This window comes from Propionigenium maris DSM 9537 (genome assembly GCF_027925155.1).
Taxonomy (GTDB): Bacteria; Fusobacteriota; Fusobacteriia; order Fusobacteriales; family Fusobacteriaceae; genus Propionigenium; species Propionigenium maris.
Genome location: NZ_BSDY01000022.1, coordinates 1 through 46,499, shown reverse-complemented (window position 1 = coordinate 46,499; position 46,499 = coordinate 1). Strand labels below are relative to the sequence as shown.

The window sequence follows — 46,499 nt, the reverse complement described above, 5'->3', positions numbered from 1 at the left end:
TCAATAGATAGCTTGGTGAGAATAGCTACGGAGGTACACCTGGTCACATATCGAACCCAGAAGTTAAGCCCGTAAACGCTGAAAGTACTTGGGGGGCAGCCCCCTGGGAGGATAGGAACTTGCCAAGCTACTTGCGCTTCCATAGCTCAGTTGGTAGAGCGCGCGACTGTTAATCGCGTTGTCGCAGGTTCGAGCCCCGCTGGAAGCGCCATTTTTTTAAAAATAATAAATAGTTTATATAGCTTGGTAAAAATAGCTACGGAGGTACACCTGGTCACATATCGAACCCAGAAGTTAAGCCCGTAAACGCTGAAAGTACTTGGGGGGCAGCCCCCTGGGAGGATAGGAATTTGCCAAGCTTTTTTTTATTTTTTGTAAAAAAATAAAAAAAGTTATATAATTATGTGATTGGGTAAAAATTCATCACATTTTCAACAAGATTTTATGGGATAATGTGTATAATTTGATTCCCCTAAGCTTTAAAAGAAGAAGATAAGAGGAGAAATCATGAAAAAATGTATCTTTTTAGATAGAGATGGTAACATCAATGTGGAAAAGGACTATCTTCACAGGGTGGAAGATTTTGAATTTGAAGAGGGAGCCCTTGAGGCCATTAAGGTATTTTCAGAGTCGGAGTACCTCATCGTGGTGGTAACAAATCAATCGGGAATCGCCAGAGGATACTACAGCGAGGAGGATGTAAAAACCCTTCACGACTATCTGGACAGAAGGGTCAAGGAATCCGGAGGAAGGGTAGATGCTTACTACTACTGTCCACATCATCCAGAAAAGGGGATAGGAGAGTATAAGCAGGATTGTGGCTGCAGAAAACCAGAACCTGGAATGTTTTTACAGGCTAAAGAGGATCTGGATATAGATCTTGAGAACTCTATAATGGTAGGGGACAAGATGAGTGATGTAGAAGCAGGAAGAAGGCTTGGAATGAGAGGGGTCCTAGTAAGAACAGGTCATGGAAAATCTGAGGAAGTTAAGGCAGGAAGGGATGTAGAAGTATACGATTCCCTCTACCACTTTTCTAAAATTTTTAAGGAAGAAAGAGGGAGCTAAGATTGATGGAAAAGTTTAAAAATGGTATAATTAGGAGTATTTCTTATGAAAATAGAAGCAGCTTTTAGGGATGTTTTTAAGGGAAGAAACCAGGATCTTCAGTTGGAGATAAGGGACGTAAGAATGGATAGTCGTCTTGTGGAGAAGGGAGATGTCTTCTTTGCAATAGGCGGTGGAAACAAGTTTGTGGAAGCTACCCTGGAAAGGGGAGCAAGCCTTGTAATCTACGATGATCCAGAGGTAGAGATAGACAACAGCAGAGCCATCCTGGTAGAGGATACCATAGAGACGATGCAGGAGCTTGCAAGGGAGTACAGGAAGCTCTTAGATGTAAAGGTAATAGGAATAACAGGAACCAATGGAAAGACCTCAACAAAGGATATAGTTTACTCTATCCTTTCTCAGAAGTACAGAGGGATCAAGAGTCAGGGGAACTACAACAACCATATAGGTCTGCCATATACCATACTCCAGTTAAGGGAAGGGGATGAGTTTGCCGTTCTTGAGATGGGGATGAGCAGCTTTGGAGAGATAGACCTTCTCTGTGAGATCTCAGGGATAGATTACGGGATAATAACCAATATCGGTGAGTCTCACCTGGAATTTTTAAAGAGCGTAGACAATGTCTTTAAAGCCAAGGGAGAGATGCTGAAGTATCTTCCTATGGAGAGAAGGATACTCTTTGGAGATGACAGATACCTCAAGGATGTAGAGGGAATAAAAGCAGGATTTGAAGAGGAAAACAACTTCATATTGAGCAGGGTAGCTGAGGATGAGGAGGGAGTGAACTTCACTCTGTCGGGGGAGGAATACAGAATCCCTATAAACGGTTACTACAACGCTATAAATGCAGCTCTGGGCGTGGCACTGGGTAAAACCTTTGGGATGTCCTATGAGGAGATAAGAGGAGGACTGGAAGAGGCAAGCCTTTCCTCTATGAGATATGAGAAGAGAAAGATAAGTGAAAAACTTTATATAAATGATGCTTACAATGCAGATCCTCTTTCTATGAGGAGTGCTTTCAAAAGCTTTAACAGTCTCTATAACGACACCTATAAGGTGATGGTGCTAGGAGATATGCTGGAGCTTGGTGAGGGAAGCGGAGATTACCACAGGGACCTGAAGGACGATCTAGAGGGTATCAAGGTAGACCTAATCCTTCTCTATGGAGATGAGATGAGAGCATTGAAGGAAGCCTTTGGAGACACAGACAGGGTTCTCTACCTTGGAAGTAAGGAAGAGATAGTGAAAAGAATAGACAGAATCGAGGGAAGAACTACAATTCTCCTTAAGGGATCTAGAGGAATGAAACTGGAAGAAATAATAAGATAAGAGGGAGAAGAGGAAGATGCTTTATTTTTTGGGTGAAATATTTAGCTCCATGGCCTGGGCTAAATCCATATATTTAAGAGTTTTTATAGGATTCTTACTGGCCTTTATAACGGTATTATTTACAGGTAAACCCTTTATAAAATACCTCAAGGGAAAGAAGCTGGGTGAATCCATAAGGGAGGAGGGACCTGAGAGTCACTTTTCCAAGAAGGGAACTCCAACGATGGGAGGAGTACTGATTGTGCTTTCAACCCTTTTTACAATGATAGTTATAGGAGATATAAGGAATAAGTTTGTGGGAATACTCCTGCTAGCCATGCTTCTCTTTGGAGCTATCGGCTTTATAGATGACTATAAAAAGTTTACTGAAAGCAAGAAGGGGCTTTCTGGAAGAAAGAAAATCCTGGGACAGGGGCTGATAAGTCTTCTTGCCTGGAGCTTTATCTATAAGAGTGGCCTTACAGGGGACAGGGTGTTGGACCTCTCTATAATCAACCCGGTATTCTCAAACTCCAGCCTGTATATCGGCGCGGGATTAATGCTGTTATTCATTATGCTGATACTAGTTGGAACTTCCAATGCAGTAAACATAACAGATGGTCTGGATGGTCTGGTAATTATGCCGGTAATCATAGCAGCCTCCATCTTAGCAGTAATAGCTTACTTTAGCGGCCACATAGAGCTGAGTGACTACCTGAACCTTCACTATATAAGGGGTGCAGGAGAGATAGCTGTATTCCTGGGAACTCTCTGCGGAGCAGGATTAGGGTTTCTCTGGTATAACTTCTATCCGGCACAGATATTCATGGGAGACACAGGATCCCTTACTCTTGGAGGAGTACTTGGGCTAGTGGCTATCTTCCTGAAGCAGGAGTTAATCCTTCCTGTGGTAGGACTTGTTTTCGTAATAGAAGCGATGTCGGTAATACTTCAGGTTGGTTCATACAAGATGAGAAAGAAGAGAATATTTAAGATGGCACCTATCCACCACCACTTTGAGCTTCATGGTCTGCCAGAAACAAAGGTAACTATGAGATTTTGGATCGTAGCTCTAATGTGTGGAATAGCTGCTCTTGGAATGGTAAGACTAAGAGGAATACTTTAAATCATATAACCACGGTTAACTCCGTGGTTATATTTACAAATAGAAAAAATAGTCTACTCCAATGAAAGTTGGAGTAAAGTATTTTTTTTATTATTAAAGAAAGTATCGAATTTATAAAAATTAAATGAAGCAACTAGTGTCCCAATTGATTATCAGGATGCAACGTCACGTTGCTTTTTATCTAGAAAATAATATTTGGTTGGTGGTAGAAGATGAAAAGGGCTATAGTTTATGGAGCTGGTATGAGTGGAATGGGAGCTCAGAAGTTATTATTGGAAAAGGGATATGATGTACTGCTGGTAGATGACAAGAAGGCTATTTCATCTGAGGAAGCCCTAAAGCATATAGAGGGGACCTCATTATTTATAAAGAGCCCGGGGATACCCTACACAGAACTGGTTGTAAGGGCCAGGGAATCAGGGGTAGAGGTAATAGATGAGCTGGAGGTTGCCTACAGGGAACTTTCAGAGATGGGGAAGATGCCAAAGATAATAGCGGTTACAGGAACCAATGGAAAAACAACAGTTACAACAAAGATAAAGGAGATGCTGGAGTTTTGTGGTAGAAGATCAGAGTATGCGGGAAATATAGGAAGATCCTTTGCAGAGCTGGTTCTGGAAATTAAAGGAGGGAAGGAACTGGACTATGTAGTTCTTGAGATGAGCTCCTACCAGCTGGAAAACCTGGACACCTTTAAGGCGGATATAGCAATGGTAGTAAACCTTGCACCAGACCACCTAGACAGATATGAAGGTGCAGAGGAGTACTACGATACAAAGATGAATATTACCATGAATCAGAGCACTGAGGATTACTTTATACTGAATGTAGATTCTCACGAGATAGTGGAGAGAGGGAGCAGGATAGCAGCCAAGAGAATAACTGTTTCCAGGAAAGACAAGGAAGCCATGATCCACTGTGAGGGAGAAAGGATTGTTGCAGGCAGTGAGGAAGTTGCAGATTCGGGAAGCTTCTCCCTGAAGGGGAAGCACAACCTTGAAAATCAGCTCTTTATAATAGCAGTGGCCCTGATAGAGGGTCTGGATTGGGAGAGGGTAAGAGAATTTCTCTATAATACAGGCTCACTGGAACACAGGATGGAGGAGTTCTATACAAGGGGGAAGACCCTCTTTGTAAATGATTCCAAGGGAACCAACCTGGAATCAACCCTTATGGCAGTGGGAGCCTATGAAGATCCCATTGTAATACTTGGAGGAGTGGACAAGAAGCTGGACCTAACTCCCCTTGTGGTGGGAGTATCCAGTCAGGCCAAGGCTGTTTATCTCATAGGAGAGATTGGAGATGAGCTGGAGAGGCTCTTTCTTGAGACCGGATATCCAAGGGAAGCTCTATACAATGAGGGGACCCTGGACAGGGTAGTAGAAAAAATATATGAGGCAATCGATACAGAGGAGAAAAACACAGTTCTTCTCTCACCGGCAACAGCAAGCTTTGATCAGTTTAAGAGCTATATCCAGAGGGGAGACAGGTTCAAGGAACTGATAAGAAAATATTTTAGGAAGGGAGAATAAGGGTGAAGAAGGTAATATTAACAACAGGCGGAACAGGAGGACATATATACCCGGCTATAGCTGTAGCAGACTCCCTAAGAGAAAAGGGTGTAGAATGTTCCTTCGTAGGAACAAAGCACAGGATGGAAAAGGATATACTGGGAAGGTCTAAGTATAAGTTTATTGGCTTGGATGTAATCCCGTTGAGCATAAAGAAACCCCTAAGTTTTTTTAAGATGTTTAAGAGCATCATTCAGGCTATCTTTATAGTTATGAGAGAGAGGCCAGAGGCAGTAATAGGTTTTGGAAATTATATATCGGTGCCAATCCTTGTGGCAGGGCTTATTCTTGGAAAGAAGGTCTACCTTCAGGAGCAGAATGCAAATCTAGGATTTGCCAATAAGCTTCTTTACAGGTTTGCAGATAAGAGCTTTCTGGCTTTTGAAAAGACCTATGATGAACTTCCAATAAAGTATTACAGAAGGCTTGAGGTTACTGGAAACCCTCTGAGAAAAGAGGTGTATCTGGCAGACAGGCAGACTGAAAGAGAGAAGCTTAAGATAGAGGAGGATGAAAAGGTTCTTCTAATTACCGGGGGAAGCCTGGGAGCTAAAAGTATAAATGACGCACTGCTTAAAAAGTGGAATCTGGCTCTGGAGGATAAGAAGGTAAGGATATACTGGGCTACTGGAGAGGGACACTTTGAAGAAGTAAATAACAAGGTGAAGAAGTATAAGGCCAACGATGTAATTAAGCCTTACTTTGAAAATATGCCAAACATCATGGCTGCAGCAGACCTTATAGTCTGCAGGGCAGGAGCACTTACTATATCAGAGATTATTGAGCTGGCAGTACCGGCGATACTGGTACCCTATCAGTCTATCAAAGTAGGACAGTATGAGAACGCCAAGATACTGGAGGAAGCAGGGGCAGCCTTTGTCCACAGGAACTCCGAGGCGGAGATAGCAATAGACAGAGCCTTTGACCTTATAAAGGATCCTAAGGAGATGGCTAGGATGAAGGTGCAGCTGAAGATAATGCAGAAGGAAAATGCGGCTGAGAGGATCGCTAACGACATAGATATCTGGGGGAACTAATGAAAAGAATATTTTTTATAGGAATAAGCGGAATAGGTATGAGCGGACTGGCTAAGATAATGTGTGAGCAGGGATATGAGGTCCTTGGTTCAGACCTTAAGAGAAGCTATGCAACAGATGAGCTTGAAGAGATGGGAATAAAGATATTCATCGGACACGATGAAAGAAACGTAGAGGGAGCAGACCTCGTAGTGAGATCCAGTGCCATAAAGCAGGGAAATCCAGAGTATGAGAGAGCTGTAAAGGACGGAATAGAGGTAATAAAGAGAGGAGAGCTTCTGGCCCTTCTGATGAACAGGGAGGAAGGAATAGCTGTAGCAGGAACCCACGGAAAGACTACAACCAGTTCTATGCTGGGAGCAGCTATGTTAAGCGTAGACCCTACAATTGTTGTGGGAGGTATAGTGCCAGAGATTGGTTCCAATGCCCAAGGTGGAAGATCGGGGATCTTCATCGCTGAGGCCGATGAGAGCGACAACTCATTCCTATACCTAAACTCCTCGGAGGCTATTATAACCAATATTGAAGCGGATCACCTGGAAAACCACGGATCATATGAGAATATAGAGAGATCCTTTATTGAGTTTATGGAAAAAACCAAAAAAGAGATAGTGGTTAATGTAGACTGTGACAATGTAAGAAAGATCATAGGAGAAAATCCAAAGGTCACAACTTATGGAATAGACAGCAAGGAAGCTCATATAGTGGGAGGCAACCTGAGAGTAAAGGACGGTATGAGCTGCTATGATGTGCACATAGGGGGAGAGCTCATAGGAGAGTTTGTTCTGGGAGTACCGGGAGATCATAATATCTCAAACTCCCTGCCGGTAATCTACCTGGCATTGAAGCACGGAGTAGATGTAGAGAGAATCAGAGAGGCTCTAAGAAAGTTTAAGGGAGCCAAGAGAAGATATGATGTACTCTATGACGAAGGAATAAAGATCGTAGATGACTATGCCCACCACCCGACGGAGATAAAGGCTACCCTTCAGGGAGCCAAGAGTGTGGAGGAAAATAGAATTGTAGCGATCTTTCAACCACATAGATACAGCAGATTAAAGTTCTTATTGAATGAGTTTAAGGGAGTATTCAAGGGAGCAGATGAAGTGGTGATAATGCCAGTTTTTGCTGCCGGAGAAAAGGATGAATTCGGTGTTACCCTGGAAGACCTGCTAGAAGTAAGTGAGCATAAGAATATAAGAATTGAAAGAGATGAGAAGAGTATAGAGGATTATGTAGCTGGAAAAAATCAAGATATCACTTATTTATTCATGGGAGCAGGGAGTATATCAGCCCTGGCTCACAGAGTAGCAGAGAAGATGAAAGGATAGTAGCCGATGAAAATATATAAGAGTCACGAAATGAAGGAGTTCTCCAACATGAAGGTTGGAGGAAGTGCCAAGGAGTTAATAGTTATAGAGGAGAAGTCGGAGATAGTAGAGGCTTTAAAGGGGAGGGATAAGGTCTTCTTAATTGGAAACGGAACCAATACCCTTCTTTCAGATGAGTTTATGGATGTGAGCTTTATCTCCCTTAAAAACCTTAAGAAGGTAGAGGATTTAGGAGATGGCCTGGTGAGGGCAGAGGCAGGAATCGACTTTGACGATTTCATTGAGTATATGAAGGAAAATGATTACTCCGGGCTTGAGAACCTGGCTGGAATTCCAGGTAGCCTTGGAGGATTAGTATATATGAATGGTGGAGCCTACGGAACGGAGATCTTCGACTGTATAGAAGAGGTGGAGATAGTAGATGAAAACCATGAAATAAGAACCCTTAAGAGGGATGAGATCCACTTTACCTACAGAAAAACTGAGATCCAGCAGAAGAAGTGGATAGTTCTCAGCACTACCTTTAAGTTTCAGAAGGGATATGATGAAGCAAGGGTAGAGGAGCTCAAGGAAAAGAGGGGAGGGAACCACCCTCTAGACCTTCCAAACCTGGGAAGTACATTTAAAAATCCAGAGGGACACTACTCTGCAAGGCTTATTATTGAAGCAGGAATGCAGGGGAAGAGAGTTGGAGGAGCACAGATATCCATGGTTCATCCAAACTTTATTGTAAACCACGGAGATGCCAAGGCCAGCGACATCAAGGAACTGATAGCTGAGGTGAAAAAAGAGGTAAAGAAGCACAGCGGAATAGATCTAGAAGAAGAAATAATAGTAGTGGGGGAATAAAATGAAAGTTGCAGTATTTATGGGTGGAACATCAGCAGAAAGAGAGATATCCCTAAAAACAGGAGGAGCTATCCTGGAAAGCCTTATCAGGCAGGGGTACAATGCATATGGAGTGGATCTTGTAGAGAAAAACCTGGTCTCAGCCTTTGTGGAAAACGACTATGATGTAGCTTTCCTGGCTCTTCACGGTGAGTATGGTGAGGACGGAAGAATCCAGGGGCTGCTGGACATGCTGGGGAAAAAGTATACAGGATCTGGAGCAACTGCAAGTGCTGTGGCTATGGATAAACATATAACCAAGGTAGTTGCTGATAATATCGGCATAAGAATACCTAAGACATATAAGAGTATAGATGAGATAGAAAACTTCCCTGTAGTTGTAAAGCCTGTTTCGGAGGGGTCCAGCGTAGGACTCTATATCTGTCAAACAAAGGAGGAAGCAGCAACAGCCCTGAAGGAGCTAGAGGGGAAGGAACCTATAATGGAGGAGTTTGTCAAGGGAGAGGAGCTTACAGCAGGAGTGCTGTGCGGAGAAGCTCTGGGAGTACTGAAGATAAAGCCCCACGACGGAACCTATGACTATGAGTCCAAGTATACAGTAGGGAAGACGGACTATGAGTACCCTGCAAAGATCACTGAGGATGAGTATGCTACAGCTATGAAGTATGCAAAATCAATACATGAGGAGCTGGGACTTCAGGGTGGGACAAGGAGTGACTTCATACTGAGCAACGGGAAGGTTTACTTCCTAGAGGTGAACACCTGTCCCGGTATGACGGAAACAAGTTTACTGCCTAAGCTCGCAAGTCTTAAGAACTATACATTTGATGATGTGGTAAAAAAAATCCTTACATCAATTGCATAGTAAAAAAAAAAGTGATAATATTATAATTAACCTGGGAAAATAGGAGCTAAAATTTTGAAAAATATTTTTGGATTTTTCTTTATTTGTTTAATTTTCACCACCTTTACATATGTAGATAACTTTTTTTTGAAGAGCGATATCTTTTTTTTGGATGAGATCAGCCTGGAAGGGGATATAGGCATAGTGTCTAAGGAACTGGAGGGAGAGGTAGCTCTCCTCAAGGGAAGGTTAATCTGGGATGTGGATACAGATAAGCTGGAGGAGATCCTGGAAGAGGATGTAAGAGTGGAGGAAGCCACAGTCAGGAAGCAGATTCCTAACAAGGTGACGATAAGGATAAAGGGTAAAAAACCTCACTTCTATATCCTTTACAGTGGGAAGATCTATTCTTTGGATGAGGGAAAAAAGGTATTTTCCTATCTAGAGGAGTTCCCTATGAAGGACTATCCTATACTCTCGATAAAAGATATGGAAGAAATAGAGGAATTAACGGAAATCTTAGAAAGAATAAATGGAAAACAACTGGAAGGTCTAGTGTCGCAGCTATATGTGGAAGATGAAAACTGTATTAAGATGGTTCTTCTGGATGGCACGGTAATAAAGACTAAACAGGAGGTTCCAGAAGAGAAATATAGTTTGCTAGAACGGCTCTACTTGAAGTTGAAGTCGGGGGGAGATCCCCTGGAGTATATAGATATTCGTTTTAGAGATTATATAGTAAAGTAAGCGGGAGAGTGCTTTATGGGAGATGTAGTATTAAAGGCAGCCTTGGACATAGGAAGTTCCAGGGTAAAAGCGATTTTAGGAGAACTCAGCGGAGACGGTGAAAGAATAAGAGTATTAGGCTCTACAGAAGTAGTCTCAAAAGGAGTAAGAAAATCAAAGGTAGAAGATGTTGAAACCTTAAGTGAGTGCATCAGAACAGCCATAGAGAAGCTGGAAGAAAAAACAGGAAAATCTGTAAAGAAAGCCTCTATAGGTATAGGAGGGGACCACTTAAAGTCGGTAACCAGAAATATGAAGTTTAACTTTTCAGAGGATGAAGAGGTAGTGAAGGAAGATCACCTTGATAACCTCTATGAACTGGCAGAGAAGGAAACTCTCTCTGGAGAAAGTGTAATAAAGAAGGAGCTATACAATATAAGAGTGGATAACTCTGGGATCCTTAAGAATCCAGTGGGCATAATAGGAGGCAGCTTAGAGGGGGATGTCCACCTCATAACTGCAGAGAAAGCACAGCTTGAGCTACTGGTAGAAGCTGTGAACAGAGCGGGAGTTGGTGTAGAGGAGATAACTCTAAATTCCTATGCTTCAGCTCAGGCTATCCTTACACAAGATGACAAGAAGATGGGAGTGGCCCTTGCGGATATAGGAGAGGGGTCTACAGACCTTATAATCTTTAAAAACGGTAAACTCATCTATTCTAAGAGTATACCAATAGGCGGGATGCACTATGTAAATGACCTAGCCTATATGTTTAAGATGGAAAAGAGCGACGCCCTCAAGCTTAAGGAGCTCTACAATGAGAACAAGGCTGAGGAAAATATAGAGATGAAGGTGGGAGAGGAAGTAAGATCCTTCAGCATTCAATCTATAAGGGGTCTCTTTGATGCAAGAAGCGGAGATATAGTTAACTACCTGTCCAAGGCTCTAGAGGAATCAGGGTTTAAGGGATACCTAGGAAATGGTGTTATCCTTACAGGAGGAGCAGTCACTATGGCTGAGGTAGTGGAGGAGCTGGCTAAAAACCTCAACTACAAGGTAAGGGTAGGAGAACCTATCAAGATAAGGGGAATGGTGGAAGCTCTACCTTCCTACTCCACAGTACTGGGAATACTACTGGAGGTGCTGGAAAAGGAGCACTTTAAGATAAAGAATCCTGAGAAGGAAGTTATAAAGGAAGAGGTAAAAGCTGAGGAACCTCAGGAAAAACCTAAGGAAGAGGTCAAGGCTTCGGAAGGTAAGGAAAAGAAGGCGGCAAAGCCAAAGGTTGAAAAATCTGGAATTTTTGATAATATGAAGAGCTGGATAAAGGAATTTATTTAGAAGGAGCAGGAGGCAGGCGCATGATACAGACAAATGAGTCTTTAGTAAGAATAAAAGTAATTGGTGCTGGTGGCGGAGGAGGAAACGCCATCAACGATATGATATCTGAGGGAGTAGACGGAGTAGAGTATATTGCTGCAAATACCGATGCCCAGGATCTACACAACTCACTGGCTGATATAAGAATACAGCTTGGAGAGAAGCTCACAAGAGGACTGGGAGCAGGTGCAGACCCTGAGATAGGAAAGCAGGCAGCAGAGGAAGATGTGGAGAAGATAAAGGCGCTTCTAGAGGAAACAGATATGCTCTTTATAACAGCAGGAATGGGTGGAGGAACTGGTACAGGTTCAGCTCCTATAATTGCCAAGATAGCTAAGGAGCTTGGAGTGCTTACTGTGGGAGTGGTAACGAAGCCGTTCTCATTTGAAGGAAGAAAGAGAATGAGCAATGCAGACCTTGGAATTTGTGGAATGAAGGAGTTTGTAGATGCTCTTGTTGTAGTACCAAATGATAAGTTATTTGAGCTGCCAGAAAAGACAATAACTCTTCAAAATGCATTTAAGGAAGCCAACAACATCCTTAAGATAGGAATAAAGGGTGTGGCAGACCTTGTAACTCAGCAGGGACTAATCAACCTGGATTTTGCTGATATAAGAACCAGTATGGTAAACTCTGGAATTGCTATGATTGGATTTGGAGAAGCCGAGGGAGAAAACAGAGCAGCTAAGGCAACTGAAAAAGCTCTTATGTCACCTCTTCTAGAGAAGTCTATCTCTGGAGCAAGTAAGATACTTATAAACATCACTGGACCATCTACTCTTGCCCTACAGGAGGCATTTGCAGTATCTAACCTAGTAAAGGATGCAGCAGGTAAGGCAGCAGAGGATGTAATGTTTGGAACTGTAATAGATGAGGAGTATGGAGATAAGATCCAGGTAACTGTTGTTGCAACTAACTTCTTAGAGGATGATCACAAGAGTGAGCCATTCATCAATGTAGCGCCAACTGAAAAGGTGGAACAGAAGACGGAGCAGGTAACTCTGGGAACACCACAAAATGTAGAGGAAGACCTTGATCTTCCACCATGGGTTAGAAAAAACGGATAAAATCATTGAAAAAGTATGAAAAATCTGATATAATAATCCTTGCCCTGCTTAAGAACTAGATTCTTAGGCTAAAACCAGAGGGAGGAGGTAATATTAATGAGAAAGTATGAAATTATGTACATCATCAACCCAACTGTAATGGCTGACGGTAGAGATGCACTAGTAGCTAAGGTAGAGGAGACTCTTACTAAAGCTGGAGCAGCTGACCTTAAGACTGAAAAGTGGGGAGAGAGAAAACTAGCATACGCTATCGACAAGAAGACAAGCGGATTCTACGTACTTACTACTTTTGAGATCGACGGAACTCAGTTAACTGAAGTAGAGAGAAAGCTTAACATTACTGAAGGTCTTATGAGATACATCGTAGTTAAGCAGAAGTAATTTTATTTCAGGAATAGGATAGTCCTATAGACTGTAGTTTTGGGGAGAAATCCCATCTATCAATATCTCAGGAGGTGTAACTAATGGCAGATTTCAGAAAACCTAGAAGAAGAAGAAAACCTAGATTAAGAGTAAAGGAAGCTGATATCAACTACAAGAACGTAGAGGTACTAGCAAACTTCCTTAACGATAAGGGAAGAATCAAGCCTGCAAGAGCAAACGGTGCTTCTGCAAAGCTTCAGAGAAAGATTGCTACTGCAATCAAGAGAGCTAGAAACATAGCTTTACTTCCTTACACAACAACTGTATCTAAGTAATCTATGAAGACCGGGATAACCGGTCTTTTTTTGTATGAAAATTTAAGGTACACCGCTGGAAAAAGGGTGTTATAATATTAATAGGAAGGAGTTGAGGCTATGAAGATAAGATCTGTGATTTTTATGCTTGCTATGCTGATTACCTTTATGAGCGCAGAAGCCGGAGTAAAGGGAGCAGCAGTGGGAGCCGGTGTGGGAGCAGCAGTTGGGCATATAGTAGGCGGAAATGATGAAGCGTGGATAGGTGCGGCACTAGGAGCAGCGGGAGGAGCCCTCATAGAATCCAATAAGAAGTTTGAGGAGAAGATAGAGGCTGAAAATACAGCAAGACAGAACTATAGAAGTGAAAGTATAGAGCTGGCGGAACCTGAGGAAAGTGTAGTCATATCTTCAACTGAGAAAAAGGACACCTGGGGATTACGTAGCGAGGAAGAGATAAAGGAAAAGATGGCTATGGAAAGAGAGAACTACAATGCATGGAAGGACTCATTTTAAGAGGGCAGAAGTGAGTCGGTAAAATATAAATAAAAGCAATAAAAAAAGACAGTTCTTTGTGAGCACTGTCTTTTTTTATTGGAATTACTTAGCAAGAGCTTTAGCAATTCTAGGGCTAAGAGTCTTCTCGTTAGCTTTAAGAACTTTAAGAACTTCTACTTCAGTAGCTCCCTTGATAGTCTTAAGAACTTTAGAACAAACTTTAACTTTAAGTGGCTGTCCGTTGATCATGATCTTAGTTGGCTGTAGGTTTGGCTTCCAAACTCTGTTGTTAAGTCTGTGCGAGTGAGATACTGCGTGACCAAACTGCATTCCCTTACCAGAAATTTCACATCTTTTCATTATGTACACCTCCTTATAAACATTTTGCAAATTATTATATCATCATCCCCAATAAATATCAAGTCTTTTTTGAAAACCTTGGCTGGAGCTTCATAGGCAAAAGGTTTTTATTGTGTTATAATAGAGTGAAAAAATCTAGTTATAAGGTGGTTTAAGATGAACAATCATAGTTTGAGTGTTTTGGAGTTTGACAAGCTCAGAGAAGAGATTGCCGGCTACTCCAATATAGAGGATTCACAGGTAGAAATATTAGAGATGATGCCATATTCAGATCTTAACTCGGTAAAGAAGGAGTTAGACCTTGTAAGAGAGTTTATGGAATTTTTAAAGTATGACGGCGGTATGGAAGCTGCTGGAATGAAGAATATAAAGAGCATTGTAAGGAAGACAAGTCTTGTAGGAACCTATCTGGACCCAGAAGAGGTATGGCACATAAAGGAAAACCTTAAGATATTCAGACTTTTCATTGGAAAGCTGGAGGAGCTGGGTAAGTATAAGCACCTGACTCATAAGTTTAAGGGGATGCCCCTCTATAAGGGAATAGAGGAGATAATAAATAAAGCCATAGACAATGAGAAGAAGATAAAGGATGACGCTTCCCTGGACCTGAGAGATATCAGGATGCAGCAGAAGATCATAAATGCAAATATCAAGAAGAAGTTTGACGATATGTTTACCAACCCGGCCTATGTCAAAGCTATCCAGGAAAAAATAGTTACCATGAGAGAGGGGAGAAGCGTTATCCCTATAAAGGCAGACTTCAAGGGTCAGATCAAGGGAATAGAGCACGACAGATCAGCAAGTGGTCAGACGGTATTTATCGAGCCCCTGACTATTGTTTCCCTCAACAACAAGATGAGGGAGCTAGAGGTAAGGGAGAGGGAGGAGATAAGAAAGATCCTTCTAAGACTTACAGACCAGATAAGGGTGAACTCAGAGGGAATAAACCAGGTAGGAGATGCCATCCTTGATATAGACAAGCTTATGGCAAAATCTACATACTCTCTGGAAAAGAAGTGTGTAATACCAGAGCTAAATACCAGGGAAGTTATAAGCCTGGTGGAAGCAAGACATCCATTTATCCATGAGAGGGAGGTAGTACCTCTAACATTTGAGATAGGTAGGGACTACAATACCCTTCTTATTACAGGACCAAATACCGGAGGTAAGACGGTAGCTCTAAAGACAGCAGGACTACTTACTCTGATGACACTATCTGGAATACCTATTCCTGCAAGTGAGAAAACAAGCATAGGATACTTTAACGGGGTATATGCAGATATTGGAGATGAGCAGAGTATCGAGCAGTCCCTGTCATCCTTCTCGGCACACCTGAAGAATGTGCAGGAGATCCTGGAGAACGTTACTAAGTCATCCCTTGTGCTTCTAGATGAGTTGGGATCGGGAACGGATCCTATGGAGGGATCGGCCTTTGCAATGGCTGTAATCGACTACCTGACAGAGAGAAAGTGTAAGTCCCTTATCTCGACCCACTATAGTGAGGTAAAGGCTCATGGTTACAATACCGACGGAATTGAGACAGCTTCCATGGAGTTTAACCTGGAGACCCTTTCACCTACATATAAGCTACTTATGGGGATTCCCGGAGAGAGTAATGCCCTTATTATCGCAAAGAGGCTGGGTGTGCTAGGAGAGGTAATAGACAGAGCCAAATCCTATATAAGTGATGAGGATAAGAAGGTAGAGACGATGATCTCCAATATAAGGGAGCAGTCGGAGGAACTGGACGGGATGAAGGCTGAGGTTGAAAGACTGAAGGATGAAGCCCTTAAAAACAAGGAGGAGTATGAGGAGAAGCTCAGAACTCTTGAGAAGGAAAAAAATGAGATCCTGAAGGAAGCATATTCTAAGGCAGATAAGATGATGAAGGAGATGCAGTCCAAGGCCAAGGCTCTTGTGGATAAGATCCAGACTGAGGAGAGTAAGAAGGACGATGCCAAGAAACTTCAGAAGAGTCTGAATATGCTGAGATCGGCCCTGAATGAAGATAAATCTAAGAAAGTAGCTGTAAAGCCTAAGATCAAGAGAAAGATCACAGTTAAAGAGGGAGACGAGGTGTTTGTAAAGAGCCTCAACCAGAAAGCAGTAATTACAAGGGTAATAGCATCCAAGGAAGCGGTACAGATACAGGCAGGAATCCTGAAGCTGGAGGTACCACTAGATGATGTTAAACTAAGTCAGGAGCCAAAGAAGAAGACCTATACAAAGACCCACGTAAGCAGAAGAGCAGCAGCCAAGTCTCAGGTAGACCTGAGAGGAAAGATGGTGGATGAGGGAATCCATGAACTGGAAACCTATCTGGACAGTGCTCTGCTAAGTGGTTACAATGAGATCTATGTAGTTCACGGAAAGGGAACTGGAGCTCTTAGAACTGGTATCTTAGAGTACCTGAAGACATGCAGATATGTAAAGAGCTTCAGAACAGCCAACCAGAATGAGGGTGGACTGGGATGTACTGTGGTGACTCTTAAGTAGTGATGTAAAAATAATTAATCAAGAAAGGATATTGAAGTGAAAAAATATACCTTTATAGTGGCAGCAGCAGGAGTAGGGAAGAGGATGGGACTGGGATACCCCAAGCAGTTTTTAGAGTGGGAGGGAAAGCCCATATTCATCCATACCCTTGAGAAGATAAACGGTAATAAGCTGGTAACGGATATAGTGGTGGTGACCAACTCAGACTATATTGAAGAAGTAGAGAGGTACTGCAGAGAGTACTCTATCCACAAGGTTGCCAGGGTAGTTGCCGGGGGAAGAGAGAGACAGGATTCTATCTACAACGCTATTCAGGAGTGCAGAGACAGTGACCTTATAGGGGTGCAGGACGGAGTGAGACCCTTTATAGAGGATGGTTTCATAGAGAGTGCCTATGAGGAGCTCAGGAAAGATGGACTAGACGGAGTGGTAGTGGGAGTCCCTGTAAAGGACACCATAAAGGTGGTAGATGAGAATGGAATAATTCAGTCTACCCCTGTGAGGTCAACCCTTGTGGCAGCTCAGACACCTCAGGTATTTAAGGGAGAGCTCCTTGTGAAGGCCTATGAGAAAGCAGCTGAAGACAGTTGGCTGGGAACAGATGACTCATCCCTTGTGGAGTATATAGGGGGAAGGGTAAAGATAGTAGAGGGAAGCTACGGAAATATAAAGATAACAACGGTAGAAGATTTAAAACATCTGTAAAGGGGGAAGGATGAAGGCAGCAATAGCGCAGATAAAACCGACATTGGGAAATATAGAAAAAAACCTTGAGATAATGATGGGGAAGGTAGAGGAAGCCAAGGAAAAAGGTATGGATATAGTTGTATTTCCAGAGCTGGCTCTTTCGGGATACCTTCTGGAGGAGATGGTCTACGATGTATGTGTAGAGATTCCTCAGAAGCTTCTGGAGGCAAGCAGAGATATCAGTATCCTCTTTGGAGGAGTTGAAAAGGGCAAGGATAACTTTATCTACAACTCTGCATTTTATCTGGAGGACGGAAGGGTGACTCATACTCACAGAAAGGTATACCTTCCTACCTATGGAATGTTTTTTGAGGGAAGGTACTTTAAGAGTGGAGACAGATTCAGAGCTTTTGACACCAAGCACGGAAGATTTGGTGTACTAATTTGTGAGGATGCATGGCATCAGTCGGCATCGTATATCCTGGGACAGGATGGAGCGGACTATATCTTCTGTCTTGTGAGCAGCCCTGCCAGAGGATTTGAACTGGGAGTGGATTCCATGGCTAAGGACTGGGAGGGGATAGCTTATCAGACAGCTACCATGACCGGAACCTATTTTATAATGGTTAACAGAGTGGGAGTAGAGGACGGAGTGAGCTTCTGGGGAGGTTCAGAGGTTGTAGCTCCAACTGGAAAGATTATGGCTAAGGGAGAGTATCTCAAGGAGGATACCCTTTTTGTGGATATGCCTGAAAGAGAGATTAGAAGAGCCAGATTTAGTTCTCCTGTAATGAAGAGTGAGGATATCGACCTTACAATTAGGGAGCTAAAGAGGATCCAAAATAAAAGATACCAATAGGAGGCAGCCTTGAAAGTTATAAAGGGATTGATAATCTTAATTTTAGCGGTAGTTGCGGTATTTTTCTTAAGCTTTAACTTTATCTATAGGGTAGATAGCTCAACCTTCTTTAAGGAGGGGATAAAGCAGGTCTATGTTAACAGAGGGATAAACAAGCATGACTATACCTTTATAGAGAAGGGCATGGAAGAAAGCGGAAGGGAAGAACTTTGGAAGGATATCGACCTTGGAAGAAAGGCCTTGAAGGATGTATACTTATTCTCCTTTGATATGATCGACAATACCTTCAGCGAAGAGGTTATGGTAGTGGATACAGGGATTGCCTACCTGGGGATAAAACCCAAGGTGACAGATTACTTTGATAGAAGGGGTGAGTTCTATGTCCTCAAGGAGGAGAGGAAACCCAGGGAGCTAGCAGGAGCAGATGTCTACCTAAAGGCCTACAGGGGTTACTTTATAGCAGCCCTCTCTACCGATGTAATTGACAGGTTTCTGGAAGCACCTAAAGCCAAGGAAGGCAGGCTACAGGATCTAGACAAAAAATCCAAGGTGGGAAGTTTTGGTAAGGTTCTTATGGACCTCAAGGGGGACCTACTCTTTGATGCCATGGGAGTAAATGGTGGAGTTGCAGGAGTCGACCTCAAGGGGGAAAGGCTCACTGTATCCAATGAGCTCTTCGGAGGGGGAGAGTTTATGGATTCCCTCAAGGAGCAGCCTGAGGAGAGAAGGTATGAGAAGTTTGCAGGGAAAGACAGATTATATATCTCCGGAAACAATATCGGAGGAACCCTGGCTATAGCACTAAAAAATATGAACTCCAATGAACTGAATGCTTTCAATATGGTATTTGGTATGCTGGGAGTAACTTTAGAGGATATATTTAATCAGATAGACGGGGAGATCGTAGTGGATGTGAAGAGTAACTCCTGGATGATCCCGCTGAAGGATACAAAGACTATAAGAAAGATATTCGGCTTTTTCGGGCAGAAGGACAGGATGCTCTATGGCAACAGCGAGGTTGTACTGGACGGAAAGGTACTCAGAGCTGGAAGCATGGAGGAGACAGGGGACGGAGTGAAGGTAGAAAAGGGTACATTTATCTACGGAGACCTGCCTATGAACCTAGTTGACAGAGCCTTTGGAGAGGATTCCAGAGGGAAGCTTACCGGAAAAGTCAGCGCCAGAGGTATTCTCCTGGAGCTTGAGCTGAATGAGGAAGCCACAAGAGATATAGCTTATGAAGCACTGAGATAAAAGAAATTAAAATAAAATTATAATAACGAGGGGTGAAATGATGATAAGATTACACAATACTCTGACTGGAAAAATAGAAGAATTTAAACCCATGAAGGAGGGAGAGGTATCCATGTATGTATGCGGACCTACCGTATACAACTATATTCATATAGGAAACGCGAGACCTGCTATCTTCTTTGACACTGTAAGAAGATACCTGGACTACAGAGGGTACAAGGTAAAGTATGTACAGAACTTTACCGATGTAGACGACAAGATGATAATGAAGGCCAATGAGGAGGGGGTATCCCTAAAGGAGATAGGTGAAAAATATATAGCAGCCTACTTCGAGGATACAGCCAAGGTAAACCTTAAGGAAGAGGGAATGATAAGACCGAGAGCTACCCAGTATATCGGTGAGATGATCAAGATAATCAAGGACCTTGAAAATAAGGGATTTGCCTATGAATCTCAGGGAGATGTGTACTTCAATGTAGAGGCCTACAAGGAGAAGTATGGAGAGCTCTCTGGAAAGAATATAGATGATCTGAAGTCTGGAGCAAGCGGAAGAACGGGAGCAGAGGCAAGTGTAAAGAGATCTTCAGTGGACTTTGCCCTTTGGAAATCAGCTAAGGAGGGAGAACCAGCATGGGGATCGCCTTGGGGACAGGGAAGACCAGGTTGGCATATAGAGTGTTCTGCAATGTCAAATAAGCTTCTGGGACCAACATTTGATATCCATGGAGGGGGACAGGATCTTATCTTCCCGCACCACGAGAATGAGATAGCTCAGTCTAAGTGTTCTACTGGGGGAGAGTTCGCAAGATACTGGATCCACAACGGCTACATCAATGTCAAGGGAGAGAAGATGTCCAAGTCTTTAGGAAACTTCTTCCTGCTGAGAGAGGTGCTGGAAAAGTATGATGGTAGAGTTGTAAGGTTCTTTGTACTGAGCTCTCACTATAGAAAGCCTATTGACTTCTCTGAGGATGAGATGAAGCAAGCTAAGGCAGCAGTGGAAAGAATCGAAAACAGCATCATCAGGGCCAATGAGAGGCTGGAGGATGCAGCTAATACAGAGGACAATAGGATGGCAGAGGAGCTTTCAAAGGTGCTTACAGATTCCAAGGCTAAGTTTATAGCAGGAATGGATGAGGACTTCAATACAGCTCTTGGAATGGGAGCAATCTTTGAGCTGGTAAAGGAGCTAAACAGATTCCTGGATACCAATGAGGTAAGTGAAGCAGGAAAGAAGGCTATGAGCGAGTCTGTGGAGTTTATAGGTGAAGCTATGACCGAGGTATTAGGAGTGGAGCTTAAGACTGAGAAGCAGGTAGGAAATATGACAGCTGAGCTTGTGGAGTATATCCTAGAACTGAGAACCGAAGCAAAGAAGGAGAAGAACTATGCCAAGGCTGATGCAATCAGGGACAGGCTGGCAGAGATGGGAATCTCCATAAAGGACGGAAGGGACAAGACAACATGGTCGATATAAATATCAAGGAAACAAATGGTCTATCCCTGGCATATCTTGGAGATGCAGTGTGGGAGATAGTGGTAAGGGAGTACTTTATTGCCACGGGACATAAGGTAAACAAGCTGAATAAGCTGGCAGTAAACTATGTAAACGCGAAGGGTCAGAGCAGGATATACAGAAATATAATCGATGATATGGAAGATGAATACAAGGCAGTGGCCAGGAGAGCTAAGAACAGCAATATAAGAAGCTTTCCCAGAAGCTGCAGTATAGATGAGTATCGTGAGGCAACAGCATTTGAGGCACTTATTGCGGCATTGTATATAAACGGTGAAATGGAAAGAGTGAGGAAGATTTTTTTAGAGAATGTAGAGGGGTAGTAGATGAAGAAATTAAATTTCAAAGTAAAGATGCCAAGCCTTAGGGTACAAAAGAGTATAGGAATAGATCTGGGGACAGCTAATACTCTGGTATACAATAAGCAAAGAGAAGAGATAGTACTAAATGAACCATCGGTAGTAGCTGTGGATAAGGAAACAAAGAAGGTATTAGCTGTAGGTCAGGAGGCCAAGGAGATGCTTGGTAAGACTCCAGACCACATTATAGCTGTGAGACCTCTGAGTGAGGGTGTAATAGCCGACTACGACATTACAGAGGCTATGATAAAGTATTTTATCAAGAAGATCTTTGGTAAGATGAACTTTATGCTGCCAGAGGTAATGATATGTGTTCCCATCGAGGTAACAGGGGTAGAGAAGAGAGCCGTACTGGAGGCTGCTATCTCTGCAGGAGCTAAGAGAGCATACCTTATCGAGGAAGCCAGAGCAGCAGCTCTTGGATCTGGAATCGATATATCAGCTCCAGAGGGGAATATGATAGTGGATATAGGTGGGGGATCTACAGATATAGCTGTAATATCCCTTGGAGGAACTGTAGTAAGTACTTCCATAAGAACTGCAGGAAACAACTTTGATGAGGATATCATAAAGTATATAAAGAAGACCCACAACCTTCTAATCGGAGAGAAGACAGCTGAACAGATAAAGATTCAGGTGGGAACAGCTCTTCCGCTAGAGGAGGAGGAGATCATGACAATAAAGGGAAGAGACCTTATGACGGGACTTCCTAAGCCTATAACTATAACATCTTCAGAGGTACTAGAGGCCATAGAGGATTCCCTGATGCAGATAGTTATGAGCGTAAAGCATGTACTGGAGAAGACTCCGCCTGAGCTGGCTGCTGACATTGTGGACAAGGGAATCGTAATGGCAGGGGGAGGATCTCTTATCAGAAACTTCCCTGAGCTGATATCCAAGCATACCCACCTTCAGGTAAAGCTGGCTGAGGACCCGCTAGTGAGCGTGGTAATTGGTGCTGGAATAGCCCTGGATAAGATAGATGTTCTGAGAAAGATCGAGAAGGCAGAGAGATAGATGTTTAAGGACATAGTATCCAATGAGGAGGCTAAGAGATTTCTTCAGAATGAACTGAGGATGAAAAAATCCTCAGCAACCTACCTCTTTAACGGTAAGAGGGGAAGTAACCCCATGGAGTTTGCCCTGGCCTTTGCCAAGGCAATCCTCTGTGAGGAAGCTGAGAACGACTTCTGTGATGTATGCAGCAGCTGCAGAAGGGTAGAAAGCGGAAACTACCCTGATCTGCATATCTATGGCCGTGAGGGAAGCATCAAGATAGATGAGGTAAGGGAGATAATCTATAAGGCTTCCAGCACGAGCTATGAGGGAAATAAGAGGATATTTATTCTGGATAACATAGAGGACCTCAGGAAGGAAGCTGCAAATGCTCTTTTAAAGAGTATAGAGGAGCCTGAGGAGGGTACCTTCTTTATCCTTCTCTCTGAAACTCTGAATATAATACCCACCATACTTTCAAGATCCATACTGGTGAATATCGCCAAGAAGAATATGGAGGAACTGGGAGTGAGCAAGGGAGAGTATGATTTCTTCTTTGGGAACACCAGGGAGATAGAGGAGTATAGGAGAAGAGGGCTGGATATCTCCAAGGAGGAGTCCTACAGGGAGATAGGGGCCCTTCTGAAGGAGTATAAGGAGGATCAGGACCTGGAGGTTAAGATAAGGGTCTACAGGGCTCTGAGAGACTTTATGGGACGAAGGGTATCTCTAGACAACCTGGATAAGATGTACTTTGCCCAGGAGATAGCCAAGGGACTGGCCAAGAGCAAGGGATTTGACAGGACCAGGGAGGTGGCAGAGGAGATGATGTACTGTGCTACTCTTCTTGCAAGAACTCCTGAAAAGCTGGAAAAACTACTGGAGATGAAGGGGTACAATAAGTTTAATGTGAATCTTTCACTTTTATTAAAACTCTTTTTTTTAGAAATATAGACCAGGCCGGTATCAAAGTTTGATTGACTTTGATATCGGCTTTTGTTGAAATTGGTACTTTTATCTCTATGCAACAAACGGTAGTCTCTTACTTCTGTAATTATCCAAGAGTTCAAAACTGTTCGATACCTTTGTCTTGATATAAATGTATCCGAAAAATCAAGACTTCCGTCAATTGTCTTTTATAGTAATACAGAGTTTCCGACTCTTTTTAGAGATGCTAGATAGAACCTATCCTGTTTGACGAGTCGAAGCAAGGTATCTCGTGAAGTCTGACGACCGACTTCAGTCGATAAAAAGCTCTATTTAAACTTTTGTATTTCGATTGAAATCAAATAAAATTACACCAAAATATATAAAAATGAGTTGAGTATTTATTTTTATTAAAATATGAAATAACGTAATAAATCAAATTAAGCTCCTGTAAGCACTGTGTGGCTAAATTGCATAAAAATTTTATATATCGTATACTTATTGAGTCTTCAAGAGGTCGCATAGCTCAGTTGGGAGAGCACCTGCCTTACAAGCAGGGGGTCACTGGTTCAAGTCCAGTTGTGACCACCATATAATGGGGGTGTAGCTCAGTTGGTTAGAGTGCCTGCCTGTCACGCAGGATGTCGCGAGTTCGAATCTCGTCACTCCCGCCATTAAACTTACAATAAGTAAGATGGAAAACTCAGAAGACTGGTATGCCCAGATAGCTCAGTCGGTAGAGCAGGGGACTGAAAATCCCCGTGTCCGTGGTTCAAATCCGCGTCTGGGCACCATTAAATTTCATATGGCGACATGGCCAAGTGGCTAAGGCAGAGGTCTGCAACACCTTTATCGGCGGTTCGAATCCGCCTGTCGCCTCCATTTAAAATTCAAACAGCTGAAAAGCTGTTTTTTTATTTTTTGGAAAAAACTATTAAAGGATGGATACAAAATAAGAGTATTTAAAAATCAGTGAAGTATTTAGAAGGATTTAATTATTTTTGACTTTTGAAAAGTATGTTTATTAGATATTTGTTTACAACAAGAAAAGATAAAAGAAGGAAATTAAATAAATGAAAAGAATTATAGGGTAGCAGATAGCATTTAGGTACAGATAACTGATTAAAAAATATTATGATAAGAGGAGGAAAAGGTGAGAAGAAAAAAAATAATCTTAATTGGAAGTTTAATTCTATCAGCTTTAGCCTTTGCAGAAACAAGAACAGCATATATATTAGTACCTCATAATCTAAATCCTGAAGATGTAAAAGTATCAGGGATAATATCAGGAGGAGACACGTTTACACAAGATAATACTGGGGTTACAGTTACAGATACAGATCCAAGTGACTATACAGCATATGGAGATACCACCAAATATTTGAAATTAGCAGTGGGTGGCGAAGATGCCGATGATGTTAAGTTAACAAGCGGTGATGAAGTAAAGTTTATGCTGGGATATGAAAGCGGAGAAGAGGCGGGGCTTACACGTTATACAATAATTGCCAGTCCGGATATAGAGGATTACCATGATGAGATTCAGGCAGGTGTATCTGCGGAAACAGAATATATGAATGGTCTGGAAATAATGGAATTTGGAAATATAACTGGTTATGATAATTATGAAACATTTCCCGGAAGGGAGTTAACAAGTGATCCTACTATATATTCAGGATTTGTAGTGGGAGACCAAAAGATGGATGAAACTGGAGAACCAAGCAATATAGTAGATATCTATTATGCAAAGGGAGACCCAGGAGATAACCCTATAAATGTAGTAGATGGTGGAGCGTCTTTAAATCCAGGAACCGGGCAAGATAATGAATTTCAATTGTGGTCCTTAAGAGTAGAAAGTAAAGTCCTTAACGATGATGGAACTTATACTTATACATACCTAAAAACTGTTGGTGAGGAAACAATTCCTACAGAAACTAGAGAGGAAGCAGATAGAGTACTACTATACTCCAATCATACAAGCGCTACTGATGAAACTCCACTATACAGTGATTTTTCGGAATTTTCACCAAGCGAAAGCCCGATAGAAGGGGTTTTTTATAGTGAAGGAGAATCCTATGTAGCTAGTGATGGGATAAGTTATCCGTATGGATATTATGATAATTTTGTATTTGATGTATCGGTAAGGTTTCAGGGGGATAAAGTCCCAATGCTTGATGAAAATGGAGAGATTGTTTATGATAAAAATGGCAAGATGGTAATGGTTTCACCTTCGGTAATTATAAACGGGGAAGATGTACTTGATGGAGGAGGAAAGCAGTTCTATTGGAGTTTTAACAATACAAGTGATGTGACTTTAGAATATCTAGGAGGTCAGATTTTATTCAATTTTAAAGGAGATAGTATAATAGTGGTACCAGAAGATGGTCAGGATGTACCGGAACCAATAGCACAAAAGATATATGTGATGGATGACGGTGGAAAGTTTATGGAAGGGGACGCAACGATAACATCTAAATATGAAGGCACAGTAAAGTATAGAACAAGTAATATAAAGATGAAGGTAATGACTGGAAGTAGTACTACCGAGAAAAACTATGAGATAGAGAGCATAGAAGAATAACGAAAAAGATGTCTGGAGCTGTTCCAGACATCTTTTTGAATTGTATAAAAATATGAACTTGGGTAGAGAAAATCTTTTTTGTCACGGGTTAATAGAAATTATCACAGATCGACAATGTAAAAAAGTCTTTAAAAATATTAATCGAGAGCTTCGATAATAAATGAAGTTATCTGACGGTTAGAAATTGTGATATTTGTTCCGCTATCTACGTAGTCAAACTCTTCCGTGACCTCTAGTCTGAAAACTGACTGAAGATCTTCGAGAACTTCTTCGTCAGGCCTCCCTTCTCTAATTTTAACAGTAAAATTATCTAAAAAAATAAATTTTTCATAAAGAGCAGCCGCCTGAAGTCCTGGTTTAGTTGCGTCTAAATCATTTTCGAAGTCAGGCGCAGTTTTAAGAGAATACCCTCCAATGCTTGTGGATCCAGAGTCCCATAAAGGGATAAGAGTGGATCCTGTGCCGGCAGACTGCCACATTCTACTAACCACTCTTCCATCAGATATTCTTTCTCCCATTATAAGCTTTTGACTTAGAGTGCCCCCAGGATCCCAGCTTGATGAAAAATAATCTATAAAATTATTTATTTGGATCCCGGCATATCTTTTTCCTGAATTAAAGTCACCAGTGGCAGGGTCAATATAAAGGTAGCTACCAGTAGCAGGTAAAGTATAAGAGTCATTTTTATTAGGGTGACTTTCATCATAGACAATCCCTTCCCTTACTAATTTTTCTGCAAGCTGGAGTTCCTGATACCCCAAGCTAGAAGCTATATCTATATTATTAGTTGTTCTCTCTCCCTGGACTTTAACTCCGGCTCTTTCAGCCTTCTTCCTGGCCTGAAAGAAGATGTTTAAGGAGAGAGCAAGGAAAAATGAAAGCATTAGAACTGAAAAAACCAGAGCAGATCCTTTTTTCTTCATAGTAACCTCCTAATCTATATCGATACGAGTAGAAGCAGACCCCTTGAATGAACTTCGGAGTTTTCCTTCATATTCGCCAATATCTAAATCAATGTAGTAGAGGATTATTCCTTCCTGATATTTGAAGGTGGCATCAGCAACATTTTCCATAAGTGTTTCATTAGTGCTTGTATTCCCAGCATTATTAACTGTAACCCCTTCTCTATATTTAAGTTTTCCATCTTCAAAAATGAAGAAAACATCTTCTGAAGTGCCGGAGCTGTCTGGGATCTCTAAGTAAAGGACACTGCCATCTTCTGAAGTTATACTTCCTAAAAAATCAAATGTAGAACTGTCAAAGGAGGAGTAGATTCCTGCATAGCTTCCAGAGGCATTACCTACATCTTTAGCACTTTTTATTTTTTTCTGAATAAATTCGTTTATCTTAGCAAACTCCCTGTCGATCTCTTTCTGAGTTTTTACCCTTGTATCAACCCTACCGAATCCTCTGATGAGAGGGGCTACCAGTAGAAAGACTAATCCCAGGAGGGCGATGGTAACAATGGATTCGATTATAGTCATACCTTTTTTTTTCATAGCTCTAACCTCCTATTTAATAGTTTTCAAGAGGCACCACAACAAAGGTCTGTTCGTATTCTTTTTCTACAGATTCAGTATCACCTTTGTTGGGTTTGGACTTAGAAGTATAGGTAACCCTTACAAGGCCATAGATGATAGGGTTTTCTATAATTCCGCCAGAACCAATAATGACCGATGATGATGAAGTATTATAGATAGGGTTGGTATAGCTGAGGTTTACATAAGTTCCGCTTGGAGATGTTTCCTGGGCGAGATTAAGATCGGACTTTTCCATAACCACATCTATAACTGCTTCATCAAGATCGATTCCCAAGCTCTCGATGAAGAAGATTGCATCGGGAGAGGTGGAAGTGGTGTTGTAATTAACTCCATAAAAATCTGTTTCAAAGTCCTCTCCAGGGGTAGAGATGATATTTCCATTCGTATCACTCACTACATAAGCCCCTTCTGTATTGTCGTATGACAGGAAGTAGGACCCTGAAAAGTTAGAAAGCTCAGTTCCTGAAGCATCGGTAAGGGGATTTTCTAAGAGGTTATTGTATCCCCTTGATTTTATATAGTTTATAACAGAAGTTGCTATTCTAGCTCCTTCCTCTATCTCTGAAGAACGTTTGAGTACCCTAAGGGAGTTTAAAGTGAGATAGGTTATAGGAAGGATAGCAATAAGAAATATGGTAATAGCAATTACAATTTCAAGAAATGTTGTTCCCTTCTTCTTCATAAAACACCACCTAAAAATTTAGTCGTAGATAAAATTCTTAATATAATATTTGTCAGCTAATTGAAATTTACTCGAAAAATTCCCTGAATCCTCTAATTTAAAGTTCAAAGTTTGGGTGAAGAATTAAAGAGGAATAAACTGAGTTGGGGTGAATATTCCTATTGAGGGTTTCATTTTAAGGTATTGAATGGTAGAAAGGTCTCGGTTAGTAAAGGTGTATTTAAAAATATCAGGGGTGAGGATTTATGAAAAAGGGGTATAGCTTGATTGAGTTGGTAGTTGTGATGGCATTAGCAGCTATTTTGATATCAACGACTTCGCTATCTGTTTCTAAGGTAAAGGAAAGAAGAGCGCTGGAGGAGTCAAAAAATAAAGTTACAGAGATTTTAAGATTGTATTCTGATAAATCATTTAATGAGGGAGAGGTCTATGAAGTTACATTGGATTATACAAATAAAAAAATTGAAGTAAGGGACGGTGACTCTGTTTTGATTGAGAATGAAGACTTACCAAGTATATTGGAGTACTATGTTAATGTTGATAATGACGGTATAGCAGGCGAAGAAGCAATAAAAACTACAAAAAATGGTGGACTTGCAAAACTTAACAACTCTCCTATAAATTTTAGTATGTATATATTTGATTTAAATGAAGATGCCAGATACAGGATATCGGTGGATGGTATAAATTCTTCTAAATTAGCTTATGTAAATGTATATAAGAAAAAGAGTTCAAAAGAGATTAATCTTAGCAATATAACTTCATATACTCTTGTAAGTAGTGATTGGGAGAAAGATTAGAGGCGATAAAAATTAAAAAAAAGAATAGGAGGGAGATTATGTTAGATGCACTTTTGAAGTATGTAAGTGACGAGAAGGGGTCGGATCTGCACCTTAAGGTAGGAAGCAGACCGATAATGAGAAGGAATACAAAACTATTTTACATAGGGAATACAAATACAGTTACAGATGAGGAGATGAATAAGGTGCTGGATGCTCTCTTATCGGAGTATGGAAGGGAGCAGCTGGAAGAGAAGTTCAGTTTCGACCTTTCCTATGAGATAGAGGATGAATCCAGGTTCAGGGTAAACATATCCCGGGATGGTAAGAGCTACCTGCTAGTTGCCAGGGTAATTCCATGTGATATTCCTCCTATGGAGTCTCTAAGGCTCCCACACCTATTAAAGAAGATAGTAGATATGAGGGACGGGATAGTTCTTGTGACCGGGGCAACGGGAAATGGAAAATCAACAACAGTGGCTTCTATGCTTAACTACCTGAATAAGAGTCTGAATAAGAGGATCTATACCTTGGAGGATCCTATAGAGTACAGGTTCAAGGATGAAAAATCCATAGTAAGCCAGAGGGAGCTAGGGAAGGATATTGTGTCCTTCGATTCTGCTCTGAAGTATGTTCTGCGTCAGGACCCAGATATAATATTTGTAGGGGAGATGAGAGACAAGGAGACGATAAAGGCAGCTATAAGGGCAGCTGAAACTGGTCACCTTGTGATATCTACGATACATACAAGGAATACATCTCAGACGATAGACAGAATAGTGGATATGTTTCCAAAGGAGGAGCAGGGACAGGTAAGGGTTGAGCTGGCACACCTTCTGCAGATGATAATGTCACAGCAGCTGATGCCGAGTGATAAAGCTAAGGGGATGGCGCTGGCATATGAACTCCTTATTTGTACACCGGCAGTATCCAACCTCATAAGAGAGGGAAAGACCCATCAGATACAGTCTATCCTGGAAACTGGAGGGAAGTATGGAATGAAGACCTTCGAGGCCTCGCTGGATGACCTATATAAATCTGGTTATATCTCTAAGGAGGAGATGACCATGAGGATTAATGCTCAGGCTATCTATAGGGAAAATGAATAGGTGTGAGGAGTGAAGAAGCTTGTTGTTAAAAAAGGAAAATCTTCATTCTTTAGAAGCATTATAGTGGAGAGTTGTAAAGAAAGCTAAAGTTTGGAGGGGTTGCACATGGTAGTGATGCGGAGACAGGGGCTTATAGGACAAAAGCTCATAGAGAAGGGGCTTATAGATGAGGGAACCCTGGAATTAATAATAGAGAAGCAGAAGAAGAGTGGAGATAAGATAGTGGAGCTTCTGGTGAAGGAGGGGTATATAACTCCAGAGGATGGAATAAATGTTGTGGCGGAGCATATAGGGGTGAAGGGGAAGATCCTGACTCTCAAGGAGATCAAGATGGATGCCTTTGAGACCCTGCCAGAGGCCTTTATGAAGAAAAATGTGATTCTACCCTACAGTAAGTCTGGAAACAAGCTGAACGTTGTTATGGCTGAGCCTAACAGCCTCTATCTGGTGGATGAAGTTCAGATGAAGACAGGATACTCCATAAGACCCCATTTCTGTACTAAGGACATTATACTCAAGAGTATAGAGGAGATATCTGAGCTGAGGTCCAAGAACTCAACTAAACAGGTGGAGTCTATCTTAGATGAACTCAATAAGTCTGGAGAAGATGAGATAGAGTTTCAGTCTGCAGCAGCGGTAGAGGATATAGAGAGAAGTTTTGGCAGTGAGAATGCCCTAATTGTCAGGGGAGTAAATGCCATGATAGCTAAGGCCATCAAGATGAAGGCAAGTGATATTCATGTGGAGCCCTATGAGAAGGATATTAGGATAAGATACAGGGTGGACGGGATATTAATTGAAGTAAAGAAGATGCCGAAGATCCTTATAAACGGCCTTCTTTCCAGGATAAAGATAATGGCCAGCCTGGATATAGCAGAAAGAAGGCTTCCCCAGGACGGAAGGTTTAGGATAAAGCTGGCAGGAAGATATGTAGATTTCCGTGTATCCACGATGCCTACAGTATACGGGGAGAAGGCGGTACTGAGGATTCTCGACAGAAGCAGCGTAAACTTAAACCTCACCACGCTGGGATTTGATGAGGGAGCACTGGAAAAACTAAATAAATGTATAAGAAGTCCCTATGGGATAATTCTTGTAACGGGACCTACTGGAAGTGGTAAATCCACAACCCTTTACTCTGTTCTCAATGTATTGAATACACCGGAAGTTAATATATCCACAGCTGAAGATCCTGTGGAATATGAACTGGGTGGAATAAATCAGGTACATTGTAAGAGTGAGATAGGACTGACCTTTGCCTCGGCTTTAAGAAGTTTTCTGAGGCAGGATCCGGATATAATAATGGTGGGGGAGATAAGAGACGGCGAGACTTCTGAGATAGCTATAAAGGCTGCTCTGACAGGTCACTTGGTATTTTCCACACTCCACACCAACGATGCTCCAAGTTCAATTCACAGGCTTATAAATATGGGAGTAGAGCCATTTATGATCTCGGCCTCCCTTCTTATGGTACAAGCCCAGAGACTAGTAAGAAGGGTATGTCCTCATTGCAAGGGAAAGGATGAGAGGTCGGAGAAGCTCTTGAAGGCACTGGGAATAGACAGGGAGGAGCACAGAGAGACTAAGTTTTATATGGGAAGAGGCTGTGAACACTGTAATGGTACGGGGTATAAGGGAAGAGCTGCAATCTATGAGATGATGGTGATAAGCGAAGAGATAAAGGAACTGATATCCAAGAGGGCGACAACCTTGGAGATAGCCAAAAAAGCCAAGGAGCAGGGGATGAAGACCCTGAGGGAATCTGGTATGGAGAAGGCTGTCCTGGGAGAAACAAGCCTTGAAGAGGTGCTAAGAGTAACGCTGATATAGGAGGTGAGCAGGGTGGCAACCTTTAAGTATGTGGCAAAGGATATAAAAGGAAAGAGGTTAAAGGGAGTAAGGGATGCCGGAGGAGAGAATGAACTGAAGGCTATATTGAAGAGGGAAAAACTGCTACTCATAAAGTCCAAGGAGCTGGATGAGAAGAAGGGAAAAAAGGACAGGTTTAAGATAGTAAGACCAAAGGATATTGCAATCCTTACAAGGGAGCTGGCAGCTATGCTAGATGGTGGAGTTAGTTTGCTGAGGTCTGTGACTATCCTTTCAACCCAGGATAAGAAGCCGGGAGTAAAGAAAGCTTTAAGAGCTATAAAGGATGATATCACAGCGGGATACCCCTTCTCCTATGCATTGTCGAAGCACCCTAAGTACTTTGACAACCTCTATATAAGTATGGTGAAGTCGGGGGAGGAATCGGGTAACCTGGACGTGGTTATGAACAGGATAGCTAAATCTCTTGAAAAATCTGAGGAGATAAAGGGAAAGGTAAAGGGAGCTCTCATCTATCCTACAGTAGTACTTAGCCTTACCATGGGAGTAATATTTTTGCTGGTGGCTTTTGTGCTTCCTACCTTTGTATCCATATTTGAGGATACGGGAGCGGAGATCCCTCCTCTTACAGCAGCAGTAATGGCCTTTAGTTTATGGTCCAATAAAAACTGGTATTGGGTAATCGTGGGAATAGTGGTTCTTGTTTTTGCCATAAAGAAGGTTATAAAAACTGAGAAGGGGAAGAGGATATACAATAAGCTACAGATGAGGCTTCCCCTCTTTGGAAATGTAATCAAGAAGGCTATAAATGCAAGATTTACAAGGGTAATGGCTACACTTCTGGAAAGCGGTGTGCCCATACTGAAGTCCTTTGAGATTGTGGCAGATGCTGTGGGCAATGTGGTTGTGGGAGATGCCATCCTTGGAGTGAAGAGGGAGGTAGAGGCAGGAGAGACCATCTCCAAGCCTTTGGAGAAAAGTGGAGTATTCCCAGCAATGGTGGTAAATATGATAGATGTAGGAGAGGAAAGTGGAAACCTGGTGGAGATGCTGAATAAGGTGGCAGACTTCAACGAGAGAGAGCTGGAGCAGGCTATAAGGGATATGCTGGCCATGTTTGAACCTGTGGTAATCCTTATACTAGGAGTTGTAGTAGGAACGCTGGTTGTGGCGATGTATCTACCGATATTTGGTCTGGCAGATGCTATAGCATAGATATTCTGTTTTTTCTTATCAGCAAAAGAAGTGAATTAAAGAAAAGTAACCAAAAGTTCAAGAAAATTCAGATACCTTTGTCTTGTACCCCAAGGGCATTTCTTCCCTTTATTCAGGGCATACAAATGTATCTGAAAAATCAAGACTTCCGGCAATTGTCTTTTTAGGAGACAACAAAGTTTTCGTTTCTTCTTACAGGCTTCGAATGGATTCAGGTTAGCTCAACGAAACGAAGTAAATTCTCACTGTGGTGTTTGACAAACACCTACAGTCGACTTATTTCTAAGGAGTTTACGATACTGTTTACTGGAAGGGTTTATAAAATTCGCTTTAAGAGATGTAGATAAAATAAAAGGTTTTAGGGATATCTTGTAAAAGAAGGATAACTTAGAGAGGAGTGAAAAGATTTTTAGGTGGAGGATATCCATAACACAAAGAAGGTAAGCAATGTGCTTATTAATTAAGGCTGTTATATTTATATAGCAGCTTTTTGTGTTGGATAAGATAAAAGGCTTGAAAATCTCAGGAAGTCAAAATATAATCTTTAAAGACGGATAAAACTGAAGAAAGGAATGTTTGGAGATGGAGAAGGGAACAAGTGTGATAAAGGTAGATAACCTTACAGTACGATATAAAGAAAAGGATATATGGAAGGGTATAAAGGGAGGAAGGTATAAAAGGGGAATAGAGGATATCTCCTTTGAGGTGAAGAAGGGAGAGGTATTTTCAATAATAGGGCTAAATGGAGCGGGGAAGACCAGCACCATGAAGTGTATACTGGGGCTCATAGATCCTGATGAAGGTAGGGTGAGTGTTTTTGGGAAGGAAAAACTTAAGAGTACCGATTTTGAAAGGATAGGCTACCTTCCGGAGATATCTTACTACCCTAAATCCATGAGGCTGAAGGACCTTATGATGTACTACTGCGAGCTCTACAATATGCCCAAGGAGAAAGCAAAGATCAGGACCGAGGAGGTGCTCACAGAGCTGGGTATATACGGAAGGATCAATGACAGACTTGAGGGATTTTCCAAGGGAATGCTTCAGAAGGTGGGGCTTGCCCAGGCAGTGATAAATGATCCGGAAATTTTATTCCTGGATGAGCCCATGTCGGGGCTGGATCCCTTAGCAAGACAGGGAGTGGTAGATCTCATAAAGGGTATGAGGGACAGGGGGACAACGGTATTTTTCAATACCCATATCCTGGCAGATGTAGCAGATATAGGAGACAGGATAGCTATAATCCACGAGGGGAAGCTTGTGGAGGTGATATGCATGGAGGATATGAGAAGGGAACATACCTACAAGATGGATATAGAGGTGTGTGAAGGTGACGGAAGGTGTAGAACCGAGATTGTAAAGAGAGAGGGCTTGAATGATAAGTTAGAGGAGCTCATAAAGAAGGGGGACAGGATCCTTCACCTGGAAAGGGAGGAGTTTTCCCTAAAGGAATACTTTATAGGGAGCATAGGGGGTACTGAAAATGAATAAGATTCTGACAGTTGCCAAGTACACCCTCAAGGAAAATATATCCAACAAGATATTTAACGGGGTTCTCTTTTTTGGAGGTATAGTGCTTCTGGCTACCCAGCTGTTAAACGAGATAGCCCTCTACGAGGGCGAGAGGGTAATAAGGGATACGGGACTATTCCTCATAGAGATATTTGTGATGCTGGTGACTGTATATATATCGGCAACCCAGGTTCTCAAAGCCCAGAAGGAGAAGTCTATCTACCTGGTTCTTACCAAAGCTGTAAGCAAGGAGGGATACATTGCAGGAAGTGTTCTGGGGATGATCTACACGGTGGCATTTAATGTGGCAGCTATGGGTCTACTACTAATCCTGGTTATGGGAGGAGGAGACCTTGCCTACCTGGTTTCGGTGATCTATATCTTCCTCAAACTGTCTATCCTTGCAGGGGTAGGGGTTATGTTTTCGGTTGTATCTGAATCCTTTGTCACCTCTATAATATTTACAATATCCACATACTTTGCAGGTCACTCCCTCCTTGAGTTAAAGACCATAGGGGAGAAGGTGTCGGGAACGGTCTATGGATACATCATAGAAGGACTCTACACTATCCTTCCCAAGTTTCACCTGCTCAACTACAGGGATTACCTGAGGGGGGGAGAGATAGACTACCTGTCGACTACCCTCTATGTGCTTGCCTACCTGGCAGTGGTGACATCCATCTCCAGCTTCTTCTTTGCAAGAAAGAGACTGTAGGGGTGGTGCATATGAAGAGAAGTATAATCTTTTTCCTGCTGGGAATAATGATCTTGACAGGATTAAATAGCAGGCTTGCAGAGGCTGACAGGGAGCTTGCAGAGAGAGGGTATGCTGGCCGGGAGGGGCTTGTGCAGGGGACGGTGACCGCCAGGCTCATGGGGGCCAAGAGAGCCGGTGCGGGGCTGCTCTGGGTAAAGCAGGTGGTAGTGGTTGGAGAAAACCTGGGGATAGATGATGTGGATATGGCTACAAGGGCTATAGCCGAAGGTTCGGAAAAGATATCCTACCTGGATCCCTACTTTGAGGGGAACTACCAGTTCTCGGGAAGCATCCTAGCCTTTATAAGGACCTACAGGAGGTTTGACCTGGCCTTTGATATCTTCAGGAGGGGACTGGAGTATAACCCGGAGAGCGAGGTACTGAAGAAGTATATGGCGGGAGCCCTGGCTTCCTCCAGGGGCAATATACTAGAGATAATGAAAATATTCGAGGAGATAGTGGCTGAGACAAGGGATGACCTTCTTATAAACACCCTGGCCTTCACCTATGAGCAGGCTTACGAGAATACAGAAAATATGGAGTTTCTCAAGAGGTCCCTTTATTATTGGGCCATGCTTCTGGATTCTAAAGATGAGAGGTATAGAGTAAGAGCGGAGGAAAAGATAGAGAAGTATAACTACCTAATCTCAAGTTTGAAGGTTAAATAAATTTAAAGTGATACCCTGTTTATATGAAACAGGGTATTTTTATATCCTCTTAAATTAAATGGGATAAGAGGTGAAGAAGGGAAGGGGAGCTTTAAGGGGAAGTTAAGAAAAAAAAAAAAAAGAGGAGGAAAAAGTAAATATGGAGATATATGTATGTATAGACAGAGGTCGAGAGGGTTTATGAAAGAATAAAAAATTAGGAGGGCGAATTATGAAGAAAAAGAACGGATTTACGCTTATCGAACTGGTAGTTGTTATAGCGCTTATTGCAATTCTGGCAGTAACTCTGGCACCGAGACTGAGAGACCAGATAGCTAAAGGAAGAGATGCTAAGGCGATTGGGGCTCTGGGAGCATTAAGAACTTCAGCAGAAGTATATTTTGCAGACTATGGAAGAAGTTTATTTGACAATGGAACAGATACTGCCAATACACAAGCCCAAGCTTTGAGCTTAGCAATAGACGGTTTGAATGACGCATCAAAAAAGATGTTTACAGATACTAGTGGAAATTCTTTTGTAGCACCAGCTATAGATTATTCAACCAATCCTCCAACAGTAGACACAGCATCAACAACAACCGTTGTGCAAATAGGTGGTCACAGAGCAAATCCAGGAGTAGCCTCTTCAAATACACTTACTTTCGGTGGGATAGCTGAGTTTGAAGTCGTGGCTGGAGACGGAGTAGATATTGAGTTTTCAGATCCTACTTCTTATACATCGGCTCAAGGGGCTTATGATACTAAAGGTTTACCTTGGACATCTTATTAGGATAAAGTAAAAATGGCGGTTTCCCGCCATTTTTTTATGGGATGTATTTGTGGAATATAGTATAGGAGGAGGTGAATGATTTATTTAGAGTGAATCAAGGCATGCAATACTATAGGTAAGAAAATGGATAGAACACTGAACCCCTTTTGGATCCAGTTGAAAATTGACAATGTACAATTGACAGTCAAGAATAAAAAGAGTGATTGCCGTAGCTGAAAGAAAAATTAAGTTGAAATTTTCAGAGGAATGCTTAAACCTAAAAACATCTGCCACGAATTGACACAGATTATGAGGGATAGAGTCTGTGAAAGTATTTACACGGATAAAAAACCTAAAAGCCTTCTTTTGTATGATCTGACTTTAACAGAAAGAGCTAACCCAATCGTCAAACAGTATAAGTTTCTTGTAGCGTTTCACATAATTCTTCTCTAACAGAGTTACAAGGTGTAGCTTTAAAAAGATGGATTATGAATAATTGTACAAAGGAACAATTTAAAAAGAGGTATCCTTTCTTGTTTCGTTCTTTGGGCGAGCAAAGAACGAAAGGAATGTATTATGCCTCCCAATTTCCATCCTGAGGCCTTCCAGGAAGACTTCTCTTATAACTTATCCTCTATTTTCTTAGGAGGGCTCTGAGAACCTCCTTTTGTCCATTGCTATCTTGAATTTAAAAATAGAATTTTTGATCTCTTTAGTAAAAGGACTGTATAATGCTCTTAAAGGCATTATATAGTCCTTTTAAGGCTGTTTTTTGCCCTAAAAACATCGGTTATAGGGTAGTTGATTCATGTTGAGCTAGTCCATTTTTTAGGTGTTTTAGTGATTAAAATACTGTTTTTATAGATGGCAAAGAGAGAGAGACTATATCACACTAATATTCACTAACTCTGAGGAAAGGAAGCTTCACATGAAACATCTGCCACAGATTTACAAGGATTATGAAGGATGGAGTCTGTGGAAGTATTTATAAGGATAAAGAATCTAAAAGACCTTCTTTTTTATGTGGTATAATGGTAAAAGATAATTAAGAAAATAAAAACTAGGAGAATTTAAAAATGATAGAGATATTTGTATTTATATTCGGGTGCCTCATTGGGAGCTTTCTCAATGTATGCATCTACAGGATCCCAAGGAAGGAAAGCGTTGCCTTTCCCCCATCTCATTGCCCCAAGTGTAACCATAGGATAAGGTGGTATGAGAATATACCGATACTTTCCTATGTAGTGCTACTGAGGGGGAGGTGCAGTTCGTGCAGGGAGAGGATATCCCTTAGGTATCCTTTAGTAGAGGGGTTAACAGGGGTAGCGTGGATGGTGTGCTATATGAAGTTTGGGTTTAATCTCTGGACACCAGTATCCATAATTGTGGTAACTCTGCTTATCTTTGGAAGCATGGTGGATGTGGACCACTACTACATTCCCAACAGGGTAAGTCTGGGGATTATGATTATAGGGGGGATTTTTTCCTTCTTTAACGGCATAGGAATTGAGAGGTCTATAATCGGCGGAGCAGTCTATGGACTTCCCTTTCTGCTCATCTATGGTTACGGAGCGGACATATGTAAGAGGGAAGTTATGGGGTTTGGAGATGTAAAGCTGGCTGTGGCTCTGGGAACTTTGATGGGGTATATCAACCTCTTTATAGTCCACATATTTATAACGGTCTCCTTTGTGATAGGGGCTGCTATGGGGTTGCTTATGATGGCCTTAAAAAAGAAGGGAAAAGGTGATGAAATCCCCTTCGGACCTTATATAGCTCTTGGAGGTATGATTACTCTCCTTTATTTTTACTAGAATCAAGTTTAACCTGGAATCTCTTCCAGGTTTTTATTTTGCCCGTATTATTTTCAAGAAATTCTTTGAAATACTAAGAGGAATTCAATTGAGGGATAAGTAAACTATTTTAAGCTTGGATTAAGTATAGAGTGAAAATCATAAATGGATTTAGGGAGTTTTACTCGAGGAGGGCGAGAGATGTTGCGAGAACTTTTAAGTGAAAGGGTGCATGGAAGTATAGATATAGGGACCAGGAATATAAGGGGGCTCACCCTTAGCGGCGGGAAGGTAGACCGGATAGTAAAGAGAAGTATTGTGGGGAGCGAGTCCAGAGAGGAAAGGATAAACGAGGGGTTAGAGGCTGCCCTTGGAGAGGTTATAGATGAGCTGAACCTAAAAAATAAAAGGGTAAAGGTATCTATAGCTGGACAGAGGTTTTACAGTAAGTCCATAGTCATAGCGAGGGAGGAGGATGAAGATAAGAGGTTAGAGCTTATCCAGGAGGAGCTTGAGAGCATAATCCCCAACTATGATCCATTAGACTTTCTTACAGAGGAGATTCCTATAAGGAAGGACGAAGAAGAGGAGGAGGTTCTCACCATCTCCATAGAGAGGGAGAGGGTAGACGCCCTTTTGAATATTCTGACAAAGTTAAAGGTTACCGTAGTAAGGCTACTTCCAGACTATGTAGCCTGTTATCACCTCATGGAGAAGATAATTGAGACAAATGATGAGGATGAGTATAGAGGAGTTACCGGAGTTATAGATGTTGGCTTTGAAGGAACCAAGGTTTACTTTGTAGATAAAAATGGAATAAAGATGTTTATAAATACTCTCATAGGTGGAGGAGAGTTTACTGAAATAATAAGGGAGCATAAGAATACCACCTATATAGAGGCCGAAAATGTAAAGAGGAAGATGGAACTTGGAGAGAAGATTGAGGATGATAGCAGCGAAGTAGCAATGTTTACAGACCTAACCAATGCCTTTAAGGAGCTGGAAGGGAATATCTCCCTATCACTGGATTATTTTTCCAAGAAAAATATATCCTCCAATATAAGAAGGCTCCTTCTTGTGGGAGAGGGATCTTTACTTAAGGGATTTAAGGACTACCTCCATGAAAATGTAAGGATAGAAACAGATTACATAAGCTATGGAGGATTTGATTTTGGTGAGGAGCTGGAAACAAAATTTGAGGATTATCACTCTGTTGAATTAGCCAACTTGTTGGGGAACGTGGCAGGAGAGGTGAGTTAGGATGTATGATATTAACTTTCTGACACCGGAATATAGAGAAAAGTTAAAGAGGAACAACCTGATCAGAAGGTGTAGCCTTATAATGGGTGTCATATTTGCAGTACAGCTTATTGTGTTCTCAGGCCTCTTTATCTGGAACAGGGGTATAGAAAATGATATTCAGAGGGAGAAGCAGGAGATAGCACTGAAGGAGGGAAAGATAGCTCAAATCCAGAAGGAGATGTCTGAGATACCTGACCTTACAGATAAGATAACCATGATAGAGGATCTATTTAAAAATGAGAACTTTAGAATATCAGAGGTTATTCAATCTTTAGAGGACAGCGTACCGACCAATCTGTGGTTCAATAAGATGAACTATGAGAGTGGGAAGATAAGGATAAGCGGAGTTTCCTACCAAAACTGGGAGCTGGGATTGACGTCTGAGGAAAACCTCTATCAATTTGAAAAAAACCTTATAGAGAGTGACCTCTATAAAAAAATACACCATGATTTTACAAGGGCCGGGGAACAGAATACCCATAAGGTGAATAACTTCCAGTTTGAACTGGAATTAAGGGATTAGGGAGGTGAGGTAATGGAGTTATTTGGAAAGGAGATAGCAATAGATCTGGATGATAGACAGCAGGAGTTGGGATTTTATATAGTTACAGCTCTCGTGGTACTTCTTATAACTCACCTTTTTATAGTGAGGCCTATAGTGACCATAAGAAGAAATCAGAAGGTATATGAAGCGGAGGTGGCTAAACATGAAGGTGTCACCACTAAGCTTTTAGCTGCTGAAGATAAACTTCAGTTACAGGTGGCAAAGTATGAGGAACAGAAGGAGAGCTACGATGAACTTAAGGTAAAGCTGGATAATGCCAGTGTGCAAAACAATGCCATATTGAAGGAGGTAGTTCAGAAGATAGTGGATTATCTGGGAGTAAGGGTATTGTCCATTGGTGCTATGGAGACAAGCGGTAACGTGGTAGAGGGAGCCTATGAAAAGAAGTATATTCCATACAGTCTTGAGGGAACAGGAAGGAATATATCCAACCTCTTCTATTATTTGGAAAACTCAGAGTGGCTTCTTACCCTCAAGGGAAGCGTGGTAGATATCACAAGGGGAGGAAGCGGAGAGGATGAAAGGGTTAAGACAACCTTTAAATTAGGGGCATACTACCCCAGAAGCAGTGGTGAGGTGAGTAAGGATGGTGAAGAGAGTAAGTAATATAATCTTGATGCTTTTCCTTATAAGTATTTTAGCCCATGGTGAAAACCCTCTAAGGGGCTATGTGAATGAGGAGAGCTTCAGAAGCGGAGAGAAGATATTTCAGAGTGAAAAAAACGATATATTTCAGGAGGCTGCAGCTATGAACAGGGCGAATTCAGAAGCGCAGCTTAAAGGGCGTTTTCCTGAGGTTATCAGTGTTGTAAACAGAGAGGGGGTCTGGCACGGGACCTTTTACTTCAACAGCGGAGACGGAAAGAGGTTGAGGAAAACAATAAAGGGCAGCGGTGTAGTCAGGGGCGCAGAGGACACCTTTGCTGTCACTATATTTAGCGAGGGAATAAGAGTGAGGGATATCGTCAGTGGGATCACCACTGAAATAAAAACAAAAAGAAGGTGAGTTGGTGATGAAGAAGTGGGTAGTGGGAGTATTGTTGCTTGCAATATGTAATATAGCCTTAGGAGAAACATTAACTAAACTTGATAAACAAATGGTCGCAGCCAGGTTTTCCAGTGAGATAGATTTCAAGGATGTGGCTCTTTCAGATGCCCTCAGTGTACTATCTAAATCAACGGGAGTGACCATGGTGGCAGACAGTTCGGCTAAGGGAACAGCACTGGACCTCTATATAGGACGGGGTAAGAACCTTAAAGAGGTAGTGGACACCTTAAAGGTTACCAACAACCTTAAGACCAAGGTAGTGGGAGATGTGCTGGTATTTTCCAAGAGAAGCGGAGCAGCTGTAGGTGACAACACCCTTGTTGGAAAAGTAACAGCTGAAGGGTATGAAAGCGGACTAAACGGAGTAAGTATAAGTCTTTTAAACAGTGGCTTAAACCCTATTAAGACCCAGTATAAGGGTATGTTCATTATGGAGAGTGTAAATCCCGGGATATATATTCTGAAGGCTGAGATACCAGGATATGAGGTTGCTGGAGAGCTTATAGAGGTAAAGGGAGCCCAGAACAACTTTATAGAGATACAGCTTAAAAAGGAGTATCCGGAAGGGTACGCTGGAACTGGGGAACCTGTAGATGACAGAGGAGTAAGAGGAAGGCTTCTTGGCCAGGTTAGAGATGAAAGTGGAGGAGAACTCATAACAGAGAGGGTTACTCTAAAGCATGCTTTTCCAGAGGATGTAAAGAATGTACTTGAATCATCCCTAAGGGAGATAGAGGTAGCAGCTTTTGACAAACTTAATATGGTAATAATCAAGGGAACTCCATCCAACTTGGTACCAGCAAAGAAGTTAATAGAGGATCTGGATACACCACTTAAGCAGGTAAGGATAACAGCTCAGATCTTAGATGTGACAGATAACCTATTTGAGAGTTTAGGGTTTGACTGGTACTACGATTCCAATGGAACCCTTCCTAAGGATTCCAATGGAAATACTATCAATCAGGGAACAAGTGGTACAGGTTTAGAGAGTTTGGGAAGAACTATTGGAATAGGAAATGTTTTTTCAACTAACCTAAGTATGGTAAGAACCTTTAACGGTGGAGACGATGTACTGGGAGTAGCTGTAAACATGCTTCAGTCTACCCAGGATTTGGCTATAAGTGCGGTACCATCCATAGTTATAGTCAATGGTGAGGAAGCGGAGTTTAAGATTACAGATGAAGTAATTGTAGGTCAGGAAGAGGTAGAGGAAGATAACGACATTACGAGAACCACTCCACTATTTGAAGAAGCAGGGCTCATCTTCAAGGTAAAGCCTACAATCAGAGAGGGAGTAAATGAGGAGGATACCATTCTTCTCTCTGTAGATACGGAGGTAAGTAACTTTAATCTTAAGGATGATGGAACAACTTCAAATGGAGGAACCTTTAATGAAGATGGTGGATCTAAATCCATTAGAAATATAACAACCAGGGTTACTGTAAAAAGTGGAGAAAGCCTCTTTATAGGTGGCCTTAAGAGAGCTGAGGTAGCTAATACAATAAGTAAGGTGCCTCTACTTGGAGATCTACCAGGAATAGGGTTCCTATTCAGAAAAGAGGGAGTCAGCAATGAGATGAGGGATATCTTCATAAAGATAAAGGCTGAGATAGTTACAGTGGATAATGCACAAACCGATATAGATCTCAAGGGATTCAAGAGTACAGAGCTTCACAGAATGGAGAGAGATATCAAGGATCATAGAAAGATATATCCAAGGATTCCTGCAACTCCTCAGATAATAGGAACACCTAATTTATTCAGTGAGTAAGAGATTTAAAAGAAACAGGCTGGGTTTCCAGCTTGTTTTTTTTAAGTTCGTTGTGTTATAATTGAATGCAAAACATCTTTTTGGAGGAGTAGAAATTATGGTTAAGAAAAGTAGATTATTGGAAATCCTCGAATCATTTAAAAGTATAAAGATAGCAGTTATCGGTGATATGATGCTGGATGATTATATAATTGGTAGTGTAGACAGGATCTCACCAGAGGCTCCTGTTCCTGTGGTGAATGTAGTGGAGGAAAGGTTTGTTCTTGGAGGGGCAGCCAATGTGGTAAATAACCTCTCTACCCTAGGAGCTCAGACCTTTTCCTTTGGTGTAATAGGAGATGATCCCAATGGAGATAGGCTGACAAATGAGTTTGCCAAGAACAGCATTAATGTAGATGGGATTGTTAGAGCAGAGGATCGTCCTACAATAGTTAAGAGAAGGATAATAGCTCACAACCAGCAGCTTCTAAGACTGGACTGGGAGAATAAGAGGGATATAAGCCCTGAACTGGAGAGCAAGCTTTTGAGAAATCTGAGAAACTGTATAGATGATATAGATGCCATCATACTATCCGACTATGATAAGGGAGTGCTGACTCCTCTTGTGGCTAAGGAGATAATAAAGCTTGCCAATGAGCACGGGAAGATAGTAACTGTGGATCCTAAGCCTAAGAATGCGGGGAACTATGTGGGAGCAACATCTATGACTCCTAACAGGAAGGAAGCTATGGAGTGCATTGGACTAGACAGAATAGAGGATGTGGAAAAGCTAGGAAGGGAACTGAAGGAAAAACTTAACCTAACCAACCTTCTTCTGACAAGAAGTGAGGAGGGGATGAGTCTCTTTGAGGAGGAGACTGTAACTATCCCAACCTTTGCTAAGGAAGTATATGATGTGACAGGTGCTGGAGATACTGTAATCTCTGTATTTACCCTGGCAGCAGCAGCAGGGGCGACATGGCATGAAGCCGCTAAGATAGCCAATACAGCAGCTGGTGTAGTAGTGGGGAGAATAGGAACCTCTACGGTAACGAAGGAAGAGATCGTTGCATTTTACGATGAACTCTACCACGAGTGGAACTAAGATAGATTAAAAAGGGGCCTAGGGCCTCTTTTTTCATAGTAAAAAAATCAAAGATTAAGATTAAGGAGGAAGGTATGTATAGAATAGGAAATGGTTACGATGTACACAAGCTGGTAGAGGGGAGAAAACTTATATTAGGGGGAGTAGAGGTGCCCCATACGATGGGGCTTTTAGGCCACTCAGATGCAGATGTACTGGTCCATGCAATAATGGATGCCATGTTAGGAGCTCTGGCTCTGGGAGATATAGGTCAGCACTTTCCAGATACAGACCCTGAATATAGCGGAGCAGACAGCATGAAACTCCTGGCTCATGTGGTGGAACTGATAGAGAGTAAGGGGTATAGGGTGTGTAATCTAGACTCTCAGATAGTAGCTCAGAGACCTAAACTGAAACCATATATAGAGAGTATGAGGACAAATATAGCTAAAACCCTGGGAGTGGAAGTGGACAGAATAAGTGTGAAAGCAACTACAGAGGAGAAGCTTGGATTTACTGGGACCGAGGAAGGAATGAAGGCCTATGCTGTGGTGCTTTTTGAGAAGAGGTAGTTGTTAACCCTCTAAGAAGAACTATATAAAGGAAATCTCTTCAAATACTGAATATCTTTAATATATTAAAGCATAATGGAGGAAGCAGATGATTGAAGTATTACCTTTAATAGTTCTTTTTGTAATATATCCTGTTATAGTTAAGATGAACATATTTCCAACACCCAGGGGGAGTCTGGAGTATTTGGTCCATCCCCTGGGAGATGCTAACGGGGATTTTTACTTCTATGAAAAGCTGAAGTTACTAATACCTCTGGCAGCTCTCTCGTTTTTGATCTACCTCCTGAAGAGAAAGAAGGTAAGAACAAGGTATAATGTGGGGATAGCCCTTTATATTGTAGGGATAACGGTCTCCACCCTTATGTCTCCCTTCTGGAGCATAGCTTTGAAGGGGGGAGGGAACAGGTATGAGGGTTATTTTGCCCTTCTTTCCTATGGAGTACTCGCTCTGGCAGCCTTAAATATATCTGTAGAGAATGTAAAGAGGGTAAGGCTCCTGATATACTCTCTTCTTGCTGGAGGAGTATTAGTGAGTATTGCTGGAATAACGGAATTTTTAGGAAGGAGCATCTATAAGATTCCACTTCTGGCTCAGTGGATACTTCCTGGTGAGGAGTTGATGGGAAAGGTGGTATATCCCAGCGGGGGATATACCAGTATGATAGAGGTTATAAAGGGGAGCCCCCAGTTTCACAATGTTTCAGCCAGCCTGGGAAACTCAAACTACAGCGGATCCTTTGCGGCACTTATTCTGGGAATCTTAGTTGTTCTCTTTTTAGAGAATAAAAGGCTGCTTCAGAAATTTTTACTACTGATAGTCTATAGTGTAATTTTTGCCCTTCTGCTGGCTTCCAGATCCAGAGCGGGTATGGTAGCTTTCCAGGCTGGAACACTCCTTCTTCTTCTCTTGAAGATAAGGGAAGTAAGGAGACTTCTTCCTTCTTTCTTGGCTCTTTTGGCTGTGAGTATTGGAATATACTCTTCTATGGACTATCTCTCGGGAGGAGTTATAAGGGAACAACTAGCCAAGGATGAAGGGGCTGGAAGCAGTTATAAGGAACTGACCGCTGACAAAGGTGGGTTATGGTTAGAGATGTACGAAGGAGTTCTCCGCATTAAAAGAGCTGAAAAGGAGCTTGAGATCTATGATGAGGTAGGCAGAGAAGTAATCTTTGAGGAAAAGGAAGGAACCATATATCTCAAGGGAGAAAAATATGAAAAGATTTCCTTTAGAAGGGATAGTAGATATCAGAATGTAATTCACTTGAACCTTGGGGGAGAAAGCTCTTATCCTCTTGTTGTAACGAAAGGAGGCTTTAAAACCATAGGTAGAGATGGGAAAGCGGAGGAGATAGTGAGTCCCGAAAGAATAAGTTTTTTAGATAAGATACAAAAAAAGGGATCTAAACGAATATATATATGGTCAAGAAGCATACCCCTTTTGAAAAAAACAGGACTTTTTGGATATGGCCCTGACACCTATCCGATAATCTACCCCCAAAATGATTACTTTGGAAAATTTATATCCTATGGAACCCCTTATATGTTTATCTCCAAGCCCCATAACATGTACCTACAGATGGCTATAAATACAGGGCTTCTCAGTCTGTTAGGTTTTCTGCTGGTGGTTATCCCATACCTTTTTCAGAGTCTTAAGATACATAGCTCTGTGGGGGAGGCTACAGAGAGAGAAGTCATCTCCCTGGGGATATTTATAGGAATCTTTTCCTACCTCATAGCAGGTCTCTTCAATGACAGTGCTGTATCCATAGCACCAAACTTCTGGATGGTGTTGGGGCTAGGGATGGCACTGAATATATTTATAGTGAAGGAGAGAAGAGAAAGAGGGATAGAGAGGTTAAAGAGAAGAGTATAAAAGCCAGGTGTTTAACACCTGGCTTTTTTTATTGTTAAGGAAAGTATAGAATTAAAAACCTAGATTTTTTAGGCTTAGGATTGGAAAAAACTTCAGATATAGTATAAAATAGATCTGATGCATATATTTAAGCATTACAAAATACCGTATT

44 protein-coding genes, 5 tRNA genes and 2 rRNA genes are annotated in these 46,499 nt (G+C 41.8%); 47 read left to right on the top strand and 4 right to left on the bottom strand.

Annotation, left to right across the window (positions count from 1 at the left end; all coding sequences use genetic code 11):
• The first annotated feature begins 11 nt into the window (after window positions 1-11).
• From rrf (QMG11_RS16260) to QMG11_RS16180, 17 genes are all read left to right on the top strand, one after another.
• Window positions 12-128: ribosomal RNA gene (gene rrf, locus QMG11_RS16260) — 5S ribosomal RNA — on the top strand.
• Between the two features lie 7 nt (window positions 129-135).
• Window positions 136-211 (top strand) — tRNA-Asn (locus QMG11_RS16255).
• Window positions 212-242: 31 nt separating this feature from the next.
• Window positions 243-359 (top strand): 5S ribosomal RNA (gene rrf / locus QMG11_RS16250).
• 148 nt (window positions 360-507) lie between these two features.
• Window positions 508-1,068: a D-glycero-beta-D-manno-heptose 1,7-bisphosphate 7-phosphatase gene (gmhB, locus tag QMG11_RS16245; protein ID WP_281837372.1), complete on the top strand. Its 561-nt coding sequence runs from the start codon at window positions 508-510 to the stop codon at window positions 1,066-1,068.
• Between the two features lie 45 nt (window positions 1,069-1,113).
• Complete coding sequence (locus tag QMG11_RS16240; protein WP_281837371.1) at window positions 1,114-2,400, top strand: UDP-N-acetylmuramoyl-tripeptide--D-alanyl-D-alanine ligase; 1,287 nt, start codon at window positions 1,114-1,116, stop codon at window positions 2,398-2,400.
• Window positions 2,401-2,416: 16 nt separating this feature from the next.
• Entirely contained in the window at window positions 2,417-3,505 is a 1,089-nt protein-coding gene (gene mraY, locus QMG11_RS16235) for a phospho-N-acetylmuramoyl-pentapeptide-transferase (RefSeq protein WP_281837370.1), read from the top strand.
• Window positions 3,506-3,717: 212 nt separating this feature from the next.
• Window positions 3,718-5,037 (top strand): UDP-N-acetylmuramoyl-L-alanine--D-glutamate ligase, encoded by a 1,320-nt coding sequence (gene murD, locus QMG11_RS16230; protein ID WP_281837369.1) that lies wholly within the window; start codon window positions 3,718-3,720, stop codon window positions 5,035-5,037.
• 2 nt (window positions 5,038-5,039) lie between these two features.
• Window positions 5,040-6,113 (top strand): undecaprenyldiphospho-muramoylpentapeptide beta-N-acetylglucosaminyltransferase, encoded by a 1,074-nt coding sequence (murG, locus tag QMG11_RS16225; RefSeq protein WP_281837368.1) that lies wholly within the window; start codon window positions 5,040-5,042, stop codon window positions 6,111-6,113.
• A complete protein-coding gene (gene murC, locus QMG11_RS16220; protein ID WP_281837367.1) occupies window positions 6,113-7,444 on the top strand; it encodes a UDP-N-acetylmuramate--L-alanine ligase in 1,332 nt (443 codons plus the stop codon). Before murG ends, murC begins: the two co-directional genes overlap by 1 nt.
• Window positions 7,445-7,450: 6 nt before the next feature.
• Window positions 7,451-8,293: a UDP-N-acetylmuramate dehydrogenase gene (gene murB / locus QMG11_RS16215; RefSeq protein WP_281837366.1), complete on the top strand. Its 843-nt coding sequence runs from the start codon at window positions 7,451-7,453 to the stop codon at window positions 8,291-8,293.
• A 1-nt stretch (window position 8,294) separates the two neighbouring features.
• A complete protein-coding gene (locus tag QMG11_RS16210; RefSeq protein ID WP_281837365.1) occupies window positions 8,295-9,158 on the top strand; it encodes a D-alanine--D-alanine ligase in 864 nt (287 codons plus the stop codon).
• A gap of 54 nt (window positions 9,159-9,212) precedes the next feature.
• Window positions 9,213-9,884 carry a cell division protein FtsQ/DivIB gene (locus QMG11_RS16205; protein ID WP_309302097.1) on the top strand — a complete coding sequence of 224 codons (672 nt, stop codon included), beginning with the start codon at window positions 9,213-9,215 and terminating at the stop codon, window positions 9,882-9,884.
• Window positions 9,885-9,899: 15 nt separating this feature from the next.
• Window positions 9,900-11,204, top strand: coding sequence for a cell division protein FtsA (ftsA, locus tag QMG11_RS16200; protein ID WP_281837364.1), 1,305 nt, complete (start codon window positions 9,900-9,902; stop codon window positions 11,202-11,204).
• A gap of 20 nt (window positions 11,205-11,224) precedes the next feature.
• Window positions 11,225-12,310 carry a cell division protein FtsZ gene (ftsZ, locus tag QMG11_RS16195; RefSeq protein ID WP_281837363.1) on the top strand — a complete coding sequence of 362 codons (1,086 nt, stop codon included), beginning with the start codon at window positions 11,225-11,227 and terminating at the stop codon, window positions 12,308-12,310.
• 96 nt (window positions 12,311-12,406) lie between these two features.
• A complete protein-coding gene (gene rpsF, locus QMG11_RS16190; protein WP_281837362.1) occupies window positions 12,407-12,691 on the top strand; it encodes a 30S ribosomal protein S6 in 285 nt (94 codons plus the stop codon).
• Between the two features lie 83 nt (window positions 12,692-12,774).
• Window positions 12,775-13,008 carry a 30S ribosomal protein S18 gene (gene rpsR / locus QMG11_RS16185; protein ID WP_281837361.1) on the top strand — a complete coding sequence of 78 codons (234 nt, stop codon included), beginning with the start codon at window positions 12,775-12,777 and terminating at the stop codon, window positions 13,006-13,008.
• Between the two features lie 99 nt (window positions 13,009-13,107).
• The gene (locus QMG11_RS16180) at window positions 13,108-13,503 is read left to right on the top strand and encodes a YMGG-like glycine zipper-containing protein (RefSeq protein WP_281837360.1); all 396 of its coding nucleotides are present in this window, start codon (window positions 13,108-13,110) and stop codon (window positions 13,501-13,503) included.
• 84 nt (window positions 13,504-13,587) lie between these two features.
• Here QMG11_RS16180 and rpmB read toward each other — a convergent pair whose 3' ends face one another.
• Window positions 13,588-13,845, bottom strand: a complete 258-nt coding sequence (gene rpmB / locus QMG11_RS16175) for a 50S ribosomal protein L28 (protein WP_281837359.1) — start codon at window positions 13,843-13,845, stop codon at window positions 13,588-13,590.
• A 156-nt stretch (window positions 13,846-14,001) separates the two neighbouring features.
• Here rpmB and QMG11_RS16170 point away from each other — a divergent pair, with 156 nt between their 5' ends.
• The 13 genes from QMG11_RS16170 (at window position 14,002) to QMG11_RS16110 (ending at window position 25,517) form a co-directional block, all read left to right on the top strand.
• The gene (locus QMG11_RS16170) at window positions 14,002-16,341 is read left to right on the top strand and encodes an endonuclease MutS2 (RefSeq protein WP_281837358.1); all 2,340 of its coding nucleotides are present in this window, start codon (window positions 14,002-14,004) and stop codon (window positions 16,339-16,341) included.
• A 36-nt stretch (window positions 16,342-16,377) separates the two neighbouring features.
• The gene (gene ispD, locus QMG11_RS16165; protein WP_281837357.1) at window positions 16,378-17,046 is read left to right on the top strand and encodes a 2-C-methyl-D-erythritol 4-phosphate cytidylyltransferase; all 669 of its coding nucleotides are present in this window, start codon (window positions 16,378-16,380) and stop codon (window positions 17,044-17,046) included.
• A 10-nt stretch (window positions 17,047-17,056) separates the two neighbouring features.
• A complete protein-coding gene (locus tag QMG11_RS16160) occupies window positions 17,057-17,887 on the top strand; it encodes a nitrilase-related carbon-nitrogen hydrolase (RefSeq protein WP_281837356.1) in 831 nt (276 codons plus the stop codon).
• A gap of 9 nt (window positions 17,888-17,896) precedes the next feature.
• Entirely contained in the window at window positions 17,897-19,141 is a 1,245-nt protein-coding gene (locus tag QMG11_RS16155) for a hypothetical protein (RefSeq protein ID WP_281837355.1), read from the top strand.
• Between the two features lie 40 nt (window positions 19,142-19,181).
• Window positions 19,182-20,618, top strand: coding sequence for a cysteine--tRNA ligase (cysS, locus tag QMG11_RS16150; protein ID WP_281837374.1), 1,437 nt, complete (start codon window positions 19,182-19,184; stop codon window positions 20,616-20,618).
• Window positions 20,606-20,980: a Mini-ribonuclease 3 gene (locus tag QMG11_RS16145; protein WP_281837354.1), complete on the top strand. Its 375-nt coding sequence runs from the start codon at window positions 20,606-20,608 to the stop codon at window positions 20,978-20,980. The genes cysS and QMG11_RS16145 overlap by 13 nt, the downstream gene beginning before the upstream one ends.
• A gap of 30 nt (window positions 20,981-21,010) precedes the next feature.
• Window positions 21,011-22,033 (top strand): rod shape-determining protein, encoded by a 1,023-nt coding sequence (locus tag QMG11_RS16140; RefSeq protein WP_281837373.1) that lies wholly within the window; start codon window positions 21,011-21,013, stop codon window positions 22,031-22,033.
• Window positions 22,034-22,966, top strand: a complete 933-nt coding sequence (locus QMG11_RS16135; RefSeq protein WP_281837353.1) for a DNA polymerase III delta subunit-related protein — start codon at window positions 22,034-22,036, stop codon at window positions 22,964-22,966. It abuts the gene before it with no gap.
• A gap of 488 nt (window positions 22,967-23,454) precedes the next feature.
• Window positions 23,455-23,530: transfer RNA gene (locus tag QMG11_RS16130), tRNA-Val, on the top strand.
• A 6-nt stretch (window positions 23,531-23,536) separates the two neighbouring features.
• Window positions 23,537-23,613 (top strand) — tRNA-Asp (locus QMG11_RS16125).
• Between the two features lie 44 nt (window positions 23,614-23,657).
• Window positions 23,658-23,733 (top strand) — tRNA-Phe (locus QMG11_RS16120).
• Window positions 23,734-23,746: 13 nt separating this feature from the next.
• Window positions 23,747-23,821, top strand: a tRNA-Cys gene (locus QMG11_RS16115).
• Between the two features lie 271 nt (window positions 23,822-24,092).
• Complete coding sequence (locus QMG11_RS16110) at window positions 24,093-25,517, top strand: hypothetical protein (RefSeq protein ID WP_281837352.1); 1,425 nt, start codon at window positions 24,093-24,095, stop codon at window positions 25,515-25,517.
• Window positions 25,518-25,654: 137 nt separating this feature from the next.
• Here the strand turns inward: QMG11_RS16110 and QMG11_RS16105 are convergent, their stop codons facing one another.
• Genes QMG11_RS16105 through QMG11_RS16095 form a run of 3 tightly spaced genes read right to left on the bottom strand, consistent with a single transcriptional unit; the run spans window position 25,655 to window position 27,740 of the window.
• Window positions 25,655-26,440 (bottom strand): hypothetical protein, encoded by a 786-nt coding sequence (locus QMG11_RS16105; RefSeq protein WP_281837351.1) that lies wholly within the window; start codon window positions 26,438-26,440, stop codon window positions 25,655-25,657.
• 9 nt (window positions 26,441-26,449) lie between these two features.
• Window positions 26,450-27,016: a type II secretion system protein gene (locus tag QMG11_RS16100; protein ID WP_281837350.1), complete on the bottom strand. Its 567-nt coding sequence runs from the start codon at window positions 27,014-27,016 to the stop codon at window positions 26,450-26,452.
• 16 nt (window positions 27,017-27,032) lie between these two features.
• On the bottom strand, window positions 27,033-27,740 hold the full coding sequence (locus tag QMG11_RS16095; protein WP_281837349.1) for a hypothetical protein: 708 nt from the start codon (window positions 27,738-27,740) through the stop codon (window positions 27,033-27,035).
• Window positions 27,741-27,985: 245 nt separating this feature from the next.
• On the opposite strand from QMG11_RS16095, the gene QMG11_RS16090 reads away from it, so the two are divergent.
• The 17 genes from QMG11_RS16090 to QMG11_RS16010 all read left to right on the top strand — a co-directional run bounded on the left by QMG11_RS16090 (window position 27,986) and on the right by QMG11_RS16010 (window position 46,348).
• Complete coding sequence (locus tag QMG11_RS16090; protein WP_281837348.1) at window positions 27,986-28,540, top strand: pilus assembly FimT family protein; 555 nt, start codon at window positions 27,986-27,988, stop codon at window positions 28,538-28,540.
• 38 nt (window positions 28,541-28,578) lie between these two features.
• Window positions 28,579-29,628: a type IV pilus twitching motility protein PilT gene (locus tag QMG11_RS16085; protein WP_281837347.1), complete on the top strand. Its 1,050-nt coding sequence runs from the start codon at window positions 28,579-28,581 to the stop codon at window positions 29,626-29,628.
• Between the two features lie 105 nt (window positions 29,629-29,733).
• A complete protein-coding gene (gene pilB / locus QMG11_RS16080; protein WP_281837346.1) occupies window positions 29,734-31,458 on the top strand; it encodes a type IV-A pilus assembly ATPase PilB in 1,725 nt (574 codons plus the stop codon).
• A 12-nt stretch (window positions 31,459-31,470) separates the two neighbouring features.
• Entirely contained in the window at window positions 31,471-32,673 is a 1,203-nt protein-coding gene (locus tag QMG11_RS16075; protein ID WP_281837345.1) for a type II secretion system F family protein, read from the top strand.
• 582 nt (window positions 32,674-33,255) lie between these two features.
• Entirely contained in the window at window positions 33,256-34,164 is a 909-nt protein-coding gene (locus QMG11_RS16070) for an ABC transporter ATP-binding protein (protein WP_281837344.1), read from the top strand.
• The gene (locus tag QMG11_RS16065; protein ID WP_281837343.1) at window positions 34,157-34,900 is read left to right on the top strand and encodes an ABC transporter permease; all 744 of its coding nucleotides are present in this window, start codon (window positions 34,157-34,159) and stop codon (window positions 34,898-34,900) included. The genes QMG11_RS16070 and QMG11_RS16065 overlap by 8 nt, the downstream gene beginning before the upstream one ends.
• 11 nt (window positions 34,901-34,911) lie before the next feature.
• Window positions 34,912-35,610: a hypothetical protein gene (locus QMG11_RS16060; RefSeq protein ID WP_281837342.1), complete on the top strand. Its 699-nt coding sequence runs from the start codon at window positions 34,912-34,914 to the stop codon at window positions 35,608-35,610.
• 211 nt (window positions 35,611-35,821) lie between these two features.
• Window positions 35,822-36,379 (top strand): type II secretion system protein, encoded by a 558-nt coding sequence (locus tag QMG11_RS16055; RefSeq protein WP_281837341.1) that lies wholly within the window; start codon window positions 35,822-35,824, stop codon window positions 36,377-36,379.
• A gap of 1,055 nt (window positions 36,380-37,434) precedes the next feature.
• A complete protein-coding gene (locus tag QMG11_RS16050) occupies window positions 37,435-38,172 on the top strand; it encodes a prepilin peptidase (protein ID WP_281837340.1) in 738 nt (245 codons plus the stop codon).
• A gap of 180 nt (window positions 38,173-38,352) precedes the next feature.
• Window positions 38,353-39,411, top strand: a complete 1,059-nt coding sequence (pilM, locus tag QMG11_RS16045) for a pilus assembly protein PilM (RefSeq protein ID WP_281837339.1) — start codon at window positions 38,353-38,355, stop codon at window positions 39,409-39,411.
• Between the two features lies 1 nt (window position 39,412).
• Window positions 39,413-39,976, top strand: coding sequence for a PilN domain-containing protein (locus QMG11_RS16040; RefSeq protein ID WP_281837338.1), 564 nt, complete (start codon window positions 39,413-39,415; stop codon window positions 39,974-39,976).
• 12 nt (window positions 39,977-39,988) lie between these two features.
• The gene (locus QMG11_RS16035; protein WP_281837337.1) at window positions 39,989-40,624 is read left to right on the top strand and encodes a hypothetical protein; all 636 of its coding nucleotides are present in this window, start codon (window positions 39,989-39,991) and stop codon (window positions 40,622-40,624) included.
• Window positions 40,605-41,024 carry a hypothetical protein gene (locus QMG11_RS16030; protein WP_281837336.1) on the top strand — a complete coding sequence of 140 codons (420 nt, stop codon included), beginning with the start codon at window positions 40,605-40,607 and terminating at the stop codon, window positions 41,022-41,024. The genes QMG11_RS16035 and QMG11_RS16030 overlap by 20 nt, the downstream gene beginning before the upstream one ends.
• 7 nt (window positions 41,025-41,031) lie before the next feature.
• Window positions 41,032-42,837, top strand: coding sequence for a type II secretion system protein GspD (locus QMG11_RS16025; protein WP_281837335.1), 1,806 nt, complete (start codon window positions 41,032-41,034; stop codon window positions 42,835-42,837).
• A 97-nt stretch (window positions 42,838-42,934) separates the two neighbouring features.
• Window positions 42,935-43,921, top strand: a complete 987-nt coding sequence (rfaE1, locus tag QMG11_RS16020) for a D-glycero-beta-D-manno-heptose-7-phosphate kinase (RefSeq protein WP_281837334.1) — start codon at window positions 42,935-42,937, stop codon at window positions 43,919-43,921.
• Between the two features lie 74 nt (window positions 43,922-43,995).
• Window positions 43,996-44,472: a 2-C-methyl-D-erythritol 2,4-cyclodiphosphate synthase gene (ispF, locus tag QMG11_RS16015; RefSeq protein WP_281837333.1), complete on the top strand. Its 477-nt coding sequence runs from the start codon at window positions 43,996-43,998 to the stop codon at window positions 44,470-44,472.
• 88 nt (window positions 44,473-44,560) lie between these two features.
• Window positions 44,561-46,348 (top strand): O-antigen ligase family protein, encoded by a 1,788-nt coding sequence (locus QMG11_RS16010; RefSeq protein WP_281837332.1) that lies wholly within the window; start codon window positions 44,561-44,563, stop codon window positions 46,346-46,348.
• Window positions 46,349-46,499: the final 151 nt, after the last annotated feature.

Excerpts from the sequence above, each read along its gene's own strand:
- gmhB (WP_281837372.1), top strand. The coding sequence starts at position 508 with ATGAAAAAATGTATCTTTTTAGATAGAGATGGTAACATCAATGTGGAA.
- QMG11_RS16240 (WP_281837371.1), top strand. The coding sequence starts at position 1,114 with ATGAAAATAGAAGCAGCTTTTAGGGATGTTTTTAAGGGAAGAAACCAG.
- mraY (WP_281837370.1), top strand. The coding sequence starts at position 2,417 with ATGCTTTATTTTTTGGGTGAAATATTTAGCTCCATGGCCTGGGCTAAA.
- murD (WP_281837369.1), top strand. The coding sequence starts at position 3,718 with ATGAAAAGGGCTATAGTTTATGGAGCTGGTATGAGTGGAATGGGAGCT.
- murC (WP_281837367.1), top strand. The coding sequence starts at position 6,113 with ATGAAAAGAATATTTTTTATAGGAATAAGCGGAATAGGTATGAGCGGA.
- murB (WP_281837366.1), top strand. The coding sequence starts at position 7,451 with ATGAAAATATATAAGAGTCACGAAATGAAGGAGTTCTCCAACATGAAG.
- QMG11_RS16210 (WP_281837365.1), top strand. The coding sequence starts at position 8,295 with ATGAAAGTTGCAGTATTTATGGGTGGAACATCAGCAGAAAGAGAGATA.
- ftsA (WP_281837364.1), top strand. The coding sequence starts at position 9,900 with ATGGGAGATGTAGTATTAAAGGCAGCCTTGGACATAGGAAGTTCCAGG.
- ftsZ (WP_281837363.1), top strand. The coding sequence starts at position 11,225 with ATGATACAGACAAATGAGTCTTTAGTAAGAATAAAAGTAATTGGTGCT.
- rpsF (WP_281837362.1), top strand. The coding sequence starts at position 12,407 with ATGAGAAAGTATGAAATTATGTACATCATCAACCCAACTGTAATGGCT.
- rpsR (WP_281837361.1), top strand. The coding sequence starts at position 12,775 with ATGGCAGATTTCAGAAAACCTAGAAGAAGAAGAAAACCTAGATTAAGA.
- QMG11_RS16180 (WP_281837360.1), top strand. The coding sequence starts at position 13,108 with ATGAAGATAAGATCTGTGATTTTTATGCTTGCTATGCTGATTACCTTT.
- rpmB (WP_281837359.1), bottom strand. The coding sequence starts at position 13,845 with ATGAAAAGATGTGAAATTTCTGGTAAGGGAATGCAGTTTGGTCACGCA.
- QMG11_RS16170 (WP_281837358.1), top strand. The coding sequence starts at position 14,002 with ATGAACAATCATAGTTTGAGTGTTTTGGAGTTTGACAAGCTCAGAGAA.
- QMG11_RS16160 (WP_281837356.1), top strand. The coding sequence starts at position 17,057 with ATGAAGGCAGCAATAGCGCAGATAAAACCGACATTGGGAAATATAGAA.
- cysS (WP_281837374.1), top strand. The coding sequence starts at position 19,182 with ATGATAAGATTACACAATACTCTGACTGGAAAAATAGAAGAATTTAAA.
- QMG11_RS16145 (WP_281837354.1), top strand. The coding sequence starts at position 20,606 with ATGGTCGATATAAATATCAAGGAAACAAATGGTCTATCCCTGGCATAT.
- QMG11_RS16140 (WP_281837373.1), top strand. The coding sequence starts at position 21,011 with ATGCCAAGCCTTAGGGTACAAAAGAGTATAGGAATAGATCTGGGGACA.
- QMG11_RS16135 (WP_281837353.1), top strand. The coding sequence starts at position 22,034 with ATGTTTAAGGACATAGTATCCAATGAGGAGGCTAAGAGATTTCTTCAG.
- QMG11_RS16105 (WP_281837351.1), bottom strand. The coding sequence starts at position 26,440 with ATGAAGAAAAAAGGATCTGCTCTGGTTTTTTCAGTTCTAATGCTTTCA.
- QMG11_RS16100 (WP_281837350.1), bottom strand. The coding sequence starts at position 27,016 with ATGAAAAAAAAAGGTATGACTATAATCGAATCCATTGTTACCATCGCC.
- QMG11_RS16095 (WP_281837349.1), bottom strand. The coding sequence starts at position 27,740 with ATGAAGAAGAAGGGAACAACATTTCTTGAAATTGTAATTGCTATTACC.
- QMG11_RS16090 (WP_281837348.1), top strand. The coding sequence starts at position 27,986 with ATGAAAAAGGGGTATAGCTTGATTGAGTTGGTAGTTGTGATGGCATTA.
- QMG11_RS16085 (WP_281837347.1), top strand. The coding sequence starts at position 28,579 with ATGTTAGATGCACTTTTGAAGTATGTAAGTGACGAGAAGGGGTCGGAT.
- pilB (WP_281837346.1), top strand. The coding sequence starts at position 29,734 with ATGGTAGTGATGCGGAGACAGGGGCTTATAGGACAAAAGCTCATAGAG.
- QMG11_RS16070 (WP_281837344.1), top strand. The coding sequence starts at position 33,256 with ATGGAGAAGGGAACAAGTGTGATAAAGGTAGATAACCTTACAGTACGA.
- QMG11_RS16065 (WP_281837343.1), top strand. The coding sequence starts at position 34,157 with ATGAATAAGATTCTGACAGTTGCCAAGTACACCCTCAAGGAAAATATA.
- QMG11_RS16060 (WP_281837342.1), top strand. The coding sequence starts at position 34,912 with ATGAAGAGAAGTATAATCTTTTTCCTGCTGGGAATAATGATCTTGACA.
- QMG11_RS16055 (WP_281837341.1), top strand. The coding sequence starts at position 35,822 with ATGAAGAAAAAGAACGGATTTACGCTTATCGAACTGGTAGTTGTTATA.
- QMG11_RS16050 (WP_281837340.1), top strand. The coding sequence starts at position 37,435 with ATGATAGAGATATTTGTATTTATATTCGGGTGCCTCATTGGGAGCTTT.
- pilM (WP_281837339.1), top strand. The coding sequence starts at position 38,353 with ATGTTGCGAGAACTTTTAAGTGAAAGGGTGCATGGAAGTATAGATATA.
- QMG11_RS16040 (WP_281837338.1), top strand. The coding sequence starts at position 39,413 with ATGTATGATATTAACTTTCTGACACCGGAATATAGAGAAAAGTTAAAG.
- QMG11_RS16035 (WP_281837337.1), top strand. The coding sequence starts at position 39,989 with ATGGAGTTATTTGGAAAGGAGATAGCAATAGATCTGGATGATAGACAG.
- QMG11_RS16030 (WP_281837336.1), top strand. The coding sequence starts at position 40,605 with ATGGTGAAGAGAGTAAGTAATATAATCTTGATGCTTTTCCTTATAAGT.
- QMG11_RS16025 (WP_281837335.1), top strand. The coding sequence starts at position 41,032 with ATGAAGAAGTGGGTAGTGGGAGTATTGTTGCTTGCAATATGTAATATA.
- rfaE1 (WP_281837334.1), top strand. The coding sequence starts at position 42,935 with ATGGTTAAGAAAAGTAGATTATTGGAAATCCTCGAATCATTTAAAAGT.
- ispF (WP_281837333.1), top strand. The coding sequence starts at position 43,996 with ATGTATAGAATAGGAAATGGTTACGATGTACACAAGCTGGTAGAGGGG.
- QMG11_RS16010 (WP_281837332.1), top strand. The coding sequence starts at position 44,561 with ATGATTGAAGTATTACCTTTAATAGTTCTTTTTGTAATATATCCTGTT.